Annotated in this window: 34 protein-coding genes (1 of these 34 running past the window's edge); 18 read left to right on the top strand and 16 right to left on the bottom strand. The window is 72.2% G+C overall.

The window, feature by feature from the left end:
* From LH62_RS31200 to kdsA, 5 genes are all read right to left on the bottom strand, one after another.
* The coding region (locus LH62_RS31200; RefSeq protein ID WP_160299892.1) for a response regulator at positions 1-700 on the bottom strand (700 nt) is incomplete at its 3' end.
* A complete protein-coding gene (locus tag LH62_RS18560) occupies positions 697-3,363 on the bottom strand; it encodes a sensor histidine kinase KdpD (protein WP_043363566.1) in 2,667 nt (888 codons plus the stop codon). The genes LH62_RS18560 and LH62_RS31200, both read right to left, overlap by 4 nt.
* 6 nt (positions 3,364-3,369) lie before the next feature.
* Positions 3,370-4,365, bottom strand: a complete 996-nt coding sequence (locus LH62_RS18555) for an SIS domain-containing protein (RefSeq protein WP_043363565.1) — start codon at positions 4,363-4,365, stop codon at positions 3,370-3,372.
* Entirely contained in the window at positions 4,362-5,093 is a 732-nt protein-coding gene (locus LH62_RS18550) for a 3-deoxy-manno-octulosonate cytidylyltransferase (RefSeq protein WP_043363563.1), read from the bottom strand. Before LH62_RS18550 ends, LH62_RS18555 begins: the two co-directional genes overlap by 4 nt.
* Positions 5,090-5,932 (bottom strand): 3-deoxy-8-phosphooctulonate synthase, encoded by an 843-nt coding sequence (gene kdsA, locus LH62_RS18545; protein WP_043363562.1) that lies wholly within the window; start codon positions 5,930-5,932, stop codon positions 5,090-5,092. Before kdsA ends, LH62_RS18550 begins: the two co-directional genes overlap by 4 nt.
* Before the next feature lie 196 nt (positions 5,933-6,128).
* Between kdsA and LH62_RS18540 the strand changes: the two genes are divergently transcribed.
* Positions 6,129-6,965, top strand: a complete 837-nt coding sequence (locus LH62_RS18540; RefSeq protein ID WP_043363560.1) for a flagellin — start codon at positions 6,129-6,131, stop codon at positions 6,963-6,965.
* Position 6,966: 1 nt separating this feature from the next.
* Here LH62_RS18540 and LH62_RS28550 read toward each other — a convergent pair whose 3' ends face one another.
* Entirely contained in the window at positions 6,967-7,680 is a 714-nt protein-coding gene (locus LH62_RS28550; protein ID WP_052214668.1) for a hypothetical protein, read from the bottom strand.
* Positions 7,681-7,847: 167 nt separating this feature from the next.
* Between LH62_RS28550 and LH62_RS18530 the strand changes: the two genes are divergently transcribed.
* Positions 7,848-8,825 carry a tripartite tricarboxylate transporter substrate binding protein gene (locus LH62_RS18530; RefSeq protein WP_043363559.1) on the top strand — a complete coding sequence of 326 codons (978 nt, stop codon included), beginning with the start codon at positions 7,848-7,850 and terminating at the stop codon, positions 8,823-8,825.
* Here LH62_RS18530 and tcuA read toward each other — a convergent pair.
* From tcuA to tssH, 4 genes are all read right to left on the bottom strand, one after another.
* Positions 8,812-10,329 (bottom strand): FAD-dependent tricarballylate dehydrogenase TcuA, encoded by a 1,518-nt coding sequence (gene tcuA, locus LH62_RS18525; protein WP_043363558.1) that lies wholly within the window; start codon positions 10,327-10,329, stop codon positions 8,812-8,814. The genes LH62_RS18530 and tcuA overlap by 14 nt on opposite strands.
* A 75-nt stretch (positions 10,330-10,404) precedes the next feature.
* Entirely contained in the window at positions 10,405-10,872 is a 468-nt protein-coding gene (locus LH62_RS28545) for a type VI secretion system tube protein Hcp (RefSeq protein WP_052214667.1), read from the bottom strand.
* Positions 10,873-10,971: 99 nt separating this feature from the next.
* The gene (locus tag LH62_RS18515) at positions 10,972-11,445 is read right to left on the bottom strand and encodes a type VI secretion system tube protein Hcp (protein WP_043363557.1); all 474 of its coding nucleotides are present in this window, start codon (positions 11,443-11,445) and stop codon (positions 10,972-10,974) included.
* A gap of 53 nt (positions 11,446-11,498) precedes the next feature.
* A complete protein-coding gene (gene tssH, locus LH62_RS18510; RefSeq protein WP_043363555.1) occupies positions 11,499-14,147 on the bottom strand; it encodes a type VI secretion system ATPase TssH in 2,649 nt (882 codons plus the stop codon).
* A gap of 143 nt (positions 14,148-14,290) precedes the next feature.
* On the opposite strand from tssH, the gene tssA reads away from it, so the two are divergent.
* From tssA to LH62_RS18455, 11 genes are all read left to right on the top strand, one after another.
* Complete coding sequence (gene tssA, locus LH62_RS18505; protein ID WP_043363553.1) at positions 14,291-15,430, top strand: type VI secretion system protein TssA; 1,140 nt, start codon at positions 14,291-14,293, stop codon at positions 15,428-15,430.
* Positions 15,431-15,539: 109 nt separating this feature from the next.
* The gene (gene tssB, locus LH62_RS18500; protein ID WP_043363552.1) at positions 15,540-16,049 is read left to right on the top strand and encodes a type VI secretion system contractile sheath small subunit; all 510 of its coding nucleotides are present in this window, start codon (positions 15,540-15,542) and stop codon (positions 16,047-16,049) included.
* A gap of 3 nt (positions 16,050-16,052) precedes the next feature.
* Positions 16,053-17,546, top strand: a complete 1,494-nt coding sequence (tssC, locus tag LH62_RS18495; protein ID WP_043363551.1) for a type VI secretion system contractile sheath large subunit — start codon at positions 16,053-16,055, stop codon at positions 17,544-17,546.
* Positions 17,547-17,608: 62 nt separating this feature from the next.
* Positions 17,609-19,180 (top strand): type VI secretion system contractile sheath large subunit, encoded by a 1,572-nt coding sequence (gene tssC / locus LH62_RS18490; protein ID WP_052214666.1) that lies wholly within the window; start codon positions 17,609-17,611, stop codon positions 19,178-19,180.
* Positions 19,177-19,980 carry a type VI secretion system accessory protein TagJ gene (locus LH62_RS18485; protein WP_043363550.1) on the top strand — a complete coding sequence of 268 codons (804 nt, stop codon included), beginning with the start codon at positions 19,177-19,179 and terminating at the stop codon, positions 19,978-19,980. The genes tssC (LH62_RS18490) and LH62_RS18485 overlap by 4 nt, the downstream gene beginning before the upstream one ends.
* A complete protein-coding gene (gene tssE / locus LH62_RS18480) occupies positions 19,977-20,477 on the top strand; it encodes a type VI secretion system baseplate subunit TssE (RefSeq protein WP_043363549.1) in 501 nt (166 codons plus the stop codon). The genes LH62_RS18485 and tssE overlap by 4 nt, the downstream gene beginning before the upstream one ends.
* Before the next feature lies 1 nt (position 20,478).
* Positions 20,479-22,302 (top strand): type VI secretion system baseplate subunit TssF, encoded by a 1,824-nt coding sequence (tssF, locus tag LH62_RS18475; protein ID WP_043363548.1) that lies wholly within the window; start codon positions 20,479-20,481, stop codon positions 22,300-22,302.
* Positions 22,299-23,291, top strand: a complete 993-nt coding sequence (tssG, locus tag LH62_RS18470) for a type VI secretion system baseplate subunit TssG (protein WP_160299852.1) — start codon at positions 22,299-22,301, stop codon at positions 23,289-23,291. Before tssF ends, tssG begins: the two co-directional genes overlap by 4 nt.
* A 118-nt stretch (positions 23,292-23,409) precedes the next feature.
* Positions 23,410-23,976, top strand: coding sequence for an OmpA family protein (locus LH62_RS31570; protein ID WP_052214664.1), 567 nt, complete (start codon positions 23,410-23,412; stop codon positions 23,974-23,976).
* 46 nt (positions 23,977-24,022) lie between these two features.
* Positions 24,023-24,673 carry an OmpA family protein gene (locus LH62_RS18460; protein ID WP_043363546.1) on the top strand — a complete coding sequence of 217 codons (651 nt, stop codon included), beginning with the start codon at positions 24,023-24,025 and terminating at the stop codon, positions 24,671-24,673.
* A 7-nt stretch (positions 24,674-24,680) separates the two neighbouring features.
* Entirely contained in the window at positions 24,681-25,604 is a 924-nt protein-coding gene (locus LH62_RS18455; RefSeq protein ID WP_043363545.1) for a hypothetical protein, read from the top strand.
* A gap of 181 nt (positions 25,605-25,785) precedes the next feature.
* On the opposite strand, the gene LH62_RS18450 is transcribed toward LH62_RS18455, so the two are convergent.
* From LH62_RS18450 to LH62_RS18435, 5 genes are all read right to left on the bottom strand, one after another.
* Positions 25,786-27,840 carry a serine/threonine-protein kinase gene (locus tag LH62_RS18450; protein WP_082012649.1) on the bottom strand — a complete coding sequence of 685 codons (2,055 nt, stop codon included), beginning with the start codon at positions 27,838-27,840 and terminating at the stop codon, positions 25,786-25,788.
* An 18-nt stretch (positions 27,841-27,858) separates the two neighbouring features.
* Complete coding sequence (locus LH62_RS18445) at positions 27,859-30,837, bottom strand: CHAT domain-containing protein (RefSeq protein ID WP_144404531.1); 2,979 nt, start codon at positions 30,835-30,837, stop codon at positions 27,859-27,861.
* A 14-nt stretch (positions 30,838-30,851) separates the two neighbouring features.
* Positions 30,852-35,465 (bottom strand): hemagglutinin repeat-containing protein, encoded by a 4,614-nt coding sequence (locus LH62_RS18440; protein WP_236552661.1) that lies wholly within the window; start codon positions 35,463-35,465, stop codon positions 30,852-30,854.
* 1,970 nt (positions 35,466-37,435) lie between these two features.
* On the bottom strand, positions 37,436-40,216 hold the full coding sequence (locus LH62_RS32080; RefSeq protein WP_236552575.1) for a filamentous hemagglutinin N-terminal domain-containing protein: 2,781 nt from the start codon (positions 40,214-40,216) through the stop codon (positions 37,436-37,438).
* A 54-nt stretch (positions 40,217-40,270) separates the two neighbouring features.
* Complete coding sequence (locus LH62_RS18435) at positions 40,271-42,016, bottom strand: ShlB/FhaC/HecB family hemolysin secretion/activation protein (protein ID WP_052214662.1); 1,746 nt, start codon at positions 42,014-42,016, stop codon at positions 40,271-40,273.
* A gap of 243 nt (positions 42,017-42,259) precedes the next feature.
* Between LH62_RS18435 and LH62_RS18430 the strand changes: the two genes are divergently transcribed.
* The 4 genes from LH62_RS18430 to LH62_RS18415 are packed head-to-tail and all read left to right on the top strand — an operon-like array spanning position 42,260 to position 45,796.
* Positions 42,260-42,544 (top strand): type II toxin-antitoxin system prevent-host-death family antitoxin, encoded by a 285-nt coding sequence (locus tag LH62_RS18430; protein ID WP_043363542.1) that lies wholly within the window; start codon positions 42,260-42,262, stop codon positions 42,542-42,544.
* 44 nt (positions 42,545-42,588) lie between these two features.
* Positions 42,589-44,406, top strand: coding sequence for an ABC-F family ATP-binding cassette domain-containing protein (locus LH62_RS18425; protein WP_043363541.1), 1,818 nt, complete (start codon positions 42,589-42,591; stop codon positions 44,404-44,406).
* Positions 44,407-44,460: 54 nt separating this feature from the next.
* A complete protein-coding gene (locus tag LH62_RS18420; RefSeq protein WP_144404529.1) occupies positions 44,461-45,045 on the top strand; it encodes a hypothetical protein in 585 nt (194 codons plus the stop codon).
* 7 nt (positions 45,046-45,052) lie between these two features.
* Positions 45,053-45,796 (top strand): endonuclease/exonuclease/phosphatase family protein, encoded by a 744-nt coding sequence (locus tag LH62_RS18415; protein WP_052214661.1) that lies wholly within the window; start codon positions 45,053-45,055, stop codon positions 45,794-45,796.
* On the opposite strand, the gene LH62_RS18410 is transcribed toward LH62_RS18415, so the two are convergent.
* On the bottom strand, positions 45,735-46,577 hold the full coding sequence (locus LH62_RS18410) for an alpha/beta fold hydrolase (protein ID WP_043366120.1): 843 nt from the start codon (positions 46,575-46,577) through the stop codon (positions 45,735-45,737). The two genes, LH62_RS18415 and LH62_RS18410, sit on opposite strands and share 62 nt — an antisense overlap.
* A 132-nt stretch (positions 46,578-46,709) precedes the next feature.
* Here LH62_RS18410 and LH62_RS18405 point away from each other — a divergent pair, with 132 nt between their 5' ends.
* Positions 46,710-47,872, top strand: partial view of a dipeptidase gene (locus tag LH62_RS18405; RefSeq protein WP_043363539.1) — the 5' portion only. The gene runs 232 nt beyond the window's last position; only the first 1,163 of its 1,395 coding nucleotides appear in the window; its start codon is at positions 46,710-46,712; the stop codon falls past the right edge of the window.

Below are 47,872 nucleotides of genomic sequence, written 5' to 3'. Positions count from 1 at the left end.
GGCCTTCCCCTCCCCCCCCCAGCCGGTACCCCACCCCCGGCTCCGTCCGCAGCAGGCCCGCGGCCGCCCCCAGCTTCTGCCGCAGATGCCCGACATAGACGCGGAGATACTGCGCATCCTCCGCATGGGCCGGCCCCCAGACGGCGGTGAGGAGCTGGCGCTGCGTCACCACCCGTCCGCCGGCCTTGAGCAGCACGACCAGCAGCTCCCACTCCCGCGGCGTCAGCTTCAGCGCCTCGCTGCCGACGCGGGCGAGGCGATGGCCGAGATCAACCTCGAGCGCGCCAAGCCGCAAGGTCGCGCCCGGATCCGGCTCGCCCGCCGCCTGCGCGGCCCGGCGCAAGGTGGCGCGGATGCGGGCCAGCAGCTCGGCCAGGGCGAAGGGCTTCTCCACATAGTCGTCGGCGCCGGCATCCAGCGCCGCGACCTTCTCCGCCTCCCGGTCGCGGGCGGAGACGATGATGACCGGCGCCAGGCTGAAGGCGCGCAGCCGGGCCAGCGCCTCCTTCCCGTCGAGATCGGGCAGGCCGAGATCGAGCAGCACCAGAGCGGGTGCCCGGATCGCGGCGAGACGAAGCCCCTCCGCGGCGGTCTCGGCCCGAAGCGGCGCATAGCCCGCCGCCTCCAGCGCGGGCCCGAGGAAACGGTGGATCTGCGGCTCGTCATCGATGACGAGGATGCGGGGGCCGGCACCGCTCATGCCGGGAAGCGCAGCGTCACCCGCGTGCCCCGTCCGCCGGCCGCGACCGGGCTCTCCGCGCCGATGCGGCCGCCCATCGCCTCGGTCAGGCCGCGGGCGATGGCGAGGCCGAGCCCGGTGCCTGCGGCGATCCGGTCGGTGCGGCTGGCACGGTAGAAGGGATCGAAGACTCGCCCCAGCGCCTCCGCCGCAATACCCGGCCCGTCATCCTCCACGGCCAGCGCCACCTCGTGCCCCTCCCGCCGCGCGGCGACCAAGACGCGGCCCTCGGGACCCGAGAATTTCAACGCGTTGTCGAGCAGGTTGCCGAGCACCTGGTCGAGCAGCGCGGGATCGAGCCGTGGCGCCGGCAGCCGCGCATCGAGGTGGCGCTCGATCGCCCGACCTGTGGCACGCTCCTGCCGGCCCGCCGCCGCTTCCACCGCCTCGGCGAGGTCGACCGGTTCCTTGCGCGGCTCCACCTGACCGTTCTCCAGCCGCACGATGTCGAGGATGTTGGTGATGGTGCGCGTCAGCCGCACCGTCTCCTCCTCGGCCGCGGCGAGCAGATCCTCTCGCACCGCCGGCGCCAGCGCCTCGCCCGAGCCGCGCAGGGTGCCGAGCGCGCCGCGGATCGAGGTCAGCGGCGTCCGGAGGTCGTGCCCGAGCGAGGTGAGCAGCGCGAGGCGCAGCTGCTCCGTCTCGGCTCGCGCCGCATCGCGCGCGGCGCCCTCGATCAGCTCCACCCGCTCGATGGCGACGGCGGCCTGGTCGAGCAAGGCATCGAGCGTTCGGTCCGTCTCCGTCTCCAGCCGCGCCGCCTCGCCCAATTGCAGCCCGACCAGCCCGACCAGGCCGCGCGCCGTGCGCATCGGCCGGAATTGCCATACCGTTCCCGCCGGCAGCGTATCCGTCCCGCGCCCGGTCGGCCGGCCATGGGAGAGCGCCCAGCGGGCGGCGGCCATGGCGGCCTCGTCCGGCTCGGCGTCGATGGGGATGGCGGCGCGCAGCACTGGTTCCGGCCCGGTCTGGCCGGGCGCGGGCGGCAGCGGCATCAGCACGCAGGCCGGGCGGCCGGCGATGCGCTCCGCCTCGCGCGCCACCGCATCCAGCAGGTCGCCCTGCGTCCCCGGCGCCCCGAGCCGCCGGCTGAACTCCACAAGCCGCCGAAGGCCGAGCAGGCGCGCCCGCGCCGCCCGCACCGAGCGGCCGAGCCCACCCGTCGTCCCGGCCAGCAACAGCGCGACCAGGCTGAAGACGACGACGCCCACCACATCCTGCGCCGCGGCAATGGTCAGCGTGTAGCGCGGCGGCAGGAAGAGGTAGTTCCAGGCCAGGAAGGAGAGCGCCGCCACCGCCAGCCCGTGCAGCGCGCCGAAGCCGACCGCCGCGGCGACGATGCCGACGAGGTAGATCATCCCCATCGCCCCTTCCGGCACGATGCCGTCGGTGGCGAAGGCGACGAGCGTCGCCGCCGCGACCAGCAGCGGCACCGCGGCGAAGCCGATCCGGCGGGGAAGCCCGCGCCGCCCCGGCAGCGGCGCCACCGGCAGGGCCGGCTCGGGGACGAGATGCAGCGCGAAATCGCCCGCCTGCCGGAGCAGCGCGGCGGAAAGCGTCCGCCCCGTCAGCCGCCGCCAGGCCGGAGGTCGGCCCCGCCCGAGCACGATGTGGGAAGCGTTCCTCGCCCTGGCATGGGCGAGGATGGCACGCGGCAGGTCGGCGGCGACCACCGTCTCCACTTCGGCACCGAGCGCCTCCGCCTCGCGTAGCGCCGCCCCGGCCGCGCCGCCGTCCTCCGGCGCCGAAGGCCGCTCGACATGCAGCGCCAGCAGCGGGCCCCGCAAAGCATCGGCGATGCGCCGGGCCTGCCGCGCCACGGCGACGGCACCCGGCTCCCCGCCGATCAGCGCCAGCACCCGCTCCCCGCTCGGCCAGGGACCGGCGATGGCATTGGCGCGCATATAGCCGGTGACATCGGCCTCCACCCGCTCCGCCGTGCGGCGCAGCGCCATCTCCCGCAGCGCCGCCAGGTTGCCCTCGCGGAAGAAGCCGCGCAGCGCCCGCTCCGCCTGGTCCGGCCGATAAACCTTGCCGGCGCGCAGCCGCTCCAGCAGCTCGGCGGGCGGGATGTCGATCAGCTCCACCGTATCCGCCCCGACAAGCACGCGGTCCGGCACCGTCTCGGCGACGCGGATGCCGGTGATGCGCGCGACCGCATCGGAGAGGCTTTCCAAGTGCTGGACATTCACTGTCGTCCAGACCTCGATCCCGGCGTCGCGCAGCTCCTCCACGTCCTGCCAGCGCTTCGGGTGGCGGCTGCCGGGCGCGTTGCTGTGCGCCAGCTCGTCGAGCAGCAGGATCGCCGGCCGCCGGGCGAGCGCCGCGTCGAGGTCGAATTCCTCGAGCATCCGCATGCCGTTCGGCCCGGCATAGGGGATTGCGGCGCGCGGCAGCACCGGCAGCGCGCCGAGCTGCGCCTCGGTTTCCGCCCTTCCATGGGTCTCGACGATGCCGACCAGCACTTCGGCGCCGCCGGCCTGGCGCCGCCGCGCCCCGGCCAGCATCTCATAGGTCTTGCCGACCCCGGGCGCGGCACCGAGGAAGACCTTCAGCCGCCCCCGCCCCTCCTGCCGGGCCAGCGCCAGCAGCGCATCCGGATCGGGGCGCGCGGGCTCGTCCATCGAGCCCTACACCACCCCCGCCGAAAGCAGCTGCTGCACATGCAGCAGCCCGACGGGTCGCCGCCCCTCCTGCACTACCAGCACGTTGATCCGTCGCGCATTCATCTCGGCGAGCGCCGCGCTGGCGATCTGCTCCGGCACGGTATGCCGCGGCGCCCGCGTCATCACCGCCTCCACCCGCTCGCCCATGATGCCGGGATGCATGTGCCGCCGGAGGTCGCCGTCGGTGATGATGCCGACCACGTCGCCCGCCGCATCGGTGACGATGGCGCAGCCGAGGCTGTGCCCCGTCATGGCGATGATCGCCTCGCCCATGGCCGCATCCTCGCGCACCAGCGGCAGGTCCGGCGCCCGCTTCATCACCTCGCCGACCGTCAGCAGCTGGGCCCCGAGCTTGCCGCCGGGATGGAAGCGATGGAACTCGGCCGGGGTGAAGCCGCGCCGCTCCAGCAGCGCCATGGCCAGCGCATCGCCGATCGCCATCTGGATCAGCGTCGAGGTGGTCGGCGCCAGCCCATGCGGACAGGCTTCGACGACGGCAGGCACGACCAACGGAATATCTGCCGCGCGCCCAAGCGCACTTTCCGCCCGGCCCGTGACGGCGATCAGCCGCAAGCCAAAGCGCCGCGAATAGTGGATGATGTCGCGCAGCTCCACCGTCCCGCCCGACCAGGACAGGGCAAGCACCACATCCGCCGCCGTCAGCATGCCGAGGTCGCCATGGCTCGCCTCGGCTGGATGCAGGAAGAGCGCTGGCGTGCCCGTCGAAGCGAGCGTCGCCGCTACCTTCCGCCCGACATGCCCGCTCTTGCCCATGCCGGTGACGACGACCCGCCCCTCGGCGGCGAAGATCGTCTCGGCGGCCTGCGCCAGCGCCTCGCCGAGCGACCCGTCGAGCGCGGCGGCAAGCGCTGCCATCCCCTCCTGCTCGATGGCGATGGTGCGGGCGATGGTTTCGCGGATGCGCGCCGCATCCGTGCCGTGCCTGAGCGCGGCGCTCATCGCGGCGCCAGTATCGCGCGCGCACGCGCCAGGTCTTCCGCCGTGTCGACGCCGAGCGGCACCACCGCCACCTCTTGCGCGTCGATCCGCATGCCCGCCTCCAGTGCGCGAAGCTGCTCCAGCTTCTCACGCCGCTCGAGCGGCGACGGCGGCATGGCGACGAAGCGCGCCAGCGCCTCCCGACGCCAGGCATAAAGGCCGATATGGTGGTACAGTGGCCCCTCGCCCCAGGGCGCCGTTGCCCGGGTGAAATAGAGCGCCCGGTGCCGTCCGCCGCCGAGCGGCGTGCCCACCATCTTCACCACTTGCGAGGCGGTCCGCTCCTCCTCGCGCACGATCTCGGCGACGAGGGTGCCGAGCGCCACCTCCTCCGCCGCCATCAAAGCCACGGCGGCACGGATCGCCGCCGGGTCGATGGTCGGCAGGTCGCCCTGGACATTGATGATGAGGTCATGCCGGCCCTCGCCATCGAGCAGCCCGAGCGCCTCGTGGATGCGGTCCGAGCCGGAGGGATGGTCACCCCGCGTCATCACCGCCCGTCCGCCCGCGGCCTCGACGGCCTCGGCGATGCGCGGCGTGTCGGTGGCGACGGCAACGGGGCCGATATCCGCCTCCTGCGCGCGCCGCAGCACATGGACGATCATCGGCAGGCCGTGAATGTCCGCGAGCGGCTTGTCCGGCAGCCGCGTCGCCGCCAGCCGCGCCGGGATGAGGACGATCGGCCTCATGCCTCGCCCCGCTGCTTGGCCAGCGCGTCGAAGGCCATCAGCGTCTCGATCAGCCGCGGGAAGTCGCGCAGCGGCACCATGTTCGGGCCATCCGAGGGCGCGTGGTCCGGGTCGGGATGCGTCTCGATGAAGACACCCGCAACGCCGACCGCGACGGCGGCGCGCGCCAGGACGGGGACGAACTCCCGCTGCCCGCCCGAGGAAGTCCCCTGCCCGCCCGGCTGCTGCACGGAATGCGTCGCGTCGAAGATCACCGGCGCGCCCATCGCCGCCATGATCGGCAGCGCCCGCATGTCGGAGACCAGCGTGTTGTAGCCGAAGGACGCGCCGCGTTCCGTCGCCAGCACCCGCGTGTTGCCCGCGCCGGTCACCTTGGCGATGACGTTCTTCATGTCCCAGGGCGCGAGGAACTGCCCCTTCTTCACATTCACCACCCGCCCGGTCGCGGCCGCCGCCACCAGCAGGTCGGTCTGCCGGCAAAGGAAGGCGGGGATCTGCAGCACGTCGACCGCCTCGGCGACCGGTGCGCATTGCCCCGGCTCATGCACATCGGTCAGCACCGGCAGGCGCAGGGTTTCGCGGATCTCGGCGAAGACGGGCAGCGACTGCGCCATCCCCATCCCCCGTGCGCCGCCCCCGCTGGTGCGGTTCGCCTTGTCGAAGCTCGCCTTGAAGATCAGCCCGAAGCCGAGCCCCGCCGCCACCTCGCGCAGCGCGGCCGCGACTTCCAGCCCATGCGCCCGGCTCTCGAGCTGGCAGGGCCCGGCGATGACGGCAAGCGGCAGGTGGTTGCCGATGCGAACCTGGCCGATGCTGACGACCGGATCGGGGGCGGACATGGCGTTGCTCTTTCCTTCGGCGCGAGTGGTGCGCAAGCCGCCCGTATCCCCCATTCCACCCGGCCGGATCAAGCAGGCTCGATTTCGTGCGGGCATGGCGTTTCCTCCGACCGCCTTCACTGGTTCTTTACCCGGAACGGGCACCATCCCCTCAACCGGCCCGAGGATCGCGGTCGCCAGCCAAGGGAAAAGCCCGATGCCGCTGAATTCCGTGAACACCAATGTCGGCGCCATGGTGGCGCTGCAGTCGCTCAACCGCACCGGCGACGAATTGGCGGCAACCCAGAAGCGCATCTCAACCGGCTACCGCGTCGCCGACGCCAAGGACGACGGCGCCGCCTATGCAGTGGCGGAGCGCATCCGCGGCGCGGTCGCCGCCACCACCTCGGCCAATGAGCAGCTGGGCGGCGTCAAAGGCCTGCTCGATGTCTCGAACGCCGCCCTGGAGAATGTCTCGAGCGCGCTGACCAAGCTCCAGGCCGTAACCGTGAAGCTGGCGGACGGCACCATCACCGCCGAGCAGCGCAGCCAGTACCAGTCCCAGGCCGGCGAGCTGACCAACAACATCAAGTCCTTCATCAAGGACGCCAGCTACAACGGCCTCAACGTTCTGGATGACCCAACCAACCTCGCCGTGCAGGTCGTCACCAACGGGACCGGCACCTACTATACCTTCAGCGGGTACAAGGCGATCACCAACATCTTCAACAGCGTCTCGGGCGCCAACACCTGGACTCGGGGCGATGCCTCCACCGCGCTGACCAAGACCGGCGCCGTCGGCAAGGCGATCACCGCGACGCTGAGCGAGCTGAACAATTTCGGCAGCTACTCCAACTACATCGACAGCCAGATCAACTACAACAAGTCCATCCTGGATGCACAGCAGAGCGGCCTCGGCGCGCTGATCGACACCGACATGGCGAAGGAAAGCGCCCGGTTCCAGGCGCTGCAGATCCGTCAGCAGCTCGGCACCCAGGCGCTCGGCATCGCCAACCAGGCGCCGCAGTCGCTCGTCAGCCTGTTTCGCGGCTGACCTAGTTGCGCCGGGCTTCCCAGAAGGCGGACGGCGGCGTCGCGCTCGCGGCGCCCTGCCGCGGGGGCGGCCCGGCAAGCGCCGGCTCGGCAATCGGCGGCAGCGGCGCCAGCGCCCGCTGCGGCGGGCCGCCGGGCATGCCCGTGACCGGCGGCAGGCCTTCATAGGCCCGCGGCACCGGGGGGCGCGGCGATGCATCCGGCACGCCGGAAAACGCCGGCGCGGCATTGTGCAACGGCGGCAGAGGCGCGAAGACCGGTCCCCGCTCCGCCTGCGGAAGTGCCTGCAGGGGCGGCAGGTCCGGCACTGGCGGCAGGCGGAAGCCAGCCGGGGCCGGCACCGCGGCGGCCTGGAGGGCTGCAAGCGTCGGCGGCTCTGCCGGCAGCACTGCCGTCTGTGTCATGGCCGGAACCGCGCTGCCGAGCAGGATGGGGACCGCCCCGCTGCGCGACGGCGCCGCGGCATTGGCGCAGCGGAAGACCAGGTCGTAATCCGCCGCGTTGATCTGCCGCCGCAGCATCTGCGCCTGCTCACCGCGGCCGCCGCAATAGGCCGAGGCCTCGCTCAGCGCCTGCTGCGTCGCTCCTCCCAGGTTGCGGCTCGCCACGGTGACGCGATAGGTGCCGTCCGCCAGCGGCGCTACCCCTGACGAGCGCTGTGCCGAGCACCCGGCCAGCAGCCCGATCCCAATCGCCAGCCAGACCGTCCTTCGCATGCACCCCCGTCCCGCACGCCCTGCGCGCCTTGTACCCGCCCACCCGGGCATCGGCAGCAGAAAAACGCAGTACGCGATCGGGAGGCATCTGGCTTCCCGCCAGACGTGACAGGCTCGTCTTGACGCCCGGGCCAGGGCATGCTGCGGCCAAGCACCGGGAGAATGCCATGCCGACACGCCTCGCCCGCCGCAGCGCCCTTGCCGCGCCGGCGCTGCTGCTCGGCCGCCCGGCCGGAGCGCAAGGGGGTTGGCCCGGCAAGCCAGTCACGCTGATCGTCCCCTGGGCGCCCGGCGGCTCGAACGACGTGGTGGCCCGCCTCCTCGCCCCGCAACTCGAGGCTCGCTTCGGCCAGGCCTTCATCATCGAGAACCGGCCCGGCGGTGGCGGCAGCGTCGGCATGGGCCTGGTCGCACGGGCGAGGCCGGATGGACTGACGCTGCTCGTCTCCTCCGCCTCCAACCATGTCTTCCACCCGCTGATCGCCAAGGACCTTGGCTACGACGTGCGGGGGGCGCTGGAGGGCATCGCCATGCTGGTCGACGTGCCGAACGTGCTGGCGGCAACCAAGGCGCTCGGCATCCGGACGGTGCCGGAGCTCATTGCCCGGGTGAAGTCGGATACGCACGGCATGAGCTTCGGCTCCTCCGGCGTGGGCTCGTCCAACCACCTGGCCGGTGAGCTCTTCCGGCTGCGGACGGGGCTCGACCTGACCCATGTGCCCTATCGCGGCGGCGGCCAGGCGATCACCGACCTCGTTGCCGGCACGGTGCCGATCGTATTCCTCAACCTGCCGACGGTGGTGGGGCCGGCCGATTCCGGGCAGGTGACGCTGCTCGCGGTCTGCACGGACCGGCGCGTCGGCAGCCGCCCCGACATCCCGACCATGCAGGAGGGTGGAGTGCCGGACTACGCCGTCCGCTCCTGGACCGGCCTTTTCGCCCCGCGCGGCACATCGCGGCCGATGATCGAGACCCTCGCGTTGGCCCTGCGGGAGATTCTCGCCATGCCCGCCATCCAGGCCCGCCTGACCGATATGGCGAGCGAGCCGATCTGGATGGATCCGGCCGAGACCGACCGCTTCGTCGCCGCGGAATACGAGCGTTGGGCGCCCGTCATCCGCGGCGCGAATGTCAGGCTGGAATAGGCGCCATCATCCCGCCCGCGTTGGTCTTCAAGTCGGCTGCCGCCGTGGCGCCGGCCAGCCGGCCGAAGACCGCCCCGTTGATGAGCCCGGAGCCGCCCGGGTAGTTGAAGTAGAAAACGCCGCCCACAAGCTCCCCGGCGGCATAGAGCCCGGCGATCGGCGCCTGGTCCGCATCCAGCACCCGCGCCTGATTGTCGATGCGGAGACCACCGAAGGTGAAGGTGATGCCGCAGCCCACCTGATAGGCCTCAAAGGGCCCATCCTCGATCGTGTTCGCCCAATTGGACTTGTTCACCGACAGCCCCTCGGTGCGGCGCCCGTCCTTGACGTTCGGGTTGAAGGGAATGTCGCGTCGGACGGCGGCGTTGTAGGCGCGGATTTCTTCGAGGAACGCCGCAGCGTCGACACCCTCGAGCTTCGCCGCAAGCTCTTCCAGCGTATCCGCGCGCACCTTCGTCACCTGCTTGATGCGGTATTCGTCGCGCAGCACATGCAGGACCTTCTGGTCGAAGACCTGCCAGGCGAAATTGCCCGGCTGTTCCAGGACCACGCGGCCGTACTTGGCATAGGTGTAGTTGCGGAAATCGGCGCCCTCGTCGAGGAAGCGGCGGCCATTGGCGTTGATGAGCACGCTCCAGGGGTAGCTGTGCTTCTGGAAGGCATCACCCACCGCGAGGTCGCCATACTCCGGCGCGTTGAAATCCCACTGCACCGCATGGCAGCCGGAGTAGTTGCCGAAGGGCGAGGCGCCGACCTCGAGCGCCATCTTGATGCCGTCGCCGGTGTTGAAGCGGGTGCCGCGCACCTTGGCGAGTTCCCAGCCCGGCCCGAGATAGCGCGTGCGCATCTCCGCATCGCCCTGGAAGCCGCCGGCCGCCAGGATCACCGCCGGCGCCTTGATGTCGTAGATGCGCCCCGGCGACTTCACCCGCATGCCCTCGACCTTGAAGCCGTCATGGAGGATCTTCTGCGCCCGCGTCGCATAACGGATCTCGATGCCGCGCTTCCGCGCCGCCTCCGTCTCCGCAGCGACGAGGCCGGGGCCCCCGCCCCAGGCTTCCACCGTCAGCCCGCCCCAGAACTTGAATTTACCATCCACCTTGAAGGCCTGCCGGCCCCAGATGGGCGCGAATTTGACGCCCTTGCCGCGCAGCCACTTCATCGTCTCGAAGCTGCGCCGCACCAGGATGTCGCAGAGTTCCGGGTCGGTGCGGTTGCGCGTGACTCGGAACATGTCGTCGAAGAACTGGTCCTCGGTATAGGTGCCGAAATCCGTCTGGGCGCATTCGGCGTCGGTGAGGTCGGGCATGATCTCCCGCAGATCCTCGACGCCGCGATAGGCGAAGCGGATGGCGCCCGCGGTGAATCGGGTATTGCCGCCCGCCTCATCCTCCGGTGCCCGCTCCAGCATGACGACACGGGCACCCTGCTCCTGGGCGGAGAGCGCGGCACAGAAAGCGGCATTGCCGCCACCGACCACGATGACGTTGAATTCCTCGGTCATGGCACCCTCCCGTCCTGTACACCGATGTATACAGAGTTCGGTGCGCCTGTCCAGGCAGGGCCCGGACGCTGCTGGCTACCGCCCCTGGGGCACGTTGTAGAGGATGTTGGCGGAAACGCCCGTCAGGTCGTCGGTAAAGGCGGTGTACTGGATATCGATCGAGCTGAAGTTGAGCGAGAAGCTGTCGGTCGGTGGGCCGTCCGCGCCGCCGCCATGCGCGAAGTTCAGGATGCCGACATCGGTCAGGGTATAGACCATGTAGGGCAGCAGCATCGCCTGTCCCTGGCGGACGAAGCTGATGGTCACCTTGCGGTTGAACTTGCCGGTGAAGCCTTCGGTCAGCAAGCCGATGGAGCTCTTGTCGCTCAGCTTGGAGCAGTTGACCTCGCTCACCGAAGGCTCGATCCGCGCCCGCGCGCCGGAATGGACCGCGGCCCCGCTGCGCGACATCGACCAACTCATGGCGACCAGCTCGATATAGCCGCTTGCGCCGTTGAGGCTGTGCTCGCCCTCCACGCCCTCATATTTCATGAAGATGGCCATTGGGCCTGCCTCGGTGCGCTATCAGATGAAAGGAACCGGGGAGGAGGATGCGGCGGCAAAGCCACCGCATCGCTTGGCCCGGACGGGCGCGGCGCTGGCTTACGAGCCGGTGCCCTTGGCCAGGTCCCAGGTGTAGTAGACCGGGGAACCGGTGAGGTCGTCGCCAACCGGGTTGTAGCCCAGCTTCACCTTGTCGAAGTTCAGGCTGAGGGACTCGCTCGGGCGATCGCCGCCAGAGCTCATCGAGAAGCCCGACACGCCGCAGCCCTCGAGATCGACGGTGAAGAAGGCGGTCGGCTTCGCGCCGCCGGTGCGGACGAAGCGGATCTCGACCTTCTTGTCGAGCTTGCCGTGCAGCGCTTCCTCGAACAGCTTGATGCTGGTGTTGTCGCTCTGCTTGGTGATCGTGATCTCGCTGACGGAGACCACGGAGCCTTCGCGGGTGGAGGTGCCGCGGGCCGAGGCGATGGCGCGGCCGACGCCGAACTGGAAGCTGCCGACTTCGAAGAAGTCGGAGAAGCCCTCGACCTTCGACTCGCCCTTGATAGAGCCGTACTTCACGAGGATCGCCATTGTCCTATCCCTTCCTGCCTGCCCGGCTCCCGGTGACGGCCAGCTGCCGCCGCCTAGCCGATATCATACTGGAACATACCCCCCTCGCCCACCGCGACCTTCACCCGACCCACCTCGCCGCCTTCCGCCAGTCGCGAAAGAATTCGAGATGACAGCTCGGGTAGCATCGTGCGGTTGAGGATATTCTCAATATTCCGTGCGCCGCTTTCCACTTCCTTGCAGCGCGCGACGATGGCCTCGGGGACGCTGTCGTCAACCTGGAATTCGACCCCATAGGCCGACTTTACCCGGCGGCCGATCCGCTTCAGCTGCAGGCCGACGATGAGCTTCATGATGTCGTCGGCGAGCGGGTAGTAGGTGACGATGTTGCAGCGGCCGAGGAAGGCGGGCTTGAACACCTTCAGCAGGTCCGGGCGAAGCGCCTCGGTCAGCGCCTCCGGCTCCGGCATCAGCTCCGGGTCGGCGCAGAGCTTGGCGATGGTGTCCGTTCCGGCGTTCGAGGTCATGATGATGACGGTGTTGCGGAAGTCGATGTCCCGCCCCTCCCCGTCCTTCATGTTGCCCTTGTCGAAGACCTGGTAGAACACGTCCTGCACGCCGGGATGGGCCTTCTCCATCTCGTCCAGCAACACGACGCTGTAAGGTCGCCGCCGCACCGCTTCCGTCAGCACTCCGCCCTCGCCATAGCCGACATAGCCGGGGGGCGAGCCCATCAGGAGCGAGACCTTATGCTCCTCCTTGAACTCGCTCATGTTGATCGTCGTCAGGTTCTGCTCGCCGCCATAGAGGAGGTCCGCGACGGCCAGCGCCGTCTCCGTCTTCCCGACGCCCGAGGTGCCGACCATCATGAAGACGCCGATCGGCTTGCGCGGATCGGTCAGACCGGCCCGATTGGTCTGGATCGCCTGGGCGATGGCCGCCAGCGCATGCGGCTGGCCGACGACGCGCTCTTCCAGCCGGTCCTTCAGGTTCAGGATGGTCCTGATCTCGTCCGAGACCATCCGCCCGACCGGGATCCCGGTCCAGGTGGCGACCACCTCGGCGACGGCCTGGCCATCGACTACCGGATGCACCAGCGGCTCCTCGCCCTGAAGCGCATGCAGCGCCTCGGTGGCGCTGGCAAGCTTGGCCTTCGCCTCGGACGCCTCGGCACCGGAGGCGAGAGCCGCCTCGATCGCCTCCCGCGATTCGCGGATGCCAGCGACGAGCGCCCGCTCCTCCTTGTAGCGCGCCTCGAGCGCGACGAGCTCGGCACCGACCCTCGCCCGCTCCTCCTCGAGGGCGGTGCGCCGCGCCGCATGGTCCTGGCCGGCCGCTTCCTCCCGCGCGATGGCACCGAGCTCGGTGGCGATGAGGTCGAGCCGCCGGCGCCGGTCCTCGATCGGCGCCGGTTCCGCCGCCTGGCTCATGGCGACGCGGGCGCAGGCGGTATCGAGCAGCGAGACGCCCTTGTCCGGCAGCTGCCGCGCCGGGATGTAGCGGGCGGAAAGCACGCAGGCCTGCTCCACTGCCTCGTCGAGGATGCGGACGCCGTGGTGCTTCTCCAGCACCGGCACGAGGCCGCGCAGCATGGCCTGGGCCAGCGCCACCGCGGGCTCGCCCACCTGCACCACCTGGAAGCGCCGGGTGAGCGCCGCGTCCTTCTCGAAGTATTTCTTGTACTCGGCCCAGGTCGTGGCCGCGAGGCAGCGCAGCTCGCCGCGGGCCAGCGCCGGCTTCAGCAGGTTGGCGGCGTCGTTCTGGCCCTGCGCGCCGCCGGCGCCGATCAGCGTATGCGCCTCGTCGATGAACATGACGACCGGCACCGGCGAAGACTTCACCGCGTCGATGACGCCCTTCAGCCGATTCTCGAACTCGCCCTTCACACCCGCGCCCGCCTGCAGCAGGCCGAGGTCGAGCGACATCAGCTTCACCTTGCGCAGCGCCTCCGGCACGTCGCCGGCCGCGATGCGCAGCGCCAGCCCCTCGGCGACCGCGGTCTTGCCAACGCCGGGCTCGCCGGTGAGGATCGGGTTGTTCTGGCGGCGCCGCGTCAGGATGTCGATGACCTGGCGAATCTCGCCGTCGCGGCCGAGGATCGGGTCGATCTTCCCGGCTTTCGCCTGCGCCGTGAGGTCGGTGCAGAACTGCTCGAGCGGCCCACCGCCGCGCGGCGCCTCGCCCGGTGCGCCACCCGCCGCCGCCGGCACCTCGCCCGGCAGCGGCGCGCCGGCTTCCCCAGCCTCCTCGCTGCCCTCGCACAGCGCGTCGAGCCCACCGCGCCGCAACGCATCGGCCGGCACGGAGAGCAGGCTCGGCGCGCTGTCCCTCACCGTCCGCTGCAAGGTCTCGTCCGACAGCAGTGCCGACAGCATGTGGCCGGAGCGGATGCGCCCCGTCCCGCCCTCAAGCGAGGCCAGCATCCAGGCCTCGCGCAGCCAGGTGATGATGTCTGGCGAGAGCGAGGGCGCCCGCGCGTTGCCGGTGCGCAGCTTGTCGAGCGCACGCGTCAGCTCGGCCGTCACCCGGCCGCTGTCGACACCCTGCTTGCGCAGCAGGACGTTGACGTCGGTGCCCTGGGTCTCGACGAGCTTCAGCAACAGATGCTCGATCTCGACATTGTAGTGGGAACGCGACAGGGTCAGCCCGGCCGCCGCTTCGAGCTGCCGCCGGCCGATGGCGCTGAGGCGGCCGACGAGGGATTTCAGGTCGATCGACACCATGCCCCGTAACCTCCCGCTAACGACGTCGGCCGCTGCTTCGAATGCGCCGGACCGTAAACAGTTTGGGCGAGGGCTGTCCAGCATGATAGCGTATCGGTTTCGAGCCCAATGGCCTTTATTTCATCAGCAAGAGTCCGTTCTGCATGTCGGGTAGCCTGTTCGATATTGAGACGTTGCTCGCTCCCCTCGACGGGGCCGATGGCGCCGGCACCGATCTGCGCGGCGACTATTCGCCGACCTCGCCCTACCAGAAGCTGCGCGACGCGCGGGCCGAGGCCAGGGCCGAGGAACGTGCGCTCGAGACCTCAGAGGAAGCCGAGCCCGCCGTGCCGCAGGGCTGGCGCGAGGTGAAGCGGCTCGGCCTCGACTGCATTGGCGGCCGCAGCAAGGATTTCGAGGTCGCCACTTGGCTGCTGGAGGCGCTGGTCCGGCTCGACGGCCTGCCTGGCCTCATCGCCGGCTCCGAGTTGCTGTCCGGCCTGCTGGAGCGCTTCTGGGAGCCCGGCTTCCCGCAGCCCGACGAGGACGGGATGGATATCCGCGCCGCCCCGCTCAGCGGCCTCTCCGGCGAGGGCGCCGACGGCACGCTGATGCAGCCGCTCCGCCGCATCCCGCTGTTCCGCCGCCCCGACGGACGCGGCGTCAGCCTCTATTCCTGGAAGATCGCCGAGGACACGGCAGCCATCCCGGACGAGGGCGAGAACCGCCGCCGCCGCGAGGCCCGCTACGAGGCCGGCGTGCCCGAGCTGAGGGCGCTCGAGACCGAGGCGCGCATCGACGCCGCGACGCTGCGCCGCACCGCCCAGCAGGCCGTGGCGGCGCAGCGCGCCTGGGCCGCGCTCGGCACGCAGATGGACGCCCGTTTCGGCGACCTCGCCCCGAACACGCGTCGCGTCACCGAGGCGCTGGAGCAGATCCTGGCCCTGGCAACGCGGCTGGTCGGCCCGGTCGCCGAGGCGAGCCCGGAGGATGCCAACGCAGCGGCGCCGGCGGAGGAGGTGACGGCGGTGGCGGAGGAGGGACCGGCAATGGGCGGCGTGATGGCAGCGGTGCCCCGTGCGCTGCGGACCCGCGAGGATGCGATCCGCCAGCTGGAGGACCTTGCGGAGTTCTTTCGCAAGACCGAGCCGCATTCGCCGCTGGCTTATACCCTCACCGATGCCGCCCGCCGCGCCCGCCTGCCGCTGCCGGAGCTACTCGCCGAGGTCCTGCCGGACAGCGGCGCGCGTCAGGCGATGCTCACCATGCTCGGCATTCGTACTGCCATGGGCGAGAACGAGTGACAGGCTGATCAACTGGTCATCAAGGGTTTGATTGACGGCAATTGTCGCCGCCGCGTATCGTGTTGGCCCTATGCCAGAACCGTTACCGGTGCGAATTGGGAGAGGGTAGATGAGCGGTAGCGTTCACCAGAAGCTGGCTCGGGTCCGCAAACCTCGCGTCCACATCACCTACGAAGTCGAGACCGAAGGCGCCGCCGTCGAGCGCGAGCTGCCCTTCGTCGTCGGCGTCATGGGCGATTTCGCTGGGGACCCTTCCGAGCCACTCAAGCCGCTCGCCGAACGGAAGTTCGTGCAGATCGATCGCGACAATTTCAATGATGTCATGGCCCGCATCCAGCCCGGCCTGAACATCAAGGTCGACAACACCCTTGCCGGCGACGGCAGCCAGATGGCGGTCAACCTGAAATTCCGGTCGATCGAGGATTTCGAGCCGGCAAAGGTGGCCGAGCAGGTGCCGGCGCTGAAGGCGCTGATGGATACCCGCGCCAAGCTGCGCGACCTGATGAGCAAGGTGGACCGCTCGGACGAGCTCGAAGGGCTGCTCGAGGAGGTTCTGCAGGACAAGGACAAGCTGGCGGCGCTGTCCTCCCAGCTCGGCCTCGACAAGAAGGGGGGCTGATCCATGAGCGAGACACAATCCTCGTCCGCCGCCGCCACGACCACCACGGAGGAGGCGGGGCTCGGCCTGCTCGACCAGGTCCTCGGCGCCACCAAGCAGACCGAACGCGACCGCGCCCAGGATCTCATCAAGGCGCTGACCGAGGAGGCGCTGAAGGGCACCGTCACCTACAGCCGCAACCTCACCCAGACCTTCGAGCGGGCGATCGCCGCGCTGGATGCGCAGCTGAGCACCCAGCTCAACGCGGTGATGCACAACGAGCGCTTCCTGAAGCTCGAGGGCTCCTGGCGCGGCCTGCACTACCTGGTGATGAACAGCGAGACGGGCACCTCGCTCAAGCTGCGCATGCTCCAGTGCAGCAAGCGCGAGCTGTCGCGCGACCTGCAGCGCGCGGTCGAGTTCGACCAGAGCCAGATGTTCAAGAAGATCTACGAGAACGAGTTCGGCACGCCGGGCGGCGAGCCCTATGGCGCGCTCGTCGGCGACTACGAGTGGACCAACCACCCGGACGACATCGAGACGCTGCGCCTCGCCTCCAACGTAGCGGCCAGCGCCTTCGCGCCCTTCATCTCGGGCGTCGGCGCCGGCATGTTCGGCTTCTCCGACTGGCGCGAGCTGTCGAAGCCGCGCGACCTCGCCAAGATCTTCGAGACCGCGGAATACGCGAAGTGGCGCTCCTACCGTGACACGGAGGACAGCCGCTTCGTCTCGCTGGTGATGCCGCGGGTCATTGCGCGCCTGCCCTATGGCGCCGGCACCGTCCCGGTCGACGAGTTCGGCTATGAGGAGGCGCCCTTCGACGAGGCCGGCCGCGCCAAGGCGATGGACCACAACGACTACTGCTGGATGAACGCGGCCTACGTGATGGCGCAGCGCCTCACCGACAGCTTCGCCCAGACCAATTTCTGCGTCGCCATCCGCGGCGCCGAGGGTGGCGGCAAGGTGCAGAACCTGCCGACCCACGTCTTCACCTCGGACGATGGCGACTTGGACGCCAAGTGCCCGACCGAGATCGGCATCACCGACCGGCGCGAGGCGGAGCTGTCCTCGCTCGGCTTCCTGCCGCTCTGCCACTATCGCAACACCGACTACGCGGTGTTCTTCGGTGCCCAGTCTACCCAGAAGCCGAAGAAGTACGACCGGCCGGAGGCGACCTCCAATGCCGCCATCTCGGCGCGCCTGCCCTACCTGATGGCGACCAGCCGCTTCGCCCATTTCCTCAAGGTCATGGCGCGCGACAAGATCGGCTCCTTCATGGAGGCCTCCGACTGCGAGCAGTGGCTGAACCGCTGGATCCTCAACTACGTCAACGGCAACGCGAGCGCGGGGGCCGAGACCAAGGCGCGCTACCCGCTGCGCGAGGCGAAGGTCGAGGTGAAGGAAATCCCAGGCCGTCCGGGCTCCTACAACGCCATCGCCTATCTGCAGCCCTGGCTGCAGATGGAGGAGCTGACGACCTCCATGCGGATGGTCGCCCGTATTCCCCAGAAGGCCTGACCTGATCTGGCCCGGCTTCGGCCGGGCCACGGCCACGGTATCGGGAGAGGGAGCGCCGCAGCATGGATGGATCGCCGGCCGCGGCGACGGCCGATGCTGGTGCCTCGGCCCCGGCCCTGCGGGCAGCCGCCCTCGCCGGCGCCTTCCTCGGCCGGTCCGGCGCCGCCGCGGCCGATGGCATCGCCAGCTTCCTGGTCGAGGGCCCGGCCAATGCCCTGCATCTCTGGTTCGGCGCCGGCAGCCTCGCCGCGATCCTCGATCATGACGGCAGCCGTCGTGGCCGGGCCGAGGCCATGGCGCGGCTGGAGGAAGCCGTCGACCGCGACATCGCCACCATCGACCGGCTGATCTCGGAGCAGCTCGACGCCGTGCTGCGCCAGGAACGCCTGCGCCGGCTGGAAGGCTCCTGGCGCGGCCTTCATTGGCTGGTCAACCGGCTGCCACCGGGGCGGAGCTGCAAGGCGAAGCTGCTGACCCTCCGCTGGTCGGAGCTTTGCCGCGATTTCGAGCGTGCCATCGAATTCGACCAAAGCCAGCTCTTCAAGAAGGTCTACGAGGAGGAGTTCGGCACGCCCGGCGGCGAGCCCTACGGGCTGCTCTGCGGTGACTGGGAACTGCGCCCCTTCCCCGGCCCCGGCAGCAACACGGATGACGTCTCCGGCCTCGATGCGCTGGCCGCCGTCGCCGCCGCCGCCTTCTCGCCGACGGTCGTCGCCGCCCACCCTTCGCTCTTCGGCCTCGACCAGTGGCAGGAGCTCGGCCCCGCGATCGACCCGACCGAGCCGATGCGCGGGGCGGCCCCCCGCCGCTGGCGCAGCCTGCAGGAGCGGGAGGATACCCGCTTCCTTTCCGTGCTGCTGCCGCGCGTCCTCGCCCGTCCGCCCTGGCCGGACAATGGCAGCCGCGCCGACCGCTTTCGCTACCGTACGGATGCCGGCCAGCCGGGCGCCCGCGCCTGGATGAGCCCGGTCTACCCGCTCGCGGCCGTCGCCATGCGCGCGTTTGCCAGCCATGGCTGGCCGGCCGACATCCGCGGCGCCACCGTTCATGCCGGAGCCATGGGCGGCGTCGTCGACGGGCTGCCGGCGGAGCGCCTCCGCTCCGACCCGCCCGGCCCGCCGCCGCGCCCGCCGGTCGAGCTCGCCCTGACGGACGATCAGGAGCGCCAGGTGGTCGAGGCCGGCCTCATGCCGCTGATCGGCCTCGAGGGCCTGCCGGAGGCCGTCTTCGCCGCCGCGCCCAGCCTTCATCGCCCGCCGCGCATGACGGGCGAGGCGGCCAATGCCAACCAGCGCCTTTCCGCGCAGTTCAACGCCGTGCTCTGCGTCAGCCGCTTCGCCCATTGCGTGAAGATGATGGGCCGCGACATGGTCGGCAGCTTCAAGACGCCGCAGGAGATCGAGCGGCGGCTGCAGACCTGGCTGATGCAGTTCACCAGCACGACCAGCGGGGCCGCCGGCGAGAGCGGCGCCCGCCAGCCGCTCCGCGCCTCCAAGGTCGAGGTGCGGGAGAAGCCCGGCCAGCCCGGCGTCTTCGGCTGCACCATCCTGATGCAGCCGCATTTCCAGCTGGACGAGGTGGGCGCTGCCTTCCGGCTGGTCACCGACCTTTCCGCGCCGAGGGCCGCAGCATGAGCACGATCGGTGACGCGTTCCAGAAGGGCGACCTGCCCGCCGCCATCGCCGCCGCAACGGCCGGGGTGAAGGCCGCCCCGCGCGATGCCGGCGCCCGCTGGCTGCTGACGGAAATGCTGCTCTTCTCCGGCGATGTGGAGCGCGCCGACCGCACGCTCGACAGCGTCATCGAGGATGAGCCCTCCCCCGCCGTTCTCGAATTCCGTCGCCTGCTGCGGGCCGAGGTCGTGCGCCGCCAGGTCTTCGGTGAAGGGCGCGTGCCGAAATTCCAGGGCGACGAGGCGACGCCGGCCCAGACCGCCGCGATGCGCGCCGTCACCCTGCTCCGCCTCGGCGATGCCGCAGGCGCCGCCGCCGCGGCAGCAGAGGCCGAGGAGCTTCGACCCCGCGCCCCCGGCGAGGCCGAGGCGCCCGACGGCAAGGCGACCCCCTTCGACGATTTCCGCGACGCGGACGACATGTTCAGCCCGCATCTCGAAGTGCTGACCGCCGGCGGCGAGTACATGTGGGTGCCGATCGAACGCCTCCAAAGCCTGGTCTTCGAGGCGCCCCGCCGCCCGCGCGACCTCTTCTGGCGCCGCACCAACCTCACCCTGAAGGACGGCACCGAGGGCCTCGTTTTCGTCCCCGCCATCTATCTCTGGACCGATCCGGCGACGCCCGCCGCCCTCAAGCTCGGCCGCGAAACGGATTGGCCCGACGCCGGCGCCGGCCCGGTGCGCGGCCTCGGCCAGCGCCTCTTCCTTGCCGGCGAGGAGGCCCTGCCGCTCGCCGATGCGGGCACGCTGACCTTCGCATGAGCGATGCGACGCGCGGCTGGCGCATCCGGCTGCCGCTGCTGGACCGGCTGCTGGATGCCGATCCGGCGGCGCCGGTCGATCCGCCGGTCACCCAGGCCTATGCGGTGGAGCTGCTGCGCCAGGCGGTGCGCCGCGACATGGAGGCGCTGCTGAACGCCCGCCGCCGCCGCGTCCCCCTGCCTGCCGAGCTCGCCGCCCTGCCCGTCTCGCCCCTCGGCTATGGCGTGCCGGACCCGACCGCAGGCAGCTTCACCGAGGACGAGCGGCGCGAAGCCCTCGCCCTCGAGGTGGAGGCCGCGATCCGCCGCTTCGAGCCGCGGCTGACCAATGTCCGGGTGACGCTGGCCAAGGCGCCGCGCGAGCAGGCGGAGCCGTTCGACCGCACCCTCCGTCTCCGCGTCGAGGCGGTGCTGCGCAGCGACCCGGTGCCGGAGCAGATCAGCTTCGAGACGCAGCTCCGCCCCGTCACCTTCGACGTCTCCGTGCGCGAGGGCTGAGATGTCGGAAACGCTGCTTCCCTATTACAACCGCGAGCTGGCCGCGATCCGCCGCGATGCCGGCGAGTTCGCCGAGGCCTTCCCCAAGGTCGCCGGCCGCCTCCGCCTCTCCGCCGAGACGGTGGACGACCCCTTCGTCGCCCGGCTGCTGGAGGGCATCGCCTTTCTCGCCGCACGCGTCCAGCACCGGCTGGACGACGAACTGCCCGAGATCAGCGATGCGCTGCTCGAGATGCTCTCGCCGCACCTGCTGGCGCCCGTCCCCTCGATGACCACGCTCCGCCTCGTCCCGCCCGCCGATACGCGCGCGCCGGTGAAGGTGCCGCGCGGCCTTGCGGTCGAGACGGAGCCGGTGCGCGGCGAGCCCGTGCGCTTCCGCACCTGCCATGACGTGACGCTCTGGCCGCTCGTCATCGACTCCGCGCGCCTCTCCGGCCTGCCGCTCACCGCGCCCGCCAATCCGCGCGCCGCCGGCGCCGTCGCCTGCCTCCGCCTCACGCTGCGCACCACCTCGCCTGACCTGCCGATGGCGGAGCTCGGCCTCGACCGGCTGCGGCTGCATCTCCGCGGCATCGGCCCCGCCGCCGCCCAGCTGCACGAACTGCTCTGCACCGCGACCCTCTCCATCGCCCTCGCCGATGGCCCGGCCGACCCGCGCCCCACCATCCTCGGCGCCGGCGCCCTGCAGCCCGGCGGCTTCGAGGCGGAGGAGGCGGCGCTGCCCTGGCCGCGCCGCGCCTTCTCCGGCCACCGTCTGCTGACCGAGTTCTTCGCCTTCCCCGAGAAATTCCTCTACCTCGACCTCGATGGGCTCGATGCCCGCAGCCTCGTCCAGAAGGGCGACCGGCTGGAGGTCTTCATCTACCTGTCCCGCTCCGTGCCGGAACTGGAGCGCATGCTAACGGCGGAAAATTTCGCCCTCGCCTGCACGCCAGCGGTGAACCTCTTCCCGCAACGCTGCGAGCCCATCGCCCTCGACGGCACCCAGTCCGAATGGCTGGTCGTGCCGGATGCCCGCCGCCCGACCGCGCTCGAAGTCTACGCCGTCGAGCAGGTGCGCGAGAGCCGCGCCGACGGCACCCGCCGCTTCGTCCTGCCCTTCCACCGTCTCGGCCGCGCCGATGCCGAGGGCGAGGCCGCCGAGGCCCACTACATCGCCAGCCGCCGCCCGGCCCCGCCCGCACTCGGCGGCACGGAGACGCTGCTGAGCCTGCGCGACGCCGCCTTCGACCCGCATCGCCCGGCCGATGGCGTGCTGACGGTCGAAGCACTTTGCTGCAACCGCGACCTGCCGAGCATGCTGCCCTTCGGCGGCGGGCAGCCGCAGCTCCGCATCGCCACGGGTGGCTCGCCCGCCGCCCACGCCGAGGCGCTCTCGCCGCCGACGCCGACGCTCCGCCCCGATCTCCGCGAGCGCGGCGCCTGGAAGCTGATCTCGCATCTCGCGCTCAACCATCTCTCGGTCAGCGGCGGCGAGGCTGGGGCGCTGGCGCTGCGCGAGATGCTTCGCCTGCACGACCTGCGCGACAGCGCCGAAAGCCGCTCATCCCTCGCCGCGCTGCTCGCCGTCGACGCCAAGCCCGGCGTCGCACGCCTTCCCGGCGGCAGGCCCGGCGCGCTGGTGCGCGGCCTCGACGTGACGCTGACCTATGACGCGCAGCGCTGGCAGGGCGGCGGCCTCTACCTGATGGCGGCGATCCTCGAGCGCTTCCTCTCGCTCCAGGTCTCGGTGAATGCCTTCGTCCGCACCAGCGTCGCCTTGCGGGGCCGCACCGGCACCGTCGCGCAATGGCCAGCGCGGAGCGGCACGCGGTCGCTGCTGTGAACGCCCCGCCGCCGCCCATCCGGGCGCTGCCCGCCGCACCCCACGCCAGGCTGATGCAGGAGCCGACGCGTTTCAGCCTCGACCAGGCGGCGCATCTCCTGGCCCCGGGCGGAGATGTGCTGGCGCTGCGCTACCGCACCGTGCTCCGCCTCGGCCATCCGGAAGGCGAGATCGGCGCGCCCCGCACCGAAGGGCGGCAACTCCCCGTGACGACCTTTGGCCTGGTCGGGGCGGGTGGCGTGCTGCCGCGGCATTTCACGGCCCTGGTCGGGACGGAGCAGCGCAAGCGGTCTGAGGCGCTGCACGCCTTCCTCGACATGGGCGCCTCGCGCTTCACCGGCCTCTTCGTCAAGGCGGGCGACAAGTACCGCCCGACGCGGGACCCGGCGCCGGCCGAGCGGGCGCTGGCCGCCGTCATCGGCCTCGCCACCCCGCATCTCGGGGGACGGCTCGGCCTCGACCTGCCACGACTGCTCTACCATGCCGGCAACCTCGCCTCCCGCAGCCGCTCCGCCGCCCGGCTCCAGGCGATGCTGGAGGAGGAGACGGGCCTCCCCGTCCGCATCGAGGAATTCGGTGGCGGCTGGATCCGCCTGCCGCCCAGCGAGCGGACCAGGCTTGCGGGCGGCGGCCGCGGCCGGACGATCGGCGGCCAGCACGCGGTGCTCGGCCAGGGTGCCGTCGCGGGGGCGGAAACCTGGGACAGCCAGGCCCGCTTCACCATCCGCATCGGCCCGCTCGACCGCGAGCGCTTCCAGGCCATGCTGCCCGGCACGCCGCAGCATGCCCGCGTCCTCGCCCTGGCCCGCCTCTTCGCCGGACTCGATACCGGCTTCGCCATCAACCCGGTGCTGGCGGCGGAGGCGATTCCAGCATTGGCCCTCGGCCAGGGGCAGCTCGGCTGGTCGTCCTGGCTCACCACGCCTCGGCCCCGGCGGCGCGACGGGGCGGAGCCGCGCTTCGAGGGCAGCCTTGTCACGCCGAAGTGAGAAGCGTGGTGCCCCTCCTCCGCCCACTCCGCCAGAAACCCCGGCGTACATGGCGACAGGACGACATGCCGCAATGTTGGTTTTACGCTATCATAACGGCCATGGACGGAGGCGCCTCATGACCTGCACTGCTCGGACCCTGCTGATGCTCGGCGCCGCGGTCATGCTCTCCCCCGGTCAGGCCGAAGCCCAGCGCAGCCAGGCCGACAACCCGAACATGCGGGAGCTGATCGAGCAGCTTCAGCCGGGAAGCACCCGCGGCATCCGCATTCCCGGCCAGCCGCCTTCGGCCGCCACGCCAGCAGCCCAGCCTGCCACCACCGCGCCACCCGGCACCGCCGCCGCCTCGATCATGCTGCGCTTCGCCACCGGCTCCGCCACGCTGACGCCGGAGGCCGAGCGCAGCCTGAACGAGCTTGGCCGCGCCCTCGCCTCCTCCGACCTGGCGCCCTACCGCTTCCGCATCGAGGGCCATACCGACACCGTCGGCAGCCCTGTGCTGAACCAGGCCCTGTCCGAGCGCCGCGCCGCCGTAGTGCGCGACTACCTGACCAAGCGCCATGGCGTCAGCGCGGCGCGGCTGGAATCGATCGGCCTCGGCGAGAGCCAGCCCCTGGTCGCCACCCCGGACGAAACCGCGGAGGCGCGCAACCGCCGCGTCCAGATCCTCAATCTCGGCAGCTAGGCCTGCCATGTCCCCCCAACGTCCCGACCGAGAAAGCACCCGCATCATGGCCCGGCTTCCCGTGCTGGCCTGCCTTGCAGCCACGCTCGCCCTCACTTTTCCCGGCCTCGCCGGCGCGCAGAGCGACAGCGCCGCGCAGTCGCTGATCGACCGGTTAAGGCCCTCGGGCACCGCCGGCACCCGCGGCATCCGCTTGCCGGGCGAGGCGCCCGCCGCCCCCGCCCCGGTCGCCGCCCCGGCCCCGGTCTGGAGCACCCCGGCCCGGCCCCAAACCCCGTCTGCGGACCAGGCGGCGACCGCCCGGCCGCCCGCGCCACGCACCGCGCCACGCGAGACAACGGCGGATGCGCCTTCGGTCTCCATCACCGTGACCTTCCCGAGTGGCTCAGCCACGCTGACGCCGGAGGCCGAGCGCGCGCTCGCCCCGCTCGGCCGCGCCCTCGCCTCGCCCGACCTTGCCCCCTATCGCTTCCGCATCGAGGGCCATACCGACACGGTCGGCGATGCCGCGGTGAACCAGGCCCTTTCCGAGCGCCGCGCCGCCGCGGTGCGCGACCATCTCATGCACGTCTATGGCGTGCCCGACAGCCGGATGGTGGCGGTCGGCTTCGGCTCCTCGCAGCTGCTGGTGCCGACGCCGCCGCAGGTGAACGAGTCGCGGAACCGCCGCGTCCAGGTCGTCAATATCGGCAGCTGAGCCGCCCATGAAGAGGGCCGAGGACGATACGGTCAGGCTTCCGTGCCGAACGGCGGGGCCTGCCCGCGCCGGGCTGGCGCGGGGCGCCGCCCTCCTGGGCGCGATCGGCGCCGCCCTGGCCGCGGCCTGGGCCTGGATGGGTACGGCGCCTTCACCGCCCCCGGCCCTGCCGCCCCCCGTCGCCGTCGCGCCTGCCGTGCCGCTTCTGGCCGAGGCGGATCTGATGGCCCTGTTCCCCGACCGGCCGACCCTGCTGCGGCTGCGCGAGAACCCCCGCGTCTTCGTCCTGCTCTTCCCGAGCCTCGCCCTCCAGGGGGCGGCGATGAACCGCGCCGCCGCGCTCGTGGAGAAGGCCGGCCTGCCGCGCGACCGGCTGCTCGACGGCGTCGAGCTCGCCGCCGCCATCGCCCGCAGCGGCGACACGGCGGAGACCTGGTATCTCGGCCATGACTATCGCTCGGCCGACCTCGCCCGCTTCTTCGCCATCGCCGAGCGCGACCGCGTGGCACTGACCGAGGCGGAGCTCTGGCTGCGCACGCAATTCGTCGAGGCCCTGACCTTGTCCGGGGCCCAGCCCTTTGCCCTCGTCTCGGTTGCAAATCCGGGCGGAGCGCTGGACGCGGCGATGCGGAGCGCCGTGCTGCGGCACGAGATCGGCCATGGCCACTACTTCACCCTGCCCGGCTTCGCCGGACATGTGCAGGGGGTCTGGCGGACCGGATTCACCGAGGCGGAGCGCGCGGCCTACCGCGCCTATCTCGGCCGCGAGGGCTATGACACGGACAATGACGAGCTGATGGCCAACGAGGCCATGGCCTACACGCTCTTCACCCCGGATCCGCGCCTGTTCTCGCCTGCCCTCGTTGGCCTCCCGCCTGCCGCCGTGGAGCGGCTGCGCGAAGCACTGCGCAGCGGGCTGGCGCTGCCATAGAGCGTATTCCGGTCAGGTGGAGGCACCTGGTCGGCGTAGTTCGCCCGATAAAACCAGAGGCCAGAGCGGGGTCCGTGAGCCGGGGCGAACGGAAACCGCTCTGGCCCGCGATTGCCCCGGGTGGAAACACCGGGGGCAGAAATAGCCTGCTCCGACGACGGCCCCACGGGACCGGCGGCGATCAGCGCCGCGCCACCGTCTCCACCAGCACCGCCTGGACGGCGACGCGGCCCTTCTGCTGCTGCGCGGCCTTCAGCCCGGTGGCCAGCGCGCGGAGATAGTCCTCCGCCCTCTCCAGCACCGGCCGCCGCTGGGCGAAGACCGGACGGTCCGAGGTGAAGACCAGCACCAGATCCGTGCCGAAAGGCTCATCGACCTCCCAGCCCGTGAAGCTGCCGCTCGGGTCGCCGAGCCGCAGCTGCGCGTTCGGCGCCTCCGCACGCGAGGGCACCAGATGCGCCACCTCGCCCGATTGCATCAGGTAGGTGACATAGAGCTGGCTCGGATGGGGCGGCATGGTGACGGAGAGGCGCAGCAGCTCCCCCTTGGCCAGCGGCGAGCTGCCGATGAGCCCGGCCGCCGGACCGGCATCCGGCGCCGCCAGATAGGGCCGCACCAGGTCCAGCGCGTCGCAATACGGCCCGTTGAAGCTTCGGAGCTGCATCTGCACCGCCTCCGGCGGCAGGCCGCGCGTGGCGACCTGCTGGCGCAGCACCGCCTCGTCGCCGCTGCGGAGGATGCCGGTGAGCGTGAGGTTCGTCCCGGTGGACGACCAGGAGATCAGGCTGCACGGCGTCTCGGCCATCGCCGCCCCGGCCGCGGCGAGGTCGGCGCGAAGCTGCTCGGCCCGCCGCCGCGCCTCATCGGCCGCCTGCTCGCGTCGCGCGGTTTCCTGCTGCCGGGCCGCCTCGGCGGCCTGCTGCTGGCGGGCGGCCTCCTCGCGGCGGCTGGCCTCGTCCCGCGCCCGCCGCTCCACCTCCGCCTTGGTGTCGGAGATGGCCGGCGCGGCATCCGCAGTCGTCGTCGGCGGCGCCATGGGCTGCGGCGGCTGGGCCTGGTTGGCCCTCTGCCGCGCCTCCTGCTCCGCCGCCTGGCGAAGCTGCTCCAGCCGCTGCTGCTCGGCCTGCTTGCCGTCGCCGCCGCTGCCGAAGAGGAAGAAGGCGGCAATGCCCGCGGCGGCCAGCGCCCCCGCCCCGCCGGCGATCAGCCCGACCGGCGCCTTTCGAGCCGGCGCGGTGGGCGGGGGCGTTGGCGCGGCAGGCCGCGGCGCCGGCGCAGCGGGCGCGATGGTGCCGACCACCGTCGCCTCGCTGTCGAGCCCCGGCAGCCGGCCCGCATCGGGGAAGCCGCCCGGGGCCACGGCCGGCGCCACCGCCGCCTCGCGGATCGCCGCGGCGAAGGCGGCGGCATTCGGGTAGCGCTCCTCCGGCCGCTTGGCGAGTGCCGTGGCGATCACCGCGTCGAAGGCCTGCGGCGCCGTCACCGAAAGCTTGGAGGGCGGTGGCGGCTCGGTATGCAGCGCCTTGTGCATCACCGCCGAGAAGCCGCCCTCGAAGGGCTTCTCGCCGGTCAGCAGCTGGTAGAGCATGACGCCGGCCGCCCAGATATCGGCCCGCGCATCCACAGTCTCGCCGCGCAGCTGCTCGGGCGCCATGTAGCTCGGCGTGCCCATGACCGTGCCGATCTGCGTGAGCGAGGAATTCTCGAGCCGGGCGATGCCGAAATCGGCCATCTTCACCGCACCATCCCCGGCCAGCATGATGTTGCCCGGCTTGATGTCCCGATGCACCACGCCGCGGGCGTGGGAATAGGCGAGCGCCGCCAGCACCTGCTCCATGATGCGGACGATCTCGGCGACGGGGAAGCGCTCCTTCCGGTCCAGCCGGTCTTTCAGCGAGCCGCCCTCGACGAGCTCCATGACGATCCAGGCCGCTTCGGCATTCTCGCCGTAGTCGTAGACGCCGACGATGTTCGGGTGGGCCAGCCGTCCCGCGGCCTGCGCCTCGCGGCGGAAGCGGCCATGCGCCTCCACCCCCTCAGGGTCGCCCGGCGACGGGCGCTTCACCACCTTGATCGCCACCCGCCGCTCGATGTTGCGGTCGAGCGCGTCGTAGACGGTGCCCATGGCGCCGCTGCCCAAGGTGCCGCGCAGCTCGTACTTTCCGGCGATCTCGTTCGGAATCATCCGCGCAGCAACCTCGAGGCTTCCAGTATGCTGCCCGGCGGGGTAGCGCATGCCGGACGGAGCGTCACCTTACAGCCTGGGCGCGGATTCCGCTGCCGCCGATTGCACCGGCGCGGCACGCCGCCCGTCGCCGATCAGCGCGAAGGGCGCCCAGTAGAAGGGGTGGCCGAAGGCCTCCGGGAGCCGCCGCCCTGCCTCGTCGAGCTGCAGCAGCTGCGCGCCGCGCAACGCCGCCGCCGAGGAGGCGCCCGCCTGCTGGCGCCGAAGCGAGTCGGCGACGGTCAGCGCGGCGGCGGCATCGTCCACCGCCCAGTGCGTCACCATCAGCCCGCGCGCCCCGGCATAGAAGAAAGCGCGCGCGAGGCCCGACAGCGCCTCGCCGCCCCCTGCCCCGCCCGGCCCGCCGGTGTTGCAGGCCGAAAGGATGACGAGGTCGGCATCGAGCTTCAGCCCGAGCAGGTCGCTCGCCTTGACGAAGGCCGAATCCGCATCCGCCGCTCCCGCCTTGGCGGAGACGACGATCGAGAGTTCCTGCAGGCAGGAGAGCTCGCCCGGCAGCAGCGCGTGGGTTGCCAGGTGGATGATCCGCCGCTGGCCGAGATCGGCCGCCCGCAGCGAGGCGGCGGTGAATCCCGCGCCGAGGCGGATGTCCTGCGGCCGCGCTCCGGTGAGCCTTTCGGCCTCCTCCACCTCGATCCGCGTGCCCGGTAGCCGCACCAGCCCGGCGGCCAGCCGCGCATCGGCGGCGCAGCGGTCAGCGGGGAAGCTGCGGATGAGCTGCGCCGGCGTCGGCGGCACGAAATCGCCGAAGCCGGCATAGGGCAGCGGCGCCGCGGAGCCGAGCCCCGCGCCGCGCAGCGTCACCAGCGTCTGCGGCGAGGGCACGTGCACGATGGCGTGGCGGCGCACCAGCCAGGGTGCCGCGCCGAGCGCCGCAGGGTCGGCCGGCCCGGTCAGCAGCATGCCGAAGGGAATGCCGAGCAGCGGCCCGTCGGGCACGACGACCAGAGTCTCGGCCCCATCCAGCGCCCCGGCCAGCGGCGCCAGCAGCCCGGCATGGAGCGCCTGGGCCGGCGCCGGGTCGAAGCGCCCCGGCCGGCCGGCCGAATCTACCGTGCCGGCGCGCAGAGCATTCACCAGCCGCCCGGCCTCCGCCTCGGTGAGGCTGGAGCGCGCCGTCCACACCTCGCCGCCGCGCACCATCAGCACCCAGCCATGGCTGCGGCCGAGCAGCATGGTGACCAGCGCCTCGCGCGGCCCGAGCGAGGCGGCGACCGCATCGGCATCGACGGAGTTCAGCAGCAGCTGCCGATAGCCCGGCGCTGCGGCAGCCACGGTGCTCTCCGCCTCGGCCCGCGCCTGCTGCGCCGCGGCGATGCGGGCATCGAGCCCCGCCGCACCGGTATCGCGCTCGGCGAAGAGCGCGCGCAACACCTGGTCGGCATCCTGCAGCCTGCGGACCGCCTCGGCGACGCGCGCATCGCCCGCTGCCGCGCCGATCCGCGCGCTCGCCTGCTGGACGAAGCGCACCGTGTTGCTGCGCTGGGCCAGCTGCGCCACGGCGAAGGCTTCCCTGCGGAGTGCCCGGCCCTCGGCCGGCCGGGCCGTGGCCTCGGCATCGAGCGTGTCGAGATAGGGTAGGACGAGGTTGATCGGCAGCGCGATCTGCCGCGCGCGGAGGATGGCGGCGCCGGCACGGAAGGCGGCCAGCGCCTCCTCCCGCCGCCCGACCGCCGCGCGCCGCGCACCGTTGAGGAAGAGCGTCACCGCCTCCGGCCGCTCGCCCGGGGCGGCGATGGAAAAGCGCTGCGCCGCTGCCTCCAGCTGGCGCGTCGCCGCGTCGTCCCGCCCGAGCGAGATGGAGGTCCCCGCCTCCGTCCGCAGCGAACGCGCCACCAGCAACCCGTTCTCGAGGCCGGTCTGCCGCAGCAGCCGCCGGCTCTCAGCGATCAGCGACGGCGCCTCGGCCTTGTCATCACTGCGGGCGACGACGCGGGCCAGGTTGCGCCGCACTTCTGAGAGGCCAAGCATGGCGGAGACGGCCGCCGGGTCGCTTACCAGCCCGCTGCCCTCGTTGCCCTGCAACAGGCTCGGCGGCACGAGCGCCGCATAGAGCGCCTCCGCCTCCCGCAGCCGGGCAAGGCCGGCCGCGTCCTGCCCCTCCTGGAACAACGACAGCGCCTGGTAATGCGCCAGCCGGGCGCGCGCCACCGGGTCCCCGGCCCGCTCGGCGAGCGGTGCGGCCCGGGCGAAGAGCGCCGCCGCTTCCTGCCCCCGCCCCTGGTTCGACAGGTTGAGCGCCAGATGCACCAGGGCCGTCACCGTATCCGGGCTGTTGCGGCCGAGCACGCGCTCCTGCAGGGCGAGCGCCGCGCGGTAGGCATCCTCGGCGGAGGCGAAATTCTCCGCCTGGTTCAGCTCCCGCCCCAGCATCATCAGCTCCTCGTAGCGGCCGACGTCATTGGCGCTGAAGGCTTCGGCCGAGAGCCGCCGCACGGCGATCTCGAGCGCGGCGGAACGCGCCTGCCCCGCCGTGCCGGCCGAGACGCGGCCGGTCGCCAGCCCTTCCATCACCGGCGCCGCCGTCGCCACGCCATCGGCCAGCACCGGCCCCTCCGGCCCGGCGGCGACCAGCGCGACATGCGGCCAGCCGCCATTCTTCCGGGTGCAGGCCAGCAGCCGCGCCGGCACGCCGCCCGCCAGCGTCGTCGCCTGCGGCGCGGCGCAGGCGACGCGCTGGTCGAGCCAGGTGCGCCACAGCCCGCCCGAAGCCAATGCATCGAGCCGTGCCGCATCCACCGCGCCGCGCAGCTGCACCACGCGCGCCGCCGGCTGCGTCCAGCCGCCGCAATAGACCTCGCGGCTGCGGGCCACCGGCAGGTCGGCCGGCAGCGCGGCGCCGCCCTGAGCGGTGCAATCCTCGCCGCGCGCGTCCTTGCCGGCGGGATCGACCGGCCCGCTGCCAGGCGTCGCGGTGACATAGGCGCCCTCCGGCGGCCGGGTGCAGCCGAAGAGCGCCAGCATCAGCAGCAGCGGAAGGCGGGGCATGGCGCGGTTCCGGCTCACTGGTCGTCCTCCTCGCCGATATTCGGGATCAGGACATCGGAGAGGTTGATGCGGTTGTTCTCGATGGTGAAGCGCGCCTGATCGGTCGGCCGCGGCGGCAGGAGCTGGATGGAAGGCGGCACCACGCAGTTGATCGAGCCGATGACGCAGCTGTTGATGCGGTACTTCTGCAGCGAGCTGGCCTCGATCGGCCGGGTGATGTCGGCGAAGCGCGCCGCCTCCGCCCCGACCGAGCCGTCCAGCGCGCCGAAGAGCGTGGCCCCGCCCCCCGCGCCATGCACGGCGAGCCGCCCCGCGGTGACGGTGCCGGAGACGCTGCCGCCATCGACCAGCAGGAAGACGGCGGACCGACCGGCATTGAGGTTGAGCGCCACCGGCCCCGCCGCCGTCGTCTGGTCCGGCAGGCCGAAGGCGCCCGGCCCCTGCGCACCCGGCGCGCTGCGCACCTGGGTCGGTTGCTGGTTCGGCGGCGTGCCGGCGATATCCGGCCGGACGATGGTGAGAGGGCTGCGGTCCGGCGCGAGCCGCGTGTCGAACAGCACCGCCGGCAGCGGCCCGCCACGCGGCGTCACCAGCACCGGCCCGAGATGGGCGACGCCCCCCGGCGCCGCGAAGAGGAGCGCCGAGCCGATGGTCGCGGTGCCGCCATCCGTCGTCATGGCGCCCGCGCCGCTGGTGCTGCCATAGGCGGCCGGGTTCGGACGCCCGGCCTCGAAATCGCCGGTGTCGGCGTCGAGGGTGAGCTTCGCCAGTGTCATCCCGCCACCGGTCACCACCCGCACCTGCTGGCCGGCACGCAGCGTGCTGGCGCCGATGGCTCCAGTGCCTCCCGCCGTCAGCAAAACATCGCCCGCGGTCGAGGCGAGGTTGCTCCGCAGCACGGCGAGGCTGCCGCTGCCGGCCGCCGCCGCCAGTCGGCCCGGCGTGGTCAGCGTGGTGTCCGTCAGCGAGATGGCTCCCCCGGCGGCAAGGCCAAGGCCGGTCGCCCCGCTGGCGGCGGCGTTGCGCAGCACCACACCGCCATTGTCCGAACGGAGCGAGAGCGCCCCGCCGGTGCTGCGCAGCGCCGGCTGGGTGGAGCTGTCGCCATCGGTGACGAGCAGGTCGCCCGCCCCGCGCAGCGCGGCATCGCCGGCTCCGGTGATGCTGCCCCGGGTCACGGTCACCCCGCCCGCGCCGGCGGCCAGGGAGAGGCTGCCGCCCGCGGTGAGCGTGCTGTCGGCGAGGCTGGCCGCGAGCCGGCTGGCAAGTGCCATTCCTGCCCCCGACGCGATCCGCGAACTCATGGCGGTAAACGCCCCGCCACCGGCGAAGCTCACCCCGCCCATGGCCGAAAGGGTCGCATGGGTGAGGCCGGTATCGCCCCCGGCCGCCAGGTCGATGCCGCCACCCGCGGCAAGACTGGAGCCGCCGAGGCTCATCGCCCCGCCGGTGGCGAGACTCATGGTCCCGCCCGCCGTCGCCGTCACCCCGATCGTCTGCAGGGTGCCGCCAGCGGTGAGGCCCAGCGCCCCCGCCGCGACGAGGCCGGCCGAGGAGAGCGCGATGCCGCCACCCGCGGCCTCGAGCGCCGCGCCGGTGAGGGCGACATCGCCCCGCGCCGTGAGGCCGACATCGCCGGAGGCGCGCAGGGCGGAGCCGGTTATGCCCAGCGTCCTGCCCGCCAGTACCGTCAGCGCCCCGCCATTCGCCCGCAAGGCTGCATCGGCGATGGTGACGGCGCCCGCCGCCGTCAGCCCGATCCCCTGGGCGGCCGTGAGCGTCGCGCCCGAGAGAGCGATGCCGCCGGCGCCCGCCAAGTCAATTCCGCCGGCGGTCGAGGTCAGGCTCGGCGTCTGGCCGCCGCTCGCGCTCAGGCCGATGCCGAGCCCGGCCCGCAGCGTCATGCTGCCGCCGGTGACGCTGCCATTCACCTGGCCGATGCCGCCCTGGAGCGCGGTAAGGCTCACTGCCTCGCCCGCCGCGAGGGCGCTCCCCTCGAAACTCAGGCTGCCCTGCGCCGAGCGGATGCCGAGCGCCCCGCCCCCCGCCGCGAGGCTCGACGCCGCCACGCCGACGGCGCCGCGCGCGTCGAGGACCATGGCAGCCGCGGCCGCGAGGCCGGAGCCGGCGATGCGGATCCCCCCCGTCGCCGCCGTCAGGCCAAGGTCGGCGGCGGAAGCCAGTGTCGCGCCGGTCAGGCTCACATCCCCGGCCCTGGCCGCCAGGGTGAGCGCGCCCGTCACCGTCCGCAGCAACGGCGAGGCGCCGCCATCCGCCGTCACACCGATCTCCTGCCCCGCCTGCACCACGAGGCTGTCCCCGACCAGTCTGCCGCGCCGCTGGTTGATCGTGCCCGCGGCAGTGAGCGTCATGGCCCCGCCCGCCGTGACATCGGTGGTGTCGAGCGCCATGCCGGCGCCATTCGCCGCGATGCCGAGCCCGCCATTCCACGCGGTAAGGCCGGTGCCGGTCACCCCGACGCCCCTGGCCGCGACGATGCCGAGGCCCGTGCCCGCGGTGAGGCTGGAGCCGGCGATGCCGAAATCCCCGCCGGCCCGCAAGGTGAGGGTGGTCCCCGCCGTCGCCGTCGCATCGGTCACCGACATTGCGCCGGTGTCCGCATGCCAGGACTGGCTGCCGCTCGCGGTCAGGCCGCTGTTGCCGATGGTGAAGGCTTCGCCCGAGGCCAGGGCGAGGGCGCCACCGGCACGGAGCATGCTGCCCGTGACGACGAGCGGGCTCTCCTGCCCAGCGGCAGCGAACAGCCCCGCCGTGATGCCGAACGCCCCGCCCGCGGTGAGGTTCGAGCCGCTGATCCGGATATCCGCGAGCCCCGCCCGGCCAAGCGTGCCGGTCGCCAGCGTCATCGCCTCGCCCGATTGCAGCGTGGCGCCGGTCAGCGCGATCGTCCCGAGATCGGTCGCCAGGCTGAGCGCTCGGCCCGCGCCGAGGCTGCCGCTCACCGCAATTTCCCCACGGGGCGGTGCGCCGGAGGCCTCGCCACGCTCCGTCAGCAGCAACAGGTCGCCGCCCGCGTGGACGCTGCCCGTCACCACCAGATTGCCGAAATCCGTGGCCACCAGCCTGAGCGAGCCCGTCGTCGTCACCGGCCCGCTGATGGTGTAGCCGAAGCCGCGGATCAGGCTGGCGCCCGCCCCGCCGACCGTCGCGGCGGCAAGGGTGTTGAACCGGTTCCGCTCGCCAAGCGTCACCGGCCCTTCCGCCTGCAGCCGCAGGGTTCCGGCCTGGATCAGCGCCCCGCCATCCTGGCCGATGCTGCCGCCGGCGATCAGCGAGAGCGTCCCCGTCGCCATCGCGCCGCCCGGCGCAGCGATGCCGCCGACCGCGGCCACCGCATTCGCCAGCCGCAGGTCGCCGGACTGGGCGATGGCGACATCGGGGCCGCTCACCGCGTTCACCAGGAAGCTGTTGCCGGCATTGTCGAGGATGACGTCGCCCGCCGCCGCCGCCCGCAGCGCCGGCACGATGACCGCGCCGCCACTGCCCCGGATCGCTCCGGCGGAGAAAAGCTCGAGCGCCTGGACCTGTGCCGTCGCGCCGCGCAAGGTGACGTCGCCCCGGATGCTGATCAGCCCGGCGCCTGCCGCCGGCTGGCCATCGAGGTGCCCGATGCGCAGCACCTGCGCCGCCAGCCCGCCCGGGCCCGCGCCGCCGCCGAGCCGCGCCAGCTCATCCGTGGCGAGGTGGAGCGTATTCGACCCGCCGGGGATAGCCGCGCCGCCGAGCGCGACTTCGCGCCCAGCCGTGTGCGGCGCGATCTCGATGGTGCCGCCCGGCGCCCGAACCGGCGCCTGGATGTCGAGGTCGTCCGCCTGCAGCGTGATCGTCCGGCCACCCCCTGGCACCGACCGGCCGACCAGGATGGCGTCGGGTCCCGCACCCGCATCGCCCGCAACCACGCTGCCGGCGAGAAGCCTCACCGCCCCGCCGGGGAGACCGTCGCGCAGGCTGAAACGACCTGCCTCGCTCACGATGCCGGCCAGCTGCTCGATGCGGTTCGCGCCATCGCCCGGGTCGAGCAGGATGTCGCCCACCGCCGTCGCCGCCAGGACCGGCACCACCAGCCGCGTCCCTGCCTGTTGGACGATGCCGCCCCGGGCATGGAGCTCAAGCCGCCCGGTGCGGGCGTCCAGCCCCGTCGCCGGATCGGCAAGGTCGACCCGTCCGGCGATGGCGACCTGGCCGAAATCGCTGCCGCCATCCGGCGTATCGACCTGCCCGAGCCGCAGCCGCGCCGTGGCGCCGACAGGCAGAAGGTCGAGCTCCGCGCTGTCGAGCGTCACCGCATTCGGCGTGCTCGCGCCGCTCGCTCCGCCGAGCACCAGCGCCGCGCTGCCATCGCGGAGATAGGGCGAGAGGCTGACCGTGCCGCCCGGCGCCGCCAGCCCGGCGCCGAGGGCGAAGTCATCGGCGAAGAGGCGAAGCTCACGCCCGGTGCCGGCGCTGACCAGCTGGCCGGTCCGCAGCAGCGGCACCGTGCTGGCCAGGGTGAAGTCCCCGCCCGCGGTGAAGCCGTCGATCCGCCCGATATCGTTGCCGGCGGCCCGTGCCGCCAGCGTGCCCGGCAGGGAGATGCCGTTCAGCAGGGTGACGCTGCCGCCCGCCATGCCGCTCAGCACCGGGGTGGTGATCCGCCCGCCCGTGCCTTGCGTGACGGCGCCGCCCGCCCGGAGCTGCAGCGCCGCCCCGGCCGAGACCAGCCCGCCATCCTGGGTGATGTCGCCGCTTGCCTGGAGCAGCACGCCCGCGTTGCCGCCGACCGTGCCGCCGGCGAGGGCGATGCTGCCCGCCTCGGCCCTGACCACCATCGCGCCGTCCGCACGCAGCGTCGCGCCGGCCATGGTGATGCCGCCGGCCAGTGCCGTCACCGTCAGCATGCCGCTGGCGGTGGTGCTGCCGCCCGCCGCGACGAAGCCGGTGACGCCCGATGCCCCGGCGGTGCCGACCGTCGCCGCCACGTCCGACCCATCGATGAGGCCGGCTTGCAGGATGCGGCTCCGTGCGCCGAGCGTGACCGCGCCGCCACGGATGACGCCGCTCGCGCCGTTGAGGATCTCGGTGGCCGCCGTGAGCGTGATCGCGCCGTTCACGCCGCTGCCGCGGCTGTCGATCGCCCCGGTATTGTCGATGCGCGAGCCTGTCGAGGTGACGAAGATCGGGCGCCCGTTGCCGGCCAGGCTGCCGGCGATGCCGACCGTGAGCCCGCCCTGCAGCCGCAACTCGGCCGTGGCATCCGCTGCCGCATCGAGTCCGGCGCTGATCGTGACGCCAGATCCGACGCTGATGTTGCCGCCGCTCGCCATCGCCCGGACGCTGCGCCCGGCGGCCATGTTGCCGGCCAGCGCGCTGCTGCCGATGCCGGTGAGCATGGCGTCCCGTCCGGCGGACAGGGCGCTCCGCACCTGATAGCCCCCGCCGGCGTCGAGCATGAGGTCACGGCGCGCCGCAACGGTGTCGCCCTCGACCATCACCAAGCCGGCCGAGGCCACCGAGATGTCGCGCCCCCCCGCCAGGGCCAGCGTATCGAGGCTGCCGGCCAGCGCCACGGAGCCGCCGCCGACGAGGATGTCGCCATGCAGCCCGCTGGTATCCCCCGCCTGCACCGTCGATCCGGCAAAGACGGAGACGCCTGGAACACCGCCCTCCAGCACCACGTCGCCATCGCTGGCCCGCACCAGCACGGGTGTCGCCGGCGCGCCGATATCGAGGCCGAAGCCGCGCAGCCCCACATTCGCCGTGCCGGCGGCCCCATCCGCCACCACATCGCCGCGCAAGGTCAGCTTGCGCGCGCTGAGCAGGGCGATGCTGCCATCGCTGACCCGGATGCCGGCGGCGCCGACCGCATCGACCTGATTGACCGCCGCGCCGATGCCATCCACCCGGTCGAGCGTGAAGCCATCGGCCGCCCTGCCGGTCAGCGCCGCCACCGTGACCACGCCGCCGGCTTGCGACACGCGCTGCGCGTGCAGGTCGAGCACCGCGGCGTTGCCCGGCGCCACGTCACCGGCGATGACCATCGCCGTCGCCGTCGCCGCGCCGCCGTCGGAGCCGACCCGCAACCTCCCCGCCGGGCCAGGCTGCAACCGCCCGATCTCGGCGCTGTCGAGCGCGAAGGCCGCGCCGTCAGCGGCACCGAGCGTCACCGGCCGGCTCAAGCGCGGCAGCAGGTTCAACACCGCCAGGCTGCCGGACCGGGCGCCGATCGCCGCATTCACCGCGAGGTCGTCCGCGCGCAGGGTAATGGTCTTCCCGTTGCCGGCCAGGATGCTCGCCTCGTTGGCGAGGAGGGCCGCGTTGGTGACGGCGATACCGTCCACGGCGCTCAGCCCGACGGCAGGGTCGGCCGAGCTGCCGGCGATCGTGCCGATGGCGTTCGCGCCGGTCAGGCTGATGACGCCGCCGCTTGCGGTGGCGCTCAGCCTGGCGACGGAAAGCACGGTCGCCGCGTCCTGCACGATCCCGCCAGCCGCGGCCAGCTCCAGCGTCGGCGCCAGTGCGAGGTTCGTGCCGAGGCGCAGGTCGCCATTGGCGACGAGGATCAGCCGGTCCGCCACCACCTGGCCCAGCGTCGCCGCGCTCAGCAGCAATGCACCCGCGCCCGGGCTGCCGATATCGATCCCACTGGTGAGCGAGGCGATGCGCACCTGGCCCATGGCACCGGCATCGATGGCGGCGGCCGCACCGAGCGCATCCGTGGCGAGGAGGATCCGGTTCGCCGCATCCACCCCCCGAAGCCGAGCCCGTTGGCGATGGTGAGCGCCGGCCCGGTCAGCGCGATGGTCGAGCCCTTGCCGGCCGTAATGCCGCCAGCGAGGACATTCATCGCCCTGTCCGAGCGGATGGCGACGCCCTGGCCGCCCCCGCCCGCGCTCGCCGTTACCCCGGCAATGCGGTTGTCCGCGCGATCGAGGGAAATCGCCCCGGCGCCCGCCGTCGCCACGAGGCTTGCCGCCGTCACCGCGCCACCGGCCTGCAGGACGCCACCATTCGTAGCGACGACATGCACCGCGGCAGCCAGGCCGCCGACAGCCCCTTTCAGGGTCATGTCGCCATCGCTGACCACCTGCACGGCCCCGCCGCTGCCGGTTCGCCGCGCCTGATCGATGGTGAGCGCCGCGCCGGTAGTCCTTACGACGATGTCACCGGCGGACAATGCATCGAGCACGCCGACGGCATTGCCCCGGTCGAGGGTGATGGCGCCCGCGGCGCCGTTCCCGTCGCCGCCACGAAGGGTCAGCACCCCCGCGGTCACGATGCCATCGGCCGTCTGGGTGATGGCGCCATCGGCATGGAGTGCGACCCTGCCCCCGACCTGGCCAACAGCGCCCTGCAGCTCCAGCGCCCCGCCTGTCGTCACCCTCACGTTGCTTGCCGCCGCCTGCGCCACGGCAAGGGCGTTGGTGCCGTTGCTGAACAGCAGCTCGCTCACCGCCCGCGCATCCAGGGTGCCGACCGCATTCGCCTGCTCGAGCGAAACGCTTGCAGCGCGGCTCGCCCCGCCCGCCGCACCGCGCACCGTCAGCGTCGCCGCCGTCACCGCGCCGGACGTCTGCGTGATCGCCCCGCCGGCATGCAGCGCGACCGCCGTCCCGCTCAGCGCACCGTGCAGCGTCAGGTTGCCGCCTGTCGCCAGCGTCACCGTGCCGCCTACCGCCTCCCGGATGGTCAGGGCGTTAGCGCCATTGCTGAAGTCCAGCGTACCGCCGACCTTCGCATCCAGCGTGCCGACCTGGTTGTTGGCTCGCAGCACGGCGCTGCCTGCCCGGCCCGAGCCATCGGCACCGCGAATGACGAGCGTGGCCGCCGTGATGATGGCGTCATCGGCCTGCGTGACGGCGCCGCCGACCCAAAGGTTGAGCGTGTTGCCGGCGAGATTGACCGCCGTGCTGATGGTGATGTCCTGGCCGGCCTGCAACGTCACCGATGCCGCGGCCTTGTCGAGGTCGGAGGCGCGGACCTTGATCGTGCCATCGGGCGCGGTGGTCGCCACGACGCTGTTGACCGGCGCGTCGGGATCGGCCGGCGCATCGGCATCGGCGACGACCTGGATGCTGGTCGGGTCGAGCAGCAACATGCCGCGCCGCCCCCTTGGTGCCGCCGCATCCACTTGCGCCGCGATGGTGAGCGCCCTCTGCCCCGACAGTTCGACCAACCCGCCATTGCCGCCCTGCGCACCGCCCCGGACGGAGTAGCGGCCGCGCGCCACCGTCTCGCTGGCGGAGTTGACGGCGATGGTGCCGCCTTGCCCCTGCTGACGGGCATCGGCACGCAGCCGCGCCCCCGCCTCGACGGCGGTGCGCGCGCTCATCGCCTCGCTGCGCCCGATGCCGCTGGTGCCGACCAGAACCGTGCCGCCGCCTGCCCCACCGGAGGCGCTGACGCGTGCCGTGGCGCCGATCGTGGTGGCGCTGCTGCCGCGCAGCTCGACCCGCCCGCCATGCTCCCCGGCCCCACCCCGCGCCGATACCCGCCCCTCGACCCTGACGCCGCCGTCCTCGGCCCGCAGCGCCACCTGCCCGGCACGTCCGGCCGCGGTATCGGCGCTGATCCGGCCGGTGTTGCGCACCAGGTCCTCGACCAGGCCGGAGGCCGCATGGGCGGTGATCAGCACCGCGCCACCCTGCGCCTCGACGACGCCGCTATTGGTGACGAGCGCCGTCGCCCCGCCCGGCGCCGTCCGCACCGCCTGCGTCACGTCGATCGAGAGCAGCCCGTCGCCTGCGAGGTCGAGGCTGTAGGTTTCCGCCCCGGCCAGCGCCACGCGCCCGAGCCGCGCGCGGATCGTCCCCGTATTGCCGACCCGCGGCCCGACCAGTGCGGCGAGGCCCCGGTCGGCGACGGTGATGCTGCCATGGTTCTCGACCCTGGCGCCGGGCCGCGGCGCGCCATCGAACACCATCCGCCCGGCCATGAAATTCTCGTTGGTGACATTGGCCGCGCTGGCGATCAGGCTGCCGACATTCACCTGCGCACCCTGCGCGAAGACCATCCCCGACTGGTTGACGATGGCGACGCCGCCATTCGCCGTCATCCGCCCGGCAATGACGGAGGGATCGGGCCCGGTGACGCGGTTCAGCGTCCAGGGGGTGGCGCCCGGCTGCTGGAAGTTGACGCTCGCATTGGCACCGATGTTGAAGCTCTGCCAATTGACCGCCGCCCGGTCGCTGCCCTGGCGCACCTGCATGGCCGTGCCGGATTGCGCAATCGCCGCCTGCCCCGCCACGACCTGCCAACCGGTCGGCAAGGCATTGGGCGCGACAGCTTGCCCCAGCGCAGCCGTTGCCGCCGGCAGCAGCGCCGTCGTCCCGAGCAGCCAGGCCCGCAGCATCACGGGGCAGGTCCATGCAGAAGCGGCCATCGGCCCAATCTCCCAAAACCCGGCCGCCGGCCGGAGCAGCCCACGTCTTGGAACTCAGAACTTCACCAGCGTGCGGAACAGCACCGCCGTCTCGCGCAGGGCATCCGCCGCCGCGCCGTCCGGGCGCCTGACGACGCGGTAGGCGCCTTCGAGGTCGAACTGCACCGTGTCGTTGATCACCGTGCGCACGCCGCCGCCCCAGGAGGAGAGGCGCCGATTCGCATCGTTCGGCCGGTTCTCGGCAGTGCGGCCCATATCGCGGAAGGCGTAGAGCTGCGCCGCCACCCGCCCCGGCCCGAACTCGCTGTTCGGCAGGTCGAAGGCGAGGTCGTACTGCGCCTCGAGCGCCAGCCCCCAGGCCCGGTCGCCGGTCACCTGGCCGGAATAGTAGCCGCGCCCGAGCCGGTTGCCGCCGAGATAGAATTTCTCCGCCTGCGGCAGGATGTCGCCGCTCCACTGCCCGACGAAGAGCGCCTGGATGTTGAACATCTGCCCTTCGCCCGGCGACCAGAGCGGCTGGGTGCGCTGCACCTCGCCGCTGATCTTGGTGAAGCCGAAATCCTCCGCCCCGCTCCGCCCCGACAGCGGGGAGCCGTTCCGCGTCGCCCCGAGCGCGGTGATGCCCTGGCTCAGGCGGACGCTGCCGAGATTGGTCGCCGCCGGCAGGAAGCGGATCCAGCGGTCCAACAGCTGCCCGTCGAGCCCGCCACGCCAGCTGCGGATGGCATCCCGGCTCGCCCGGCTGCGGCCGCTGGTGCCGGTCTCGACCACGCCGTCGAAGATGTCGAAGCTGGTGACGGCATAGAGATTGGCCGGGCGGCTGCGGATGAGCGGGTAATTGGCCGAGATGCCGCCCACCTGCGTTTCGCCGTGATAGCCGATGGCGCGGAGGCTTCCCGAGGGCCTCGTCTGCCCGGTGCCGGCATAGAGCCTGACCCGCAGCCCCGAGCCGCCGACGAAGGCCTCGACGGAGCCTTGGGCGAACCACTGCGTGCTGTCCTGCGCGCCGAAGAGCGAGAACTCCGTCCGCTCGCCATACTCGGTGAAAGAGTTCAGCCCGCCGACCGCGAGCCCCTGCCCGGGCCCGACCAGCCTGTAGCCGCGGTTGTCGACATTGACATAGCCGCTGTACCACTTGCGCTCGACCTGGGCGACGAGTTGCAAGGCCCCCGCCTCGGTCGGCAGCGGCCTGAGCGTGCCGCGCAGGGTGACGCCGGGGATGTCCTGCGCCAGCAACAGCGCCCGCTCGATCGCCGCCGCCGTCACCGGCCGCTGGCCGAGGAGCCGGTTGAGGAAGCGCAGCACCTGCGTCCCCGCCGGGCCGATATCGCCCTCCAGCTTCACCTCGGCGATGAAGCCCTCAGTCACGGCGAATTCCAGGTCGGCGACGCCGCCGCGCCGGGTGAGGCCGGCATTGATGGTGGCGAAGGGATAGCCCGCATCCCGATAGGCGCGGAGGATCGCCAGCCGCGCCTCCTCCACCTGCGCCAGCGGGATGGTGGCGTCGGCGAGTCCGGCGATGGCCGGCGCCAGCTCGGCCGGGGTCAGCGCCTCGGCGCCCCTGATGGTCACGGCGCCGATCGGCACCTCGGCCGCGGCGCCCGGCCCGGTTTGCGCCTGCACCGGCGGGCCCTCGATGTTCGGCGCCAGCCGCACCGGGGGCGCCGGCGCATTCAGCTCCACCGGGTTCCGCAGCGCGGGCTCCAGGGGGATGCGCGGCGGGGCTGCTCCCTGGGCGAGCGCCTCCCCGGCCACCAGCAGGACGGCCGCTGCCCCAAGCGCTATCCGCAACGCACCCATCGACAGCGCTTCCCCATCGCTGATCGCGGACAGTTTAACCATCTCTTATAAAAGTGATAAGATACAGGCGTCACTACGTGCGAAATATTCAACCGTAGGCCAGCGTCTCCGAGAAACCTCCTCATTTTTTCGACAGGCTCACCCGGTGCGCTCGCAGGCCGGAGCAGCCCGATTATTCCCCTGGCCGCCCAGGCTCCGGCCCGTGCATCCTGGCATCGCTTCCAACAAGGACCACTCCACCCCATGGCCGGATGGCTGGATGACCGCGACCTGCCGATCGAGACGGGCTTCGAGGGCGAACCCGCACCGGGGCTTGAGGGGTTGCCGCGCATGGACCTTGCCCCGGTCGAGGCCCAGCTTCCGAGCCTTGTCGACCAGGCGGTCCGCGGCCCGGTCGTCCTGACCCGCAACGGCACGGAGAGCTTCGTCCTGCTGCCGCTCGACATCTACCGCCGCCTATGGGCCGCCGCCCCCCGCCCGCCGGTGATCGAGGCGGAGCCCGGGTCCGGCAAGCGCCGCCGCCGCTGATCCACGCTTGACGCCGCGGCCGGCGAGGCGCCAACAGCCCCGCCATGGCACCGCCCCTTCTGCTGCTCCAGGACATCCACTACGCGATGGGCACGACGCCCCTGCTCGCCGGCGCGACCCTTTCGGTCGAGCCGGGCGAGCGGCTGGCCCTGGTCGGCCGCAACGGCTCCGGCAAGTCCACCCTGCTCCGCATCGCCGCCGGCACGCTGGAGCCGGAGCGCGGCACCCGCTTCCTGCAGCCCGGCGCCACCCTCCGCAGCCTGCCGCAGGAGCCGGATTTCGGCGACGCGCCGAGCGCGCTGGCCTATGTCGAAGCCGGCCTCGGCCCGAATGACGACCCCTACCGTGCCCGCTGGCTCCTCAACGAGTTGGGCCTCACCGGCGAGGAGGCCCCCGCCCGCCTGTCCGGCGGCGAGGCCCGCCGCTGCGCCCTCGCCCGTGCCCTGGCTCCCTCGCCCGACATCCTGCTACTCGACGAGCCGACCAACCATCTCGACCTGCCCGTCATCGCCTGGCTGGAGAAGGAGCTCGGCAGCTTCCGCGGCGCCCTCGTCCTGATCAGCCACGACCGCCGCTTCCTCACCGCCCTGTCGCGGGCCATGGTTTGGCTCGACCGCGGCACGACGCGCCGGCTGGAGCAGGGCTTCGGCGCCTTCGAGTCCTGGCGCGACCAGGTGCTGGAGGAAGAGGAAGCCGCCCGCCACAAGCTCGACCGCCAGATCGTGCGCGAGGAGCACTGGATGCGCTACGGCGTCACCGCCCGGCGCAAGCGCAACATGCGCCGCGTCGGCGAGCTGGCCGACCTCCGCCAGCGCCGCCGCGAAGCCCTGCGCGCGACCGGCACCGTCCGCATGGCCGCCAGCGAGGCCGATGGCTCCGGCACCCTTGTCATCCAGCTTGACCAGGTCAGCAAATCCTACGGCGATGCCCCGCCCGTCGTCCGCGACCTCTCGACCCGCGTGCTGCGCCGCGACCGCATCGGCATCATCGGCCCGAACGGCGCCGGCAAGACCACGCTGCTCAACCTGATGACCGGCGCCCTCGCCCCCGATTCCGGCACCGTCCGCCTCGGGACGGGGATCGAGATGGTGACGCTCGACCAGCGCCGCGACAGCCTCGACCCGGCGATCAGCCTCGCCGAGGCGCTGACCGGCGACAAGTCGGACATCGTCCATGTCGGCGGCGCGGCCCGCCACGTCGTCGGCTACATGAAGGACTTCCTCTTCGTCCCCGACCAGGCCCGCACCGCCGTCGGCGTGCTCTCGGGCGGCGAGCGGGGGCGGCTGATGCTGGCCCGCGCCTTCGCCCGCCCCTCCAACCTCCTCGTGCTCGACGAGCCGACCAACGACCTCGACCTCGAGACGCTCGACCTGCTGGAGGAGCTGCTGGCCGATTATGGCGGCACCGTCCTCGTCGTCAGCCACGACCGCGACTTCCTCGACCGCGTCTGCACCAGCGTGGTCGTCTCGGAAGGCGAAGGCCGCTGGCAGGAATATGCCGGCGGCTATTCGGACATGCTCGCCCAGCGGGGCCGCGGTGTGGAGGCGAAGGCCGCCGCCCCGGCGCCGAAGGCTCCGCCGCGCCAGGCCACCCCCTCGCCCACGCCGCCGGCGGCCGCCCGCCGCAAGCTGAGCTTCAAGCAGCAGCACGCGCTGGAGGCGCTGCCCGCCCGCATGGAAGCGCTGCAGGGCGAGATCGCCACGATCCGCACGGCGCTCGCCGCTCCCGACCTCTACAGCCGCGATCGCGCCCGCTTTGACCGCTTCAATGCCGCCCTCGTCGCCAGGGAGGCGGACCTCGCCGCCGCCGAGGAGGAATGGCTGGAGCTTGAACTCCTGCGCGAGGAGATCGAGGCCGGCTGAACCGTGCCTGCGCCTCCGCCGTTGCAAGCGGGAACGGAGCGGGAGGCAGGCGGCGTGGCGTTGTTGACGAGGGAGGATTGGCGCCGCCACTCCTGGTTCGCCTGGGCCTCCCTGCTCGCCCTGGTCGCCACCGCCGCCTGGTTCTGGCTGATCGACCGCCGCTCCGCCTCCCTCGGCACGCTGGTGGCGCTGGCCGGCTGCCTTGGCGTCATCCTGCCACCGCGCGAGCGCATGGCCGTGCTGCCCGCCCCGCTTCGCGCCCTGCCCCGCAGCCTCGATGCGGCACCGGTCCTGGCGACGCTCCTCGTCAGCCCCGGCTTCGGCCTCAACTGGTTCTACGGCGCCAACCCCTATGACGAGGTCGTCCACCTGCTGAACGGCATCCTCGCCGGCGCCGTCTTCGTCGCCCTCCGGCAATGGCGCGGCCCGCGCGACGGCGCCTGGCGGCTCGTCGGCGAGACGCTGCTCTTCGGCCTCGCCCTCGGCTCCCTCTGGGAGGTCTTCGAGGCGCTGACCCGCCTCAGCGGCGACTGGACGGATACCTGGACCGATGTGGTGCTGACCACCGCAGGTGCCGGCCTTGCCGCCGCCATCTCCCGCATCGGCCTCCCTACCCGCCGTTCGAGCCCGACCGAATAGCCGCCGGATGCTCGTCGCCACCTACAACATCCATCGCGGCCGCGACGCCGCCGGCTTCCGCGACAGCCGCCGGCACATCCAGGCCGTCATCGCCGAGATCGCCCCGGACCTGATCGCCCTGCAGGAGGCGCAGAACTACCTCCGCCGCGGCGCGCCGATGCTCGACCTCCCGCTGCTCGCTCGCAGCCTCGACCTGCACCCGCTGCCCATCGCCGAGCATCCCGGCCATCCCGGCTGGCGCAGCAATGTCGTTCTCGCCCGCCCGCATGTCCGGCTGCGCGGCGCGCCCGTCGCCCTCCGTCTCGGCGGGCTCGAGCCGCGCGGCGCGGTGATGGCCGAGCTGGAGGCCGGCTGGGGCGCCTTCCGCCTCATCGCCACCCATCTGAGCCTCGGCGCCGAGCGCCGCCGCCTCCAGGCCCGTGCCCTGCTGGAGGCGATCGCCGCCGGGCCGGAGATGCCGACGCTGCTGATGGGCGACCTCAACGAATGGCATCCCGGCCATTCGGTCCTCGGCGTCCTCGCCCCGCTCTTCGGCACGCCGCCCCGGGCGCCGACCTTTCCCGCCTTTCACCCGGTCGGCTCTCTGGACCGCATCATGGCCCACCCGCCGGGCCTGGTCGCGGCGGTCGAGGTGCATGACACGCCCCTCGCCCGTCGCGCCTCGGACCACCTGCCGCTGAAGGCGGTGTTCAGCCCAGCCGCCAGCGCCCCCGCTCCACCGTCGAGAAGAAGCTCGCCAGCGCCGCGTTGAAGGCCGCCGGCTCCTCGAGGTTAATCGCGTGGCCGGTGCGCGGGCACATCCAGAGCCCGGCATTCGGCAGCACCCTCTTGAGGAAGATGTTGGTCTCGATGCAGGGCCAGTCCTCGTCGCCGACGACGAGCAGGGTCGGCACCTCCATCCGCCGCAGCTCCGCCTCCCAGTCGAAGATCGAGTCCCGCTCGCCCTGGTAGTGCTTCATGGTGAGCCCTGTCCCGCGCCCGGAATGCTCCGCCAGCCGCGCCATATAGGCCGCCCATCCGCGCGGGTCCTTCTTCTTCAGCTGGATGCGGGTCGGCGCGTGCCCCGTCTCCTCCGCCATCTCGCCGGGCCAGCCTTGGGCGATGAGCTTGTCGCCACGCGCCGCGCATTGCGCCCGGAACTCCGCCTGCTCCGCCCGTGGCGAGCCGGAACCCGCCCCCGCCGGCACCAGCGACAGGGCCATCTCCGGATGGCGGAGGCCGAAGAGCAGCGTCGCGAACCCACCCATCGACAGCCCGACGATATGAGACTTGCCGATGCCGAGGTGGCGCAGCACGGCCACCGCATCCGCGACGGCGCGGTCCTGCCCGTAGAGCTTCGGGTCATCCGGCACGTCGGAGGGGGGATAGCCCCGCGCGGAGTAGGTGATGCAGCGGTATTCGCGGGAGAAGAACCGCATCTGGTCCTCCCATTCCCGGTGATCCGCGCCGAATTCGTGGATGAAGAGGATGGGCAGACCGCTGCCGGCCTCCTCGTACCACAGGCGCGCGCCATCGGCTTCCGCATAGGGCATCGGACGTCTCCTCGTTTCCCGGGGGCGATCCTGCACCCGTCTCCTACCCCCTCGACAAGCCCTCCCGCGGGGAAGAGGCTCGCCGGCCCTCATGGACCTGGCTGCGCCCTCCGCCACCGAAGGATTCTGCCGATGAGCGATGCCGTCATCCGCCATCTCGAAAGCCAGCACGACGCCATCCAGGAGCGTTTGAAGGCGCTGCTGCGCCTCCCATCCGTCAGTACCGACCCGGCCTATGCCGAGGGCATGGCGGCCGCCCGCGAATTCCTGATGGACCGCCTCCGCGCCCTCGGCCTTGAGGACGTCCAGCTCCTCGACGGCGGCGGCCAGCCGGCGATCTACGCCGCCTGGCAGGGCGCGCCCGGCCGCCCGACCATCCTGCTCTACGGCCATTACGACGTGCAGCCGCCCGACCCGCTGGAGCTCTGGCACTCGCCGCCCTTCAAGCCGACGGTCCGCGACGGCCGCCTCTACGCGCGCGGCGCTTCCGACGTGAAGGGTTCCACCCTCATCGCCGTCGAGACCGTGGGTGCCTTCCTCGCGGTCGAGGGCGGTTGTCCGGTGAACGTGAAGGTCTTCCTCGAAGGCGAGGAGGAGGTCGGCAGCCCCTCCCTCCCCACCATCATCGACCGCTACCGCGACCTCCTTGCGGCGGACGCCATGCTTTCCGCCGATGGCGGCCGCGCGAGCGCCACCTTCCCGACCGTCAGCGTCGGCTGCCGTGGCATCGCCGCCCTGCAATTCAGCCTTCGCACCGCCGGGAAGGACGCCCATTCCGGCCGCGTCGGCGGCGCCGTCCGCAATGCGCTGCACGAGATGGCGAAGCTCATCGCCTCGCTGCATGACGAGGAGGGCCGAGTCCTGGTCGATGGTTTCCTCGACGGCGCCATGGAGGTGACGCAGGACATCCGCGCCGAGAGTGCCGCGCTGCCCTTCGACGAGGCGGCTTGGTACGCAGACCTCGGCGCCACCCCCTATGGCGACCCGGACTACACGCTGCGCGAGCGCATCACCGTCCGCCCGACCGTCGAGGTGAACGGAATGTGGGGCGGCTATACCGGCGCCGGCGGCAAGACGGTGCTGCCTTGCGAGGCGCATGCGAAGCTGACCATGCGCCTCGTCCCCGGCCAGGACCCCGCCGCCGCCCAGGCCGCGCTCCGCCGCCACCTCGAGGCACGCTGCCCGCCCGGCGTCACGCTCGAATTCGACTACCGTCCCGGCGGCACCCGCGCCTTCACCCTCGGCCCGCATCACCCGCTGCTGCTCGCGGCCGAGCGCGTCACCGAATGGGTCCA

Source organism: Belnapia sp. F-4-1 (genome assembly GCF_000802185.1).
GTDB lineage: Bacteria > Pseudomonadota > Alphaproteobacteria > Acetobacterales > Acetobacteraceae > Belnapia.
This window is presented reverse-complemented; position numbering and strand designations above follow the sequence as displayed.

What these genes read in the sequence shown, in the direction of transcription:
- LH62_RS18560 (WP_043363566.1), bottom strand. Translation starts at nt 3,363, where the DNA reads ATGGACGAGCCCGCGCGCCCCGATCCGGATGCGCTGCTGGCGCTGGCC.
- tssA (WP_043363553.1), top strand. Translation starts at nt 14,291, where the DNA reads ATGTCGGGTAGCCTGTTCGATATTGAGACGTTGCTCGCTCCCCTCGAC.
- LH62_RS31570 (WP_052214664.1), top strand. Translation starts at nt 23,410, where the DNA reads ATGACCTGCACTGCTCGGACCCTGCTGATGCTCGGCGCCGCGGTCATG.
- LH62_RS18555 (WP_043363565.1), bottom strand. Translation starts at nt 4,365, where the DNA reads ATGAGCGCCGCGCTCAGGCACGGCACGGATGCGGCGCGCATCCGCGAA.
- LH62_RS28545 (WP_052214667.1), bottom strand. Translation starts at nt 10,872, where the DNA reads ATGGCCATCTTCATGAAATATGAGGGCGTGGAGGGCGAGCACAGCCTC.
- LH62_RS18410 (WP_043366120.1), bottom strand. Translation starts at nt 46,577, where the DNA reads ATGCCCTATGCGGAAGCCGATGGCGCGCGCCTGTGGTACGAGGAGGCC.
- LH62_RS18540 (WP_043363560.1), top strand. Translation starts at nt 6,129, where the DNA reads ATGCCGCTGAATTCCGTGAACACCAATGTCGGCGCCATGGTGGCGCTG.
- tssC (WP_052214666.1), top strand. Translation starts at nt 17,609, where the DNA reads ATGGATGGATCGCCGGCCGCGGCGACGGCCGATGCTGGTGCCTCGGCC.
- tssC (WP_043363551.1), top strand. Translation starts at nt 16,053, where the DNA reads ATGAGCGAGACACAATCCTCGTCCGCCGCCGCCACGACCACCACGGAG.
- LH62_RS18425 (WP_043363541.1), top strand. Translation starts at nt 42,589, where the DNA reads ATGGCACCGCCCCTTCTGCTGCTCCAGGACATCCACTACGCGATGGGC.
- kdsA (WP_043363562.1), bottom strand. Translation starts at nt 5,932, where the DNA reads ATGTCCGCCCCCGATCCGGTCGTCAGCATCGGCCAGGTTCGCATCGGC.
- tssB (WP_043363552.1), top strand. Translation starts at nt 15,540, where the DNA reads ATGAGCGGTAGCGTTCACCAGAAGCTGGCTCGGGTCCGCAAACCTCGC.
- LH62_RS28550 (WP_052214668.1), bottom strand. Translation starts at nt 7,680, where the DNA reads ATGCGAAGGACGGTCTGGCTGGCGATTGGGATCGGGCTGCTGGCCGGG.
- LH62_RS18485 (WP_043363550.1), top strand. Translation starts at nt 19,177, where the DNA reads ATGAGCACGATCGGTGACGCGTTCCAGAAGGGCGACCTGCCCGCCGCC.
- LH62_RS18435 (WP_052214662.1), bottom strand. Translation starts at nt 42,016, where the DNA reads ATGGGTGCGTTGCGGATAGCGCTTGGGGCAGCGGCCGTCCTGCTGGTG.
- LH62_RS18550 (WP_043363563.1), bottom strand. Translation starts at nt 5,093, where the DNA reads ATGAGGCCGATCGTCCTCATCCCGGCGCGGCTGGCGGCGACGCGGCTG.
- tcuA (WP_043363558.1), bottom strand. Translation starts at nt 10,329, where the DNA reads ATGACCGAGGAATTCAACGTCATCGTGGTCGGTGGCGGCAATGCCGCT.
- tssH (WP_043363555.1), bottom strand. Translation starts at nt 14,147, where the DNA reads ATGGTGTCGATCGACCTGAAATCCCTCGTCGGCCGCCTCAGCGCCATC.
- LH62_RS18460 (WP_043363546.1), top strand. Translation starts at nt 24,023, where the DNA reads ATGGCCCGGCTTCCCGTGCTGGCCTGCCTTGCAGCCACGCTCGCCCTC.
- LH62_RS18515 (WP_043363557.1), bottom strand. Translation starts at nt 11,445, where the DNA reads ATGGCGATCCTCGTGAAGTACGGCTCTATCAAGGGCGAGTCGAAGGTC.
- LH62_RS18430 (WP_043363542.1), top strand. Translation starts at nt 42,260, where the DNA reads ATGGCCGGATGGCTGGATGACCGCGACCTGCCGATCGAGACGGGCTTC.
- LH62_RS32080 (WP_236552575.1), bottom strand. Translation starts at nt 40,216, where the DNA reads ATGGCCGCTTCTGCATGGACCTGCCCCGTGATGCTGCGGGCCTGGCTG.
- LH62_RS18445 (WP_144404531.1), bottom strand. Translation starts at nt 30,837, where the DNA reads ATGCCCCGCCTTCCGCTGCTGCTGATGCTGGCGCTCTTCGGCTGCACC.
- LH62_RS18530 (WP_043363559.1), top strand. Translation starts at nt 7,848, where the DNA reads ATGCCGACACGCCTCGCCCGCCGCAGCGCCCTTGCCGCGCCGGCGCTG.
- LH62_RS18415 (WP_052214661.1), top strand. Translation starts at nt 45,053, where the DNA reads ATGCTCGTCGCCACCTACAACATCCATCGCGGCCGCGACGCCGCCGGC.
- tssF (WP_043363548.1), top strand. Translation starts at nt 20,479, where the DNA reads ATGTCGGAAACGCTGCTTCCCTATTACAACCGCGAGCTGGCCGCGATC.
- tssE (WP_043363549.1), top strand. Translation starts at nt 19,977, where the DNA reads ATGAGCGATGCGACGCGCGGCTGGCGCATCCGGCTGCCGCTGCTGGAC.
- LH62_RS18440 (WP_236552661.1), bottom strand. Translation starts at nt 35,465, where the DNA reads ATGGCGGGCGGCAGCGTCACCCTGCTGAACGGCATCTCCCTGCCGGGC.
- LH62_RS18455 (WP_043363545.1), top strand. Translation starts at nt 24,681, where the DNA reads ATGAAGAGGGCCGAGGACGATACGGTCAGGCTTCCGTGCCGAACGGCG.
- LH62_RS18450 (WP_082012649.1), bottom strand. Translation starts at nt 27,840, where the DNA reads ATGCGCTACCCCGCCGGGCAGCATACTGGAAGCCTCGAGGTTGCTGCG.